The sequence below is a fragment of the Paenibacillus abyssi genome (genome assembly GCF_014640295.1).
GTDB classification, from domain to species: Bacteria; Bacillota; Bacilli; order Paenibacillales; family Paenibacillaceae; genus Paenibacillus_D; species Paenibacillus_D abyssi.
Genome location: NZ_BMGR01000002.1, coordinates 57672 through 115342, shown reverse-complemented (window position 1 = coordinate 115342; position 57671 = coordinate 57672). Strand labels below are relative to the sequence as shown.

The window sequence follows — 57671 nt, the reverse complement described above, 5'->3', positions numbered from 1 at the left end:
GTTGTGGGTCAAGCTATCGTGCATTTTGAGCCGGAAGCAACAAATACTGATGGCCCACAAGAAAGAAATACAGCGGAGCCGGTAGAGAAACCTGCCGATCCACCGCGGAATGTTCTGGCCGGGCTGAGAGTTAACGTTTATCTAACCGAAGAGAAACGTGTAGAGCGCATTCCATTGGAATTATATGTTCGGGGGGTTATCGCCGGGGAAATGCCGGTCGATTTTGAGCTTGAGGCGTTAAAGGCGCAGGCGATCGCAGCCAGAACCTATATTATCCGCCATCTCTCCAATCCGGAGGCTAGGGAAACCTTGGCGCAAGGGGATGTTACCGATACGGTGCAGCATCAGGTATACATTCCGTTAAAGCAGCTGCTCAGCCGATGGCCGAAAGACGAGTCAGAGGCCAATCTGAGCAAACTGAATCAAGCGGTAGATGAAACAAGCGGACAGATTATTACATACAACGGAGAGCCGATTGAGGCCTCGTTTTTCTCGACAAGCAACGGGTACACCGAAAACTCCGAGGATTACTGGTCGCTGCCGCTGCCCTATTTACGAAGCGTAGCCAGCCCTTGGGATGAAGCAATCTCCCCGAGATATAAAGAGACGGTATCAATCAGGCTGAGAGATTTCTATAAGAAGCTTGGCGTAAAGAGAGGGTCAGAGAAATCGATCCGTGTGCTGCAGGCAACAGCCGGCAAACGGATTCAAGAAATTGCAATCGGCAGCTCGACGTTCAGCGGCAGGGAAATTCGAGAGCGGTTAGGGCTTGCGTCCAGCCAGTTTACCTGGCAGGTCAAAGGCAGGAATATCGAATTCACGACCTACGGCTACGGACATGGTGTCGGGATGAGCCAATGGGGGGCCAACGGCATGGCGAAAACTGGTAAAAACGCCGAGCAGATTCTGAAACACTACTATACAGGAACCAAGGTGGAACAAGCTTCGAAGTTACCTGATTCGATATAAAAGGTTGCAATCTGAAAAAATAGCAATCACCTCACGTATAAAAGATATGGTTCTGGCAACAATAGCTAGTGAGGTGATGGAGAATGAATGAAGATAACAAATCTAAACAAAAGCATGAAGAATCTCCCAAATCGGTTCCGGGAGGAAGAGCTGACGTTAAGGCTTCTTCATGGAAGAGACTGCTGTCGAAGAAATGGGTATCGCCGGCAGTGTTCATGGCCGCGGCAGCAATTATCGTAACCTTAATGTGGGTCTATCAGGGGACGCAGCAGCAGGAGACAGCAACAGAGACTAGCGAACTTACTGAAGTCATCGAAGGGGACGAGATTGCGGTAACCGATCCGGATGAAGAAACGTTGGAAGTCATTACCGGAGATGAACAGATGCAGTGGCCAGTTCTGAATCGCAGTGAGCTTGAAGTCGTGATGCCATTCTATGATGCGCAAGCATCCAGCGAAGAGCGTCAAGCTGCTATGGTACAATCCGGCAACACATTTACACCGCATATGGGAATTGACCTGGTGAGAGCCGATGATCAACCCTTCGATGTTATTGCGGCATTGAGCGGTAAAGTGAGTCATGTCGAACAGCATCCAACCAACGGTTATGTCGTGGAAATTACGCATGAGAACGATCTGGTAACGATCTATCAAAGCCTGAGCGACGTTCTAGTGAAAACCGGAGATGAAGTGAAGCAAGGCACATTAATTGCCAAAGCGGGACGCAGCGAGCTTGAGAAGGATCTTGGCGTACATTTACATTTTGAAGCGCGCCATGCCGGTAAGGTCATCAACCCGAATGAATTGCTTCCGGAGTTAATGGAAGAGTAAGGACTAAAGGCAGGGGAAACCCTGCCTTTTTATGTTGATAAGGATTAGAATGGCGATTTTTTGAAAATAATTGTACGAATTAGGCTTGTCATGCCTGGCAACAAAGAATATCTACCCACTCCACTCATATAATGTACCAAACTATCTCGAGTAGGGAGGCGGGAACGTGCACGATTACATCAAAGAACGAACGATAAAAATCGGCCGCTGTATCGTGGAAACCAAGAATACGGTACGGACGATCGCCAAAGAATTTGGTGTTTCCAAAAGCACAGTGCATAAGGACCTAACCGAACGGCTGCCGGAAATCAATCCCGACCTGGCGGATCAGGTAAAGCACATTCTCGAATACCACAAATCGATCCGGCATTTGAGGGGAGGAGAGGCAACGAAGATTAAATACAAGAAAACAACAGGAAAGAAGCGGGAAGTATTAACTGCAGGAAAAACGTAACATTATTTTCTACAAAAATAGAGGATTTTCGATGTAAATAGCGAATAAAGATCTAGACTTGGTTAAACATGAGTTGTGATCGATCTAAGCCTGTATATCGGGCATACGAGATGATTTATTAGATTTGAATACTATTTTGTTGTGGGGGACTTAAGCCTTATGTTGAGCAAGGATATCGGAATTGACCTCGGTACGGCCAATGTATCTATTCATGTGAAAGGCAGGGGTGTTGTTCTGGATGAGCCATCGGTCGTTGCGATCGAGAACGATACAAAACGTGTGCTGGCTGTCGGTGAAGAAGCTCATCGAATGGTCGGGCGTACGCCAGGCAACATCATAGCCATCCGTCCATTGAAGGATGGTGTCATCGCCGACTTCGAAATAACGGAAATTATGCTTAAAGCGTTTATTGATCGAGTTGGCGGCAGGACATGGTACAGCCGTCCGAGGATTCTGATCTGCGCTCCAACAAACATCACTTCTGTGGAGCAGAAGGCAATCCGCGAAGCAGCGGAGCGCAGCGGCGCCCGTGAAGTGTTTATGGAAGAGGAACCGAAAGCGGCTGCGATTGGGGCTGGAATGGACATCTTCCAGCCCAGCGGCAACATGGTTGTAGACATTGGCGGAGGAACGACGGATGTTGCTGTCCTGTCTATGGGCGACGTTGTTACCGCCTCTTCTATTAAAGTGGCAGGGGACAAGTTCGACGCAGCGATTATGAAATACATTAAAAACAAATACAAATTGTTGATCGGTGAGCGCACAAGCGAGGATATCAAGATCAAAATTGGAACCGTATATGATGACGGACGCAAGGAAGAGATGGACATCCGCGGCCGTGACATGGTGACTGGATTGCCGCTTACGATAACCATTCATTCCGAGGAAGTGCGCGAAGCGTTGTGGGATTCTGTATCATCCATTGTATCCGCGGCCAAGTCGGTGCTGGAGCGTACGCCGCCGGAGCTGTCGGCGGATATTATCGATCGCGGCGTCATTCTGACTGGCGGGGGCGCGCTGCTGGGCGGACTGGACGCGCTGCTTGCGGAAGAATTGAAGGTTCCGGTGTTAATCGCGGATGATCCGATGCATTGTGTAGTGAAAGGGACTGGAATTATGCTGGACAACCTTGACAAGGTGGCCAAGAAGCTGGGCTAATCTGATTGATCCATCCCTTCAAAAACTTAGAAAAAAGTTTATGCGATAACAAACGGACAAGCTATCACAAGAAGATTCCAACCGGCCGATAAATAAGATAGACAATATATCGATCGCTATCAAGCCGTATGAAAGTGCTTGATGATGGATTGGACAAGCTTGAGGGAGGCAGCTCCATGTTAAGAGGATTATATACGGCAGCGGCGGGCATGGTAACGCAGCAGCGCCGCCACGATACGGTAACGAATAATATTTCCAATATGAATACGCCGGGTTTTAAGCAGGTTAATGCGGTCTCGCGCTCGTTTCCGGATATGCTGATTTCGCTAACCGGCATCGAAAACGAGAAATCGAAAAAGCTCGGCATCGTGAATACCGGGGTGTTTGCGGAGGAAAGCCTATCGATTCATCTTCAAGGGGATTTGGCGGAGACGAGCCGTTCTTCAGACTTTGCGATTATGTCTGATATAGCGGTGCCCGGAATGACGTTTGATGCCTCCGGGAAATACATCGCGCCCAATGGAGAAGTGACCTTTCAGCCGCAAATGTTCTTTACGCTGTTAGACCGTGATGGCGAAACCCGGTACACGCGGGACGGAAAATTCACTTTAAATGACGAAGGCTTTCTTGTCAGCGGCGATGGTTCTTATGTGCTTGGAAGTAATAACGAGCCGATTCAATTCGGATCGGATATTTCGATTGATCAGCTGACATTGACGGGAGATCAGCGATTCATTGACCGGTTGAGCGGCGATGATACCGGAGAACAGCTGTTGGTTTCCCGAGTGGAGAACCCGAATCAACTGATTCGTGAAGGAAATAGCAAATTCAGGTTAATGGGGGACCAGAACTTGGTTCGCCCAGCGAATGAAACGGATCGTTACGAGGTGCGTCAAGGGTATATCGAGCGGTCGAATGTCGATTCCGCACAGTCCATGGTTGATATCATGGCTGCGCTTCGCGCATATGAAACCAATCAGAAGGTCGTCCAGTTTTATGACCGAAGCTTAGAGAAGGCAGTTAACGAGGTAGGCAGAATTTAGGGGGTACCGACATGAATAGTTCAATGATTAATGCGATGGTTTCCATGAGCGGTATGCAGCAGAAGCTGGATTTGCTTGCCGATAACATCGCTAACGTGAATACGGTCGGCTACAAACGCAAAGTAGCGACCTTCGAAGATTTGCTTACAAATATGAAACAGCAGGGCGAAGCGTTTCAGCAGCCTGTCCGTTTGACGCCGCTTGGCTTTAACCAGGGATGGGGCTCCAGGCTGACTATGGTGCAGCCCGATCTATCCCAAGGGCCGATCCAATCGACGAATAATCCTTATGATCTGGCCATTCAAGGAGATGCCTTATTCGAGGTAGTTACGGATGAGGCGGGTTCTAGATCCTATACACGCAACGGTGCGTTCCAGCTGTCACTCGATCAGGCCGGGGTACCGATTATTACGACAGGCGATGGTTATCCGCTTATCATACAGCGGCCTGACGGTGAAGAAGGGCGTATCGAGGTGCCGGACGGGTATTCCGTTCGAATTAACCCGGAAGGGGAAGTTACCGCTGTATCCCGGGATGGCTTCGATACGATCGATTTGGGGCGCGTGAAGCTCGTACAGCCCATGAAGCCAGGCATTCTGACGGCGACAGCCGATAACCTGTTTGTCATTGCCGACGGCCTTAATGCCGAGGAAGCGGTTCGTACGGTCGTTCCCGATGATACGAACAGCATCAGGCTGATGCAGGGCTTCCTTGAGCAATCCAATGTAACGTTGGCGAACGAAATGTCCGACCTGATGATCGTACAAAGGGCATATCAAATGAGCGCGCGGGCGATTACATCAAGCGATACGATGATGGGTATGGCGAACAATCTGCGCGGCTGATGAGATTGGAAGGACTGAAATAAGCATGGAAAATCAAGAGAGACAACAACGAAGTACCGGTTTGGAGACAAAGCGAATTGAACAAGAACAACCACAGCGTACAGAAGGTGCAGCATCGGAGCAAGAAGCCGGGTCAAAGCAGCAGCGTTCAAAAGCGGCGCGGGTTTTTCTGTGGTTTTTGCGCAAGAGCATTGTACCTCTGCTGTTGATTCTTGCTTTAATCGGAGGATTATATGCCGGGTACGTATTTATTGGCAACGGTTCAGGAGACGATGTGTTCAGATGGGACACGTGGAGGCATATGTACGATCTTGTTTTTTCAGATTCATAGACGAGCAAGCACTAACGCTTACAAGATTTACGGTCATTGTACTGTAGATTGCTGTGAGCGTTATTTTATTGCCTAAAGAGACAGGAGGTGCCCTATAAGCAGTCAATCCGCTTATAGGGCACCTCTTTTTTAAATCGATCTTCTATTTACTTCACCGTTATTCTTAAACTGATGGTTTTCCCTTCGTAGCTCGCCTTCACCGTTGCAGTTCCTTTAGTTAGTGCAGTGATTGTGCCATCGGTTACCGAGACAACCTTGCTGTTGGAGGTGGACCAAACCGCGGCGGACGTCACCTGGATTGTTTTTCCGCCGTCATACTCTGCAGTAAGGGTTATGGATTCCTTCCCTTCGACGCCAAGCTTAAGCGATGTGGAAGACAGTTTTAACTTTTGAAGTTTAAGTTTCACGGTAATTGGAATTTCCACGGTATGTTCCTGGTACGTGCCGATCAGCTTTGTCTTGCCTTCCTTAATTGCTTTAACAGAGCTGCCGTTCACTGAAGCAATGCTGTCTGATTCGACGGTCCAGTTCATCTTGCTGCCCAGTGATACGGTTTTGCCGTTCTTGTAGGTACCTAAAACCTTGATCGATTTTGAACGGCCCGGATTGAGTTCAATGGATGAAGGCATTACGGCAAGATCCTTAATCTCATCTTCGATGGTTACGCGCACCACAACGGATTTATTTAAATAGGTTGCCGTCAGATTTACGCGAGACGTCACTAAGCCCTTCACTTTGTTGCCTTTTACCAAAAGGTTGGGAGAAGAGGTTTTCCATGTCACTTTGGAGGTGATGTCTTCTTCCTCGCCATTTTCGTAAACGACGGTGATCACAGGCAGATCGGCTTCCTTGCCGGCAATGATGCTCAAATAATCAACCTCGGACAGCAAAACCAACGGTTTATCATGGACGCTCACTTCAAAGCTATCCTGTTTATTGCCTACGGCAGCTGTAAGCACGGCTTTGCCGGGCTGTTTGGCCACCCATCTGCCATCTTCGATGGAGGCAACCGTATCATCACTGCTGGTCCACTGTGCCAGCTTGGATACGTCTTGTGTTTTCTCGCCGATTGCCGTGCCGGTTACAGCGGGCAATGATTCGCTGTTTCCGACAAAGCCGATTGCTGTTTCTTTATCGAGGGCAACCTTGGTGAACGCCGGATAGACAGTCAATGAAATCTCGCTTTTCAAGCCTTTATAGGCTGCGGTAATTTTAGTCGTCCCGGCTGCTTTGGGGATGACAAACCCGTTGATCACGGTTGCGACATAAGGGTTGGATGAAGTCCATCCCGCCAGCCCGGTTACAAGCGTAGGCTCGTCCGGATTGTTGTCATACACAGAGGCTGTAATCTGAAAAGGATCATCCTGCAATTGCATATGCAGATCCTTGTCATGATCCAGTAACATCGCTTGATACGGAAGACGTACGACGACCGTGATGGACTCCGATGTACCCAGATACGAAGCTTGAATCGTTGTTGTACCTGATCCGACGGCTTCGACTGTACCGTTCACAATCTTGACGACTAACGGATTGCCGCTTTTCCACTCGGCTTCATCCGTAATATCGAGCGGTGTTTCCGTTGTGCTGATGGCCGTTGCGGTTAACTGTCTTTCCGCGTCGCCTAATTTCATTTCAAGCAGCACGGACGGTGTAATCGTGATCGATGTATAAGGGGAAGATACATTGATCGTAATAGAGCTTGACCGTCCTTTATATGAGCCTGTTATTTTAGCTGTGCCGGCGGCTATAGGCGTTACGATGCCGTTATCGACGGAAGCTACGGATGAATTGGACGTGCTCCATGTCGCGCTGGAGGTAACGTTCGTATCTGTTGTTCCTTTGGAAGCGACCAGGTCGAACAGCAGCGCACTGCCAAGTATGAGATCTAATTTATTCGGTGCTGCTGTGATTGAATTGTTCTCGTAGAGGGTTACCTTATCATATAAATATTCAGATGTTATCGTAGTACTCACCGTAAAACCTTTGTATTTGGCCGAAATGACTGCCGTTCCGCCTGCAACGGCGCTAATCGTACCTTTTTCAACCTTGATGATCTGAGAATTAGAAGACGTCCAAGCAGCATCAAGAGTTACATCCTTTGTGGAGGCTGCTCCGCTAATGGTTGCCAGCACCTTCAAGGAATAAGGGTCGTCTGCGACAAAAAGCTTGAACGGTGAGGGGACGGTATCATAAGCAATTCCGGTCACGGTTTCTTCCGCTGCACTGGAATGGACAGGAAAAGCCGATAACAGGAGCAGAAGCGCCAGTGATGCAGCAAGCCACTTGCGGATCGCCTTCCGTTGTAAAGATGAGTCATTTGTCATATGTTCGTATCCTCCCACTAATATTTCCAATTTAACGTTCTAGATTGTATTAACGGCGCAGGAGGAAAATTAATGAAGCATAATAACATTAAATGGATAATTAATTTGTGGGATGGGATCAGAAGGCGATAAATAGCGATAAATGACGATAAATGCCCAAGACCGCGGGTGGTTTTTTTTTTGGCTGGGGAGAGGTATAATGGTTGGGTAACTTTGAAGCGGCAGTAAAAAAAGGAGCCCGGCAGTGAAGAGGCATTCGTTCCTCAGTGCCAAGCTCCCTTATCTCAACCTCCATTACTGCAGTTCATGAAGGGATATCTATATTGTTGCTCTTGAACCCAACTTTTATTACATACATGAGATAAATAATAAAAAAGGAGATCAATTCATGCTGAACATCGAACAAATCCAGGAAATCATTCCACATCGGCACCCGTTTTTGCTAGTCGACCGCATTTTAGAAGTAGAAGAGGGCGTTCGCGCCGTAGGACTGAAAAATGTAACGGTTAACGAACCTTTTTTTGCGGGACATTTTCCCGGTTATCCGGTTATGCCCGGCGTGTTGATTGTCGAAGCGCTGGCACAGGTCGGGGCGGTAGCGATTCTTAAAGTAGAAGCAAACCGCGGCAAGCTGGCTTTTTTTGCGGGGATAGATAATTTCCGTTTCCGCGGTCAGGTAGTTCCTGGAGATACCCTTACCCTTGAAGTTGAAATTACAAGATTAAAAGGCATGATCGGCAAAGGCCAGGCTACCGCTAAAGTGGAAGGCAAGGTTGTCGCTGAAGGTGGAATCATGTTCGCATTGTCTAATAAAGAAGCCTAATAAACGGGAGAGGGTGTAATTTTGATGACACAAACGAATCAAGCGGCTGAGCGGTACCAAGCATGGTTAAATGATCCGACGATTGACAATGTGACCAAAGAAGAGCTTCAGGCGCTAGCCGGACAAGATAAAGAGATTGAAGACCGCTTTTATCGTGAACTGGAATTCGGTACAGGCGGTTTGCGCGGCGTGATGGGGGCCGGTACAAACCGGATGAACGCTTATACGGTTGGCAAGGCCACGCAAGGGCTGGCGGAATGGCTGCTTGGACAAACCGATAAACCGTCGGTTGTCATTGCGCACGACTCGCGCAATAATTCGCCGGAATTTACGCTTGAGGCAGCGCAAGTGCTCGCTGGAAACGGCATTGTCACTTATCTGTTCCGTTCGCTGCGCCCGACCCCTCAGCTTTCTTATGCGGTGCGCGCACTCGGTGCAACAGGAGGGATCGTGGTTACGGCCAGCCATAATCCGCCTGAATATAACGGTTATAAAGTTTACGGCTCCGACGGCTGTCAATTGGTGCCGGCTGATGCGGAGCAAGTTATTGCTTCCATTAAAGCCGTACCGGGCTTTGATGCCGTGAAGCGCATGGATCGTGCGAAAGCGGAAGCGGAAGGTCTGATTAAATGGCTGGATGAGGAAGCCGATCGTGCTTATGTGGAAACCGTGGCATCACACAGCTTGAACACCGAGCTGCTTAAAGGCGGGTTAGGTGACCAAGTATCCGTTGTATTTACACCGCTGCATGGCGCCGGTAACATGCCGGTACGGGAAGTGCTGAAGGCTGCCGGCTTTAGTCAAGTCCATATCGTTGACGAGCAGGAACAGCCGGACGGATATTTCAGCACCGTGAAATCCCCGAATCCGGAGGAGCGCGAAGCGTTCACGCTTGCCATGAAGCTTGCCGGGGAGAAGGACGCGGATATTATCATCGGGACGGATCCCGACTGTGACCGGATGGGTGCGGTAGTTAAAAACAATCAAGGCGAATATGTTGTGCTGAGCGGCAACCAATCCGGCGCTTTGATGGTTTATTATGTGCTGAGCCAATTGCAGGAACGGGGACAGCTGCCTGATAATGGCGTCGTTGTCAAAACCATTGTAACGAGCGAGATGGGCGCAGACATCGCCAAATCGTTCGGCGCCGACGTTGTAAATACACTGACAGGGTTTAAATATATCGGCGAGAAGATGAATGAGTTTGAACGTACCGGCAGCAAGTCATTTTTATTCGGCTACGAAGAAAGCTACGGTTATTTGACGGGTAACTACGCGCGAGACAAAGATGCGGTCATCGCCTCCTTGCTTATTTGCGAAGCGGCTGCTTACTATAAGAGCAAAGGCAAGACATTGTATGACGTATTGATGGAATTATACAGCCGTTATGGCACATACTTAGAACAATTGGAGTCCCGTACATTGAAAGGCTTCGACGGCGTACAGAAAATCGCCGCGATCATGGACGATTGGCGCAACAATCCGCCTGCTGAGGTTGCAGGCGTAGAGGTTAAGCAGATGCTCGACTACTTGCCGGGCCTGGACGGTCTTGTGCCTGAGAATGTCTTGAAGTTTTTGCTGGCGGACGGATCATGGTTCTGCTTGCGGCCATCCGGTACGGAGCCGAAGATCAAAGTGTACTTTGCAGTATGCGGAACCTCACAGGCCGATGCTTCAGCCGTTTTGAACAAGCTCACGCAAAGTGTGATGGCGCGGGTAGATAACCAAGCTTAAGGAGTGGAAGGCGTGTTTGAATCAATACAGCAATGGAACCGCAAAGCGCGGAAATGGCTGTGGCTGCTGGTTATTATCGGCATCCTGGCTTCTCTGCCGCTCGGCGCGGTTCGTTACCAGATGGAAAAAACATCAGATGAAGTTGAATTTATATTTGATTACCGCGATTTAGTGTTGATTGCTTCCTATCAAGCCAACCCCCAGGACTTTATCGCCGAGCAGCTTCCATTAATGAAAGAGGCCGGAATCGGAACGATGGCGGTATTCGAGGGCTCGCTTGAAGAGCTTTTCTGGTCGGGAAGAATCTCGTATTATAACTCTGCGCAAGCAGCTGCCCTGCAGGGTAAGCCGGCGCCGTTCAATGAGAACTATACGTATATCCTGTTTAATGATCCAAGCTCGAAGGAACAGCTCGAAGCGTTGATTAGACAGCCGTTTGATCTGGAGCAGATCAATGTAAGGCCATGGTCTTTCGACGGCCGTGACGGCTTGACGATCGAAACGCCGGTTGAGAATGCCGTCGTTAAGCCGATGCTGCCGGATCCGACCGCGCTTGCAATGTTAAAAGAGCAGGGCTTTCATCTGCTGCCGCGGTTATCGGACCGTATGAGACCTTATGATGCGGAATTAACGGAAGATATGATTGAAATGTTCGCCGGGCTTGGCGTCAAACGCATTTTGTTCGATGGCGGCTCGGTGAAAGGATATGCGGATCAGGCCGAGCTGAAAAGCTTGTCGTCTTTCGGCCATTTGCTCAAGGAGCATGGGATAGGGATCGCAGCGATCGAGAACCTCAGATCGCCGCAAAACGGAATCAATACGCTTGCTTATATAACGGATTATAATGTAACGCGCTTGTACTCGCTGTCAGAAGCCGAATCGATGACGATAAAACCGAGTGTGATGGCGGACCGGTTTCTGCTTGCGGCAAAGGACCGCAATATCCGGATGTTCTATCTGAATGGACAACCGTTGCGCAGTTTGGAGAAAGCATCGATCATTCATTCCCTTGATAATGTATATGAAGGATTGAAAGGCGACGAGGATACGGAAGGCGCTGTAGCGCTCCTGGAGTCGCAGGGCTTCAAGAACGGTGTGGCTGAGCCATTCGACTATCAGTATGAATCCTGGATGAAGATTGCCAAAGGGGTTGTCGCTGCAGGTGCGGTTGCGCTGATTGCACTGCTCATCGGCGGATTTATTCCGGTTCTGCTGATCCCTGCTTTTGTGGTCGGCTTAATCGGCAGCGCAGGGCTGTATGTCTTGTCGCCAGCTGTATTGGAGCAGGCTCTGGCGCTCGGCGCAGCGATCAGTGCACCGACGCTGGCGATGCTGTGGGTGATTGGACGCATTCGCCTTCATACCGAAGGAGAGCGCCGGTCTGTAGGCGGCCAATGGAGAGCTTCCGCGGAACGTAACGATGTTGACAAGCTGTTTGGCGGTCAATGGGTGTTTCCGGGGTTATCTGCCGGAAGACGGGTGACGATGGCGATTGGGCTGTATGCATCGACGGCAGTGATATCCTTGATCGGCGTACCGCTTATCATCGGATTGCTTAATAACATTACCTATAGTCTGGTCCTGCAGCAGTTCCGCGGGGTGAGCTTGCTGCATCTGGCTCCGATTGGACTGGTGGCGCTGTATCTGTTCCTATATACAGGTACTTCTGTGCTTGATAATTTGCGCAAGCTGCTGAAGCTGCAAATCACGGTACTATGGGTGGCTGCTGCCGGTGTGATCGGCGTGGTAGGGTTATATTATTTATCGCGTACCGGAAATGCGGGACAAGTCTCCAGCATGGAGCTTGTGTTCCGGAGCCTGCTGGAAACCACCTTCGGTGTAAGGCCGAGAACGAAGGAATTCTTGCTCGCGCATCCGATTTTCATATTAGGATTGTTTCTTGCGCTTAGATATCGCGCTGCGTGGGTACTATTAATTGTAGCTACTATCGGGCAGCTCTCGATGGTGGGGACCTTCACGCATATTCACACGCCTCTGTATATCTCGATCATCCGTGTGCTGCTCGGGCTTGGGCTAGGAGCGATTATCGGATTAGCGTTGATAGCGGCGTGGCAGATAGCGGAAGGAGTATGGAGAAGATGGGCACCCAAGAAAGCAAAAGCCTCCGAATAGTCATTTCAGGATATTATGGTTTTCGCAATAGCGGCGACGAGGCCGTGTTAAAATCGATCCTGCTCGCTCTGGAGTCGGAAGCGCAGGCGCAGGGCGTTCGGGTGCAGCCGGTAGTGCTGTCAGTTGATCCGAATTGGACAAAGCTAATGTACGGCGTCGAATCGGTGCATCGCATGCGCCTTGGCGAAGTGCTGCGCGCGATTCGCGGAAGCGACGGCTTGATCAGCGGCGGGGGCAGCTTGCTGCAGGATGCAACGAGCGCCAAGACAATTCCGTATTATACGGGAGTGCTGAAGCTCGCGCAGTGGCTTGGCAAGCCGACCTTCATCTATTCGCAGGGCATAGGTCCGGTGAATCGGCGCTGGATGGATTCGTTGATTCGCGGCGTCATGCGGCGAAGCGCTTATGTGTCGGTGCGCGATGCGCAATCTGCGGAGCTGCTCGCGCGGATGGGCGTAGACCGGGAAAGAATCGAAGTCGTTCCCGATCCGGTTATGGGGCTGCCGCTGCCTGAGCAGGCGGCAGCGATCGGGGCGAGCGTGCCCGCCGATTCGTCGGCACGCGTGCCCATCGTGGGCGTGTCCTTGCGGCATTGGCGCAAGGACGGCGCCGACCTAGACCGCGCGGCGGCTGCGCTTGCCGCGCTGGCCCGCAGCCGGGCGGTGCGGCTGCGCTTCCTGCCGTTCCACACGCCGGACGATGTACAGGCATCGTCCTATGTGATGGAACGGCTCGGCCCAATCGGCGGCAGCACCGCCGAGCTGGTCGCCCCCGGCGACGACCCCCAGCAGATGCTGCTGGAGGTGAGCCGCTGCGATCTACTGCTGGGCATGCGCCTGCATGCCCTGATCTACGCGGCGAATGCCCGTGTGCCGATGCTCGGCCTGTCCTATGATCCGAAGATCGATCAGTTCCTGAAGCGCCTTGGGCTTGAGCCCATCGGCACAACTGAGCGGCTTGATGCCGCACAATTCGCTGCGGCAGCCTCGCAGCTGCTTGACGAATCCGAGGCTTGGCAGGAATCGCATCGGGAACAAATACATGAATTAAAGCAAACAGCGCAGATGCCTGCGAAACAAATTATCCAGCTGATGCGTCAAATGATGAAGAGGTGACGAAGCAACATGAGTTTAAGCTCCATCCCATTCAGAGAAAAAGGACAAGCGAAACCGGATATGGCTGAGCCCGAGATCCCGGTTGTGCCGATTTTCGGTCTTCCCTTTTCTCGTATGAACATGCAGGATACGGTGCGTTATTTGACCGAATCCATCGAGTTACGCCGGACGACACAAGTTATTACAGGAAATCCGATCATGGTGATGATGGCGCTTGAGGATCCTGCTTACTACCGGGCAATGGAGCGCGCTGAGCTTATTGTGCCGGATGGGGCTGGCGTTGTGTGGGCGGCCGGATATGTCGGACAGCCTGTGGCGGAGAGGGTGGCAGGCTTCGATCTGCTTCATCAATTGATGCATGTTGGCGAGCAAAAGCGTTGGAGCGTCTATTTGCTCGGTACGACGCAAGAGGTTATTGAAGAAGCTGCGGAACGTCTGCAGCAGCAATATCCATTAGTGCGGATTGTTGGTTATCGTAACGGATTTTTTGGGGATAAAGAGGATAAGGAAGTTGTCCAAGCCATTCGCGAGGCTAACCCTGACATCCTGTTTGTCGCCCGTGCGGCTGACAATCAGGAGCCTTGGATTGCCAGACACAAGGATGAGCTCGGGGTGCCGGTGATGATGGGTGTAGGCGGCAGCTTTGATGTCATTGCAGGCAAATTAAAACGTGCGCCGATTCTATTTCAAAAGCTGCGTTTGGAGTGGTTTTACCGGCTGCTTCAACAGCCGACACGCTACCGGAGAATGCTTGCGTTGCCGAAATTCGCAGTGAAAGTGATACGAGAGAGAGAAAACGTCACAAAACGTCACCCAACCCCGTGAAAATTTCGTAAAAATGATGAAAATCGCGTGAAAACGGAGTTGGAGTTTCTTTTTCAATCGGAGTATAATTCAATCCGGTAGAAACAAAAGGGGAGTTGGAGATGTCCGTGAGCTTTCTTTATATCACAGGATTCGTAGTTGCACTAATACTAGCGCTTATATTAACGCCTTTAGTTAAAAAATTTGCTTTCCTGGTCGGCGCGATCGATAAGCCGAACCATCGGAAGGTTCACACGCGCATTATGCCTCGGTTGGGCGGGCTTGCCATTTATGTGGCGTTCGCTGCCGGACTGTTGATCGTATTGCCGTTCTTTCCGGAAGGATTGCTGAATAAATACGATATGAACTTGATTCGCGCCATGCTGGTCGGAGGCACATTGATCGTGCTGATCGGGGCGCTTGATGACCGCTTTGAATTATCGGCCAAGGTAAAGCTTCTCGGACAGTTGATTGCCGCATGTATTGTCGTGTTTGGCTTCGGCGTTCAAATTAACCTGGTTAATATTCCATTTGGTGAATCCATGCAGCCCATCGCCGATTGGATCAGTATTCCGCTGACGATCTTCTGGATCGTAGGCGTAACGAATGCCATCAATTTGATTGACGGCTTGGACGGTTTGGCATCGGGTGTATCCGGCATCGCCATCGGTACAATTCTCGTCATGGCCGTGTTTATGGGCTTTGAACCGATTATCTTGATGAGCGCGCTGCTTCTGGGCGGCATTCTCGGTTTTCTGGTCTTTAACTTCCATCCGGCTAAAATTTTTATGGGCGATTCCGGCTCGCTGTTTCTTGGCTTCAGCTTGGCGATGATGTCGATGCTGGCGTTCAAGCAGGTTACGATCGTTTCCTTTGTAACGCCGCTGCTCATTATCGGTGTTCCGCTTTCGGATACCTTCTTCGCGATTGTACGGCGTTTGATCAACAAGAAGCCGATTTTTGCGCCGGATAAGGGCCATCTGCATCATTGTCTGCGCGAGCTTGGCTTCAGTCACCGCAAAACGGTATTGATCATCTATGGGATCGCCGCGTTCTTCGGTGCTTGTGCGATTATCCAGGCTGTTGTCGTTCGCTCCGATGCCGCGAACTGGGTGACGTTTGTTGTTATCTGTGTTCTAATGTTCGGTCTTCAGATCGGCGCAGAGCTGATCGGCATCGTCGATAAGACGCGCAGGCCGGTTATCCACTTTATCCAACGTACATTGATGAAACTGGATACCCAATCCCGTTCGAAATAATAAAATAGGCCATCTTACATTTGAGAAGGACCGTCATCAGTCATGAATCGTGACTGATGACGGTCCTTTTTGCAGGTTGTCCTAACGATTTGGGATACTCTTACCGATAAATGAGGTATAGGTAGGATGCTTGCAAGAATTTGAAGGTAAGGGAGAGATGAATGTTGTTTTCAAATCAATGGAAACGTGTCGTCAGTGCCGTTATGATCATTGCTCTGGTGGTCACATTGTTTCCGCCTTTTGGTAATGTAGTGAATGCCGCAGTCAATTTGGAAATTAAAAACTGGACGGTATCGGCTACCCAGCCGGCTAACCCGTCTAGAGTGAGTACGAGCGCTGTAAGAATCGAGGTCGATTACTCGCAAATCGCGGCAAGTGATTTGAGTAAGTTATATTTGGAAATCGTGGATATGAATACAGGAATCACGAGAGAGATCAAAGATAATCCTGCAATACCGCAAACCGGAAATTCTCAGCGGGTAGCCTTTGAGAATGTACAGTTAAGGGAAGGATTAAATAAAATTACCGTTATTTTGGACACGCCTTCCAAACCGCGTTCGCTGCCGGCCTGGATCCAATATACGGCCGTTGCGACGGTAAGCAATCTGAAAATCGACAACCGGACGTTCACGAACGGCATCATGGTTCCGGCTACGAACCCGACAACCGGGCTTGAATATGTTAACATTGAAGGAGAGGCGCCTAATGCAACAGAGGTTAGAGCGTTCACAACCCGCAATCAGGAAGGCATCCGCATCCCAGGTTTTATTCAGGACATGGGTTATTTCTTTGTAACCGCGGGTGAGCAGTCAATGAACTCCGAGCTGCTGCTGCGGCCTGGCGATAACGATCTTGTCATCCTGGCCACCAACACCTTGAAATCTTACCGGGCGGAGCGGACCTTTGTGTATAACAATGGGCGTTCATTTTTGTTCAATACGAAGGTCGCATCCGCTGACGCAAACAAATTAGATCCTCCGACTGACACGATGCTGTTCAGGCAGCCTACCTTTAAGGCGAAAAGCACGGACCCTATAGGTACGGCCCCTTTTCCAATCAATATCACGACGGACGTAAAAATGAACCGGGTTGATTTGAATTTGACGCATGAACAAATGACGGTAGCGCTTGCCGGCGGAGACTCGGTTCAGGTTGATTTCCAAAACTTAGTTGCAAGTAATCCGGCATTTGGCGGAAATCCTACATTGGACTATTCGATCGATGCCGGCGCGACGTGGACAACCGTACAGGTCGAGCTTCAAGCTGACCATGTTATTGTGCGTGCGCTGCCGCTTAATAACTTGAACATTGATGAAGATAAGCCTAACCAGATCCTCGGTGTGACATTCGACTCCATAGCTCTCGGTTACGCTGACGATGAACAAACCTTCCCTTTCTACTTTGTGAATGAGAACAATCCTTATATTACGAAAGTGGCGTTCAAGGAATCCGGACTGGAGTTATATTCGGGGATTGAGGTTCAGATCTCGTTCGAGTCCATCGACCTGGTTATCGAAGCGGCGAATGCGCCTGACGGGATCAACGTATATCTGGACGATAGCGCCACGCCCCTTGGTGTAGCTGCGAAGCAAGCTGATGGAACCTATTTGATCGCGCTCGACCGGAATGATCTGCCAGAGGGTCAAAGCAAGCTGCGGTTTGTGCCGTTTACAACGGCAGCCGGGGTGAATACAGAGTATTTGACAGGCTCGAGAGAGTACCGGATCAATTACAATCCGTCGCCTTATGTCTATCCGACCAATATTTATAACGGGCAGATCTTTACCAAGGCGGCAGATGAACCGAAAGGTTTGATGGAAAACGGGGTAACAATCATTAACGGCCCGATTATCCAATTCAAGCCGGTCAATATTCCTTCCAACCAATACGGCGATATCCGGGTTCTGTTTAACGATCAGGCGGACAAGGTCCGGAATGCGGATATGTATAAGGATGCCGGCGGCAACTTAATCGACTTTAGATTCAAATTCGGCGCAGCCGCTTCAGCTCCGGGAGCCGGGGAACCTGACCGCCGGCCATGGATAATGCAAAACGGATTAAACCAGGTCGTATTTGAGATCTATCCAAGGGGCACTTTGGATGCGGTGACCGGCAATCCGCCGGCTGGCGTGTCGCCGATTACGACGAACAGATATGAATTGTACTATTTTACCGACAATCTGCCTTCGGTAGCCAAGCTTGATCTGGAGACTGCATTTGCCAGTGCGCATGATTACCGGAAATTAGATGGACAGGCCATGCAGTATTTCACGCAAGAAAATGAGCTGCAGTTCGAAACGAAGGTCGTGAATGCGTCGGAGGTCAGAATCGTTGTTAATCGTGTCGGCCTGACGGCGCCGCAAGAAGCCAGATATAAATATAATCCATTGACTAATGTGTTTGATCGGGTTTCCGATCCTAACAACCTGATCTTAAGGATTGATAATACGCAGGCCAATCCGGATGACACCACCGTTGCGACAGCCACATTTAAGTCGGCTCTATTAAATCTGCAGGGTACCGGCATCAACTCGGTGGAGGTAACGGCTACCAATACAAGCGGCTTGTTTAATACCGCTATTATGGAGGTTACGAGGGAGCCTGCTAACTTTGTCGTTCATTACCCGGTGCTGGATAAAGACACGAATATTGGCATCGTCAACGGCAACTACTCGCGTATGTATGTCGAAGCCGAAGGGGCTGACCGGCTTGTATACAGCAAAGATGTCGTTATTACGAAGAAGGAAACCGTCCTATTCAGAACGGGCCCAAGAGATGTGTTCGTCTTTGAAGCTAAGGTGCCGAGGAAAGGCGCGAATAAAATCCAATTCTCAATCTTCCGCGGAGACCGGGAAGAGAAAGCTGAGATCATGCTTCACAACGCAGACACGCCGGTGCCCGGCGCAGAATTCAAGGAAAGCATCGCGAAGAGCACGATTCGTGCCTTTAATAAGCTGATTGAGGTCAAATTCCCGAAAGGGACGATCATTAAGAGAAACGATCCGACCGCCGTTGATCAAGGGCTTTCACCTGCACGCGAGATCCTGATCGGGATTGCCGATCCGGTAGACGGGCGTGTCAACAAAATCATGCATCCGCTGCCGATTGAGCTGGCGCAGCCTAATCCGACCTCGCCGTTCCCTACGAATGGGGATTGGGAGTCGCGTTATTTGCATCTCAGAGAAAACTCGATGCGCTACAGAATGGTCAGCAATTTGTACTGGCTCGATGCGGGGACGTACAAGCAATCCGATTCACAAAGCAGCATTTTGTATGGATCAGGAACCTACCCTTATGAACGCGGACAGGAGTTTTACAAGAAGACTGCATTTAATGTAAAGGATCAATTCGTAGCGTCGCAGCCGGGCACGCTGACGCTCGCCTATAATCCGAATATCGTTCAATCCGCATGGCGGTACGTAACGGTATTCCATTATGGCTACAATGAGAATTACAACGGCATCAACGGCTACCAGTGGAATAATATCGGCGGGGTCGTCAATAACAAGAACAATACAATAACCGTACCCATTCAAGAGTTTGGTTATTATGTCGTTATGTATATGGACCGGTCCTTCGACGATATCACCGGGCATCCGTGGGCAAGGGATTTTCTTGATACCCTGTATGCCAAGGGATTGATGAAAAATAAAGAAGACAACCGCTTTGAAACCAATGAAGCGATAACCCGCGGTGAATTCACGACGTTGATCACCAAAGCGTTTGATATTCCCTTAAATTATGAGGGGCGTCCGACCTTCTCGGATGTAAGCATCATAAATCCGGCATCAGCAGGCTTATATGAGTATAAATATATAGAGACTGCGGCAAGGGCGGGTTTGGTGAGAGGCACGATCAGCAACCGGTTCCAGCCTGGGCTGAGCATCAGCAGAGAGGACGCGGCAGTCATCATTGCACGGGCTGCCGGCCTGAAACTCAATGCCAGACCCGAAAATGTATTGAAGGATCTCAACAAGCTGTTCACGGATGCATCGAATATTCTTGAGTACGCAAGGCCTTCCGTACAAGCGGTCGTAAAAGCGAAGCTGATGAACGGAAAACCGAATGTTTCAGGTTCTGATGCTTCGCGTCCGACTTATTATTTTGATCCTAGGGCAAACATGACGAGAGCCGAAGCTGCGGCAATCGTGATGAATGTTATGCTAAGCCAGAAGAAAATACCGGAATTATAATAAACTAAAAACTCGCCGGGCCATTGACCGTTCGATGTCATGGCCCGGCGCCATGTATTGAGCTGCCCGAGGCGGAGCTGTCCAAATCTAGTTCGATTGCAATTCTATGTACATATGGTTTATAATCACAGGACTGCATCAATTTTAGTAGACAAGCTTCGACGCAAGATTAGTAACAATCGCCATGGAAAATGTTACGCATCGACGGTTGTTAGCTGGAGCGGTATACTTGGATTCGTTGATAAGTGAGACGCTTGGTTGAAAGCAGCCAGTCATACATAATGAGCACTCATGAGCAATAAATAAAAAGTGGCAAAGTTTTTTTGCAACAATCGCAACTTTTTTAAACCTGCTGCGTTTATATATGTGAACTCGCATAAAACAGCAGGATGCAAAGGGATTTTGATATGAAACATTCTCAAAATTCTCTTTACGGTAGATTTCCCCCATTGTATAATGTTATAGTGGTCCAGCGAATCTGCCAGATTTTTCTTCTTGTGTTTACGAGTTTCTGCGACATGTAATTACAACGGGTTAACATGTATGCAGACATTATTTAATAACTTCGCGCTCAACTCTGGGAAGGGGGTGAATCGGCCAATGAGGGAAACGAGCAATAATTTATGGTTCAAACAAAACTCTCAACAACCGCAGCATTTTAGAGGAGGAGAAAAAAAGGTTATGAAGAAAAGTTTATCTTTACTAGTAGCAATCGCTATGGTGTTCTCGATGTTCGCATCCGTAGCGTCTGCAGCAACATCTCCAGCTGGAGCTAAGCTCCAAGAATTAGGTATCATCCAAGGCGACCAAAAAGGCGACCTGATGGAAGGCGCTACTTGGAAACGTCAAGATCTTGCAGTATTGTTATCCCGTCTGTTGGGTGTAGAAGCTGAAGCGAAAGCAACAGCTAAATCCCACACTTACACAGATGTTCGTGGTTCTTTCTACGACGGCTTCCTTTCCTGGGCTAAAGCAGAAGGATACATGGAAGGTCATTCCGCAACAAGATTCGGATTCGACCAAGAATTGACTTATCAACAATTCGCAGCAGTAGTATTGCGTGCACTGGGCGTTGACACAACTGGCGCCAACTACGCAAACGTTAAAGAGCTGGCTGTAGAAGCTGGCATCGTAACTGCTGATGTTGACTTCGCTGCTCCTGCTCTTCGCGGCGCTACTTACGCTTCTGTAGTAGTTGCTCTTGACACTGAAGTAGCTGGTTCCGGTCAAAAACTGGGTACAGTTCTTGGCTTGCCTGGTTACGAAGTGACTGCATTGGCGATCGCTAAAACTGAGCAAACAAACACACGTGAAATCACAGTTTCTTTCAACAAAGAAGTGACTGCAGCAGAAAAAGCGGATATGACTTTCGAAGTTAAATCCGGTCTTGTAAACTACACTGTCACTGCTAAATGGGCTGAAAACAACCAAGCGGTTGCACTGAGCTCCACTTACCTGCCAGCTGGCGAGTACGAAGTAGTTGTTAAAGGCTTCGACGCTCAAAAAGTTACAGTTGCAGACGAAAGACCTGCTAAAATCGAAATCACTTCCAACTCTTTGCAAAAAGCTGATAACCAAGACTTGGGAATCAAACTCTTCAACCAATTCGGTAAAGAAATTGCAAACCCAGTTCTGAACGTTACAGTATTCAACGCAACTAAACAAGCAACAATCGCAGCTGACATTACCGGCAAGTATGACTTGGCTCATGACGATTTCGCTAAAATCGACGACAACTTTGTTGTGACAGTTACTCATTCCACTGGTTTGAGCGCAACTAAAACATTCAAAATCGTTGCAGGCAGCGCAGCTACAGCAATTAAATTGGGTACTGTAGCTCCTTTGGAAGGTAAAGTGCGCGTTACTGCTGGTGATGACGCTCTGGTTCTTCCAATCGAACTGACTGACCAATACGGTGCGACAATCAAATTGGCTGAAACTGCGAAAGTAACTTTGGCTGCTGGAACTACAAACTTTACGATTTCCGGTATCACTTTCATGCTTAGCGAAGCTGACGTTGTAACTGCTTATGCAGTTGACAAAGACGGCAAATTGACAATCGACGTTGATAAAGCGGCTACGCTTGTAATCAATGCGGTTAACCCATCAACTGGTGCTACAGCAACAACTACTGTTAAAGTAGAAGGCGCTCCTGTAGTTAAAACTCTTCAACTGAGCAACCCAGGTGTCCTGGTAGTTGCAGACGAAGAAGTTAAAATTCCTTACGCTGCTGTTGACAACTTTAACGCAGCTGTAGTTGCAAAAGACATCGTAATCGATCAAGATGCTCCAATCGCTGCTAATGCAGTGACATTTAACTCTAACGTTGCTTTCGCAACTGGTTACCCTAAAATCAACGGTAAAGGCGAACTGATCGCTAAATTCGCTCCAGTTGCTAACGACATCACTGCTTACATCTATGCATATGTAAATGGCGCACAAGTTGGCCAATTGCAGCTTGCAGTTAAAAAAGCAGCTACACCTGTTAAAATCAACGGCATTAAAGATGTACCTCTTTACTTTGCAGTAAATGCTGAAGCAGCTTTCAATGAAGCTAACATCACTTACCTCGACAACTACAACCGCACTAAAACAGTTGCTGAAGGTACTTACACTGTGACAAGCGCTACACCTGAAGTTGTTGAGTATGATGCAGTAAATGAAAAATTTGTTGCTAAAGCTGTAGGTAAATCCGAAATTACAGTTAACTTCACTACTGGCGGAACTGACAGCACGAAGTATGTGTTCACAATTGAAGTTGTAAAAGCAGACGATATCAAATCGTATGCAATCAAAAACATCGGTACAATCTATGGTAAGAGCGATCTGACTTCTGCATCCGCTCATGCAAAAACAGTTGAACTGGTTGGTAAATTGTCCAACGGTACTGAAGTTGCACTCGTTCAAGCTGATGCATTCAACTTCGTAACGACTTCCGACAGCACTAAAGTCGGCGTAGACGGTAAGAAAATCTTCGGTCTTGACGAAGGCACAGTTACAATCGCTGCATACAAAGGTGCTACTAAGCTTGCTGAGCAAACTGTAACAGTATCCGAAGCAGCTCCAATCGCTACTACTGTTGCATTCAACGAGTCCGAGTACACAATCAACGCTAACACTACATTCGTGGTTAACGCTACAGGAACTCACAAAGTTACTGTTAAAGACCAATACGGTGTTGAAATCACAACTGCTGGATTGCTGGCTTCCAGCGACTCCGCTGTTGCTACAGTTAGCGGATTGGTTGTAACAAAAGTTGGCGTAGGTCAAACTACTTTGACTTACATCACTGCTAACAACGTATCTGCAACTGCAACACTGATCGTTGAGTAATCCATAACATCTTCAAGACAGGCAGGAGCTCAGCTCCTGCTTGTTTTTTTATTTACCACGAACAAATCTCATGGAATCACAAACTGCGTTGGTTATTATTCCCATTCCATTAATATTTTCTAATGAAAATAGAAACAAATCCGATGCCTCCTTCGTCTAATTTAGTAATATAGCATAACCAGGAGGAGACAGCGTTGAAACATAAACTACTTAAACACGGGATTATTGCAGCGACGACTTGTGCATTATTGCTTCAGCCCGTCTTGCCCGGATTAGCTTCTAACAGCCACTCTGTTGCATTTGCGGCAGCCACCATTTCCAGTAAAATCGTGAAGCTTAATGCGAACAATCATTTATACATACGTGATGCTCAAGTGCTGATGCAGGATCAGAGCTTGGTACTGGCGTTTACGGTTACACTGACAAACAACGGTACCCGAGAGTTAAGCATTCTGGATTATTGGCTCAGAGTAAGGGGGAAATCCGGTAAAGTATTCAGTACTTCGTTAACCGAAGCGGACAAGAACAAGAAGTCGGTCGCTCCTAAATCATCCGTGAACTTAACTTATTATGCGAAGCTGGATAATCAAACAAAGCTCACCGATTTGAACTTTGACGTGATTGAGTGGGACTTTGACGCCCCTAACTATGAGCGCAGACTGGGCACAATTAAGTATCCAGCGAACGCCTCCGGTAAGGTAGCCGTGTTTAAGCCATCTGTCATGCTGCTTAACAACACCAAAGTCAAAGGTGCGGTTAAACAATCCATTGTAACGGAAGATAGAAACGGGCTGTATCTAACGATTAGTTACTTGCTTGAGAACGTAGGCTTTAGCAGTACTAGTCTATCCAATCTGGGCTTTGCTATACAAACGGACGGTTATTCAGTCTATGATGTAAATGCAGCCTCAATGGCCCAACTAACGATCCAACCGAAAGAACGGAAAATTGTAACGATTCAAGCGAAGCTTCCGAAAGTACTGAAAGGCAAGCAGGTTTCTTTAGTGCCGTTTACTATTGATGAAGCGAATAAAATCAAGCTGCCTGCAGGACTGTTCGCGGTTCCCGCATTAAAGCCGGCGCTGCCGACTGATACCGGAAAGACCAGAACTGTATATATAGATGGCGAACAGGTGCGTACAACGGCAGGCTCTGCGTTGATTAACGAAAATGACGGCAGCAGCGAGCTAACAATGGATTTTAATTTTGAGAATATTGGAACCTCAGCAATTCAATTGCCGGATCTGGAATTTGCGCTGCAGACAAAAGATAATATCTTGTACCCGTTAAGCTATGCCAAGGAAGAGAATCGGGCGCTCCTGCCAAAAATCAAAAAAACATTAAATTTGAGCGGTTCGATTCCATCCTCCAGACTTAAGGACGCGCAGTTGGTCGTGAGAACAGCGGAAGTAGAAGGCAAGGAAGGTTATGTCATTGGGGCTTATAAGATTCAAGCGGCTGCTCAACAAGGCAATATGGGAAGCGTCTATACGTACAAAGATCATTACAAGGTGCAATTAACGTCCATTCAACGGACGCCGGTAGCAGACAGCGATGTGCTTGCAGCTGAGCTGCAGATCACAAATACGAGTAACCTGGCTAAGAGCATCCCCAATTTAAACGGTTATTTCTTGATTAACGGCGTTAAAGTAGACAGGGAAAGCATTTCCATTGGCATTGACCAGATGATCAACATAACTTCAGGCGGAACGTATAATATGGTTGTCTATTCGAAAATCCCATATACGACGGCGATTGATAATATTACGTTTGTCCTGACCGAGAAAGAGCCGGAAAAAGCAGACCAGCGGTTGTTCCAGTTTTCCAGCCAACAAATTAGCCATATACCTGCTTATTCATTAGTAAATGGTTATAATGTAAGTTCGATCGGGAACCGCGCTCAGGTAAAAGTTCTGAAAACGAATATATTTGAAGGATCAGGCGGCAATTATTTCTACGCCGAGTTTGAAGTCAATAATCGGGAGCCTCGCGCCTCACAGCTCGCCAATATCGGCGGTTACTTGTTAGATCAGAACGGGCAGCAGGTTCCGATTCAAGTCTCTGAGGTAAAAGAAAAGGTGATGCCTGGCGGTAAAGTGCTGCTGTCTGCATGGGGGAGCATATCCAGATCGTTTGATATCCAAAATTATCAGCTGATTTTTGGCCAATCGATTGCAAAGACTGCCGGTTCGACGCCGGAAGGCAATACGAATGTTGAATCCGTACTCGTAAAACCGGTTCTATATATCGCCAAGAATGATTCGGTATCCATTAATACGGAATTGAAAGACATCCAATTCTCGGCTAATACGCTAAGTCTGAGGAATATTCAAGCTGTATTGAACGTAACGGGTCTATACAATGTCGAGGGCGTCAAGTTAACGATGGATTATGATCTGTCTGTAGATGAATCTTACGATTATATCGCCGGCGATCATAAAATCCGCTTTGAGTTCGTTAACCAGGACGATGCTAAAGTAACGTACTCCAAGGAATATGCACTGTTTAAATCAGCGGAAAATAATGAATCCTCCTTGCTTAAAGGGACGAATATTCCATTGGAAGTGATATTCAATGATCCCGATGTCCAATCCAAAGTAAGGGACTATAAAACCTACAAACTACATGTTTATGATGTATACGGAGACGCAAAATTATTGATCGCCTCCAAGGAATTAAGATGGTTTACCAGGGAATAGAACTGGTATGTCTACCCATAATCTAGTATTCTAGTAAATATAACTGGACGGGAAGGGGTATTCACCAAGATGAGAAAGGCTTCACTTAAATTAATCGTTGCAGTCGCCTGCATTGGAGCTGGGATACTGATCGGCACAAATTGGTCGTCAGAAGCAGATAGCGCATTGAAGCCCGGTTCGATCGACGATCCGGTCGTAACGAAGAGTTATGTCGATCAACTGTTTAAGCAAAGCGGCGGAAGTGCCGGAGGAGGTACTGGCAGCACTGGCGGGAATACAGGTTCTGCTGGAAACAGCCCGGTGGGGAATAATGCAGCAGGCGCATCTCTTGAAGTCGTCACTGTTCCGCTTGGCAAACTGCTGATCGCCAAGGAAGAAGGAACGGAATTTGTCGTAAGATCCGGTAAAGCATTGGTATACAGTGCGGATAAAGATGGGATCTCCAATTTAACCGAGGGAATGGATCTAACGAACGGTAAGGCTATTACCAACAATCATTTACTGCTTTCGCCGCGTGTAGGACGCGGTATAACACCGGATCCGCTCGTCAACAATAACAGGCTGATCGTACTGGTTCGCGGCAGCTATGAATTGAACTAATTGAGATTTCTTCTTATATTTACCCGGCTTGACAGGAACTTATACGCTTCGCGACCGCCATGCCTTCATATACTAACCCCACAACCAAAGTGGAGGTGTTTAAGAACATGGCGAATCGAAGCAATAAAAAAGTCGTGCCGCAATGCCGTGAAGCATTAAATCAGATGAAGTACGAAATTGCGGCTGAGCTTGGATTGTTTGTCCCATCTGCGGCTTCAGCAGGTAAACACGACACCGAATTTGCCGATCAGCTTGGAGCAGTTCAAAGTTCATCCGGCGGAGGGTATGTGCCCTGGAGCCAATTGGCGACACGCGATGCCGGCTCAGTCGGCGGTGAAATTACACGCAGGCTGATCAGCCAAGCCGAGCAGGTATTAGGCGGTATCCATTGACAATAAGCGACAAATCGGGTATCATACTATCCTAGAGCGTTGTCTAACAACCTTTTCCATGTTGGAAAAGGTTCATTTTTTGTGTAGGGGAACCGCACTTAATTCATACTAAGGTTATAAGGAGGTTGAAACGGATGTCATTAAAAGGAAGACACTTGTTCACTTCGGAATCAGTAACCGAAGGTCATCCCGATAAAATTTGTGACCAAATTTCCGACGCAGTGCTTGACGCGTTTCTGGAAGTAGACCCTTATGCACGTGTTGCGTGTGAGGTATCGGTTGCAACGGGTTTGGTATTGGTCATTGGAGAAATCAGCAGCTCTGCTGATTATGTCGATATTCCTGCAATTGTTCGTCGCACAATCAAAGAAATTGGGTACACTCGTGCAAAGTATGGGTTCGACTCCAGCACATGTGCGGTACTTACTTCGCTTAATGAGCAGTCGGCTGATATCGCGCAAGGCGTAAACGCTGCGATTGAAACACGTGACGGTAAAGATATCCGTCAAGAGAACGAAGATATCGGTGCGGGAGACCAAGGCTTGATGTTCGGGTTTGCAACGAACGAAACGCCTGAGCTTATGCCGCTTCCAATCGCATTATCACACCGTATTGCGCGCCGCTTGTCGGAAGTGCGCAAGAATGGAACGCTTGATTATCTGCGTCCAGACGGCAAGACGCAAGTTACCATTGAATATATGGATGGCAAACCAGTACGCGTCGATGCGATTGTAGTTTCCACTCAGCACGCTGAGGATGTAACGCTTGAGCAAATCCAACGCGACATTCAAGAGCATGTTATCAAACCGGTCGTTCCTTCCGAATGGTTGGATGCAGAGACCAAATATTTCATCAACCCGACTGGCCGTTTCGTAATTGGCGGACCTCAAGGGGATGCAGGTTTGACCGGCCGCAAAATCATCGTTGATACTTATGGCGGATATGCCCGTCATGGCGGCGGCGCATTCTCCGGTAAGGATCCGACGAAGGTTGACCGTTCCGCGGCTTATGCGGCTCGTTATGTAGCGAAGAATATCGTAGCTGCAGGACTTGCTGACAAATGCGAGATTCAGCTGGCTTATGCCATTGGTGTCGCTAATCCGGTATCCATCAGCGTGGATACGTATGGCACAGGGAAAGTAAGCGAAGAAACACTCGTTGAAGTGATCCGCAGCAACTTTGATCTGCGTCCTGCAGGCATCATCAAGATGCTGGATCTGCGTCGTCCAATTTACGGCAAGACAGCCGCTTACGGCCATTTCGGACGTACGGATATTGATCTGCCTTGGGAACGCGTAGACAAGGCTGAGAAATTAAAGGCAGATGCCTTAGCGTAAATCAATCAAAGATGAGATGACTTTGAATAGACCGTAAACCTTATTAAAGGGCGGTCTATTTTTTTGTATTATGTTGTTGGAAATTCACTATTAATCTCGTTTTTTGACGGTTTCATATTAAAGAATTCTCATTAATCGTAACTTTTTCCCCATTCCAGGAGTCTATAACTAATAGATTTCAAGATGGGAGAGTTGCGAAATAACATGCGTAAACCGGAAAACAGCAATCATGTCGTTGACAATGTTCGTTATAGAAGCACAGTTGGCAAGGGAATAACAAAGAGGGTATTGGTTCTCACGCTAAGTGGTGCTTTATTGGTTCAACCGATCACAGCGTCCAGCATATTATGGGGAGGGAATGCTCCAATAGCTGCGGCACAGGCGGTCACATCGCCGGATCTCAAACTGGTGAAGGAAGAGATGCTCACGGCCGGAGCAAAAAGGATTGATTATGTATGGACCTCTACCCGGAGCGGAAAAACAGTCCGTTCGAATGTCCATGTGATTGAAGTTGATCTGAGTAATCCGCATGTCAAGCTTGATGTGATGAGCGGTAAGAACAATACGGTAGCAAATAAACAATCCGTGACCGGCATGGTCAAGGAAACAGGAGCCGTAGCGGGCATTAATGGGGATTTTTTCATCACTTCACAGGAAGGGGTGCCGATGGGCGCACAGGTCAAGGACGGCGCATTGATGTCGAGCCCGTCCGAATTGATCGGCATGTATGCCTTTGCGTTAACGAACGATCGTACGCCGGTGATCGATCAATTTGGCTTTGAAGGTGAAGTCACTGCGGGCAACGGGCAGAAATTCAAGCTGTCTGGCATTAATCAAACTTCCTATATGATGGAATTGGCAGGAGGAGCCAAGCAGCGAAGCCATCTCAATGCCATGTACATATACACCAGCGCATGGACAGCGGCCGAGCGTCCCAATGCAAGCATGAGCGCAACGACGCCGACAGAGGTACTTGTGCAGAACGGGACAGTCATGCAAATTGCGGAAAATTCAACACTGCCGATGAAGCCGCCAGAGAACGGCTACATTCTGCGCACACATGGCGAAGCGGCAAAGTTCGCGCGCGAAAACCTGACGGTGGGCCACAAGGTAGATGCAAGTTATAACCTGATCTCGCTGACTACCGGGGCCAAGAAAAACCCGAATATTTATCAGATGATGGTCGGCGGTCACACGATTCTAGTCAATGATGGAAAGGCTGCGGCATTTTCGCGTGATATATCAGGAGCAAGCGGCGCCAGCGCAACCTCGCGCACAAGCATTGGCTATTCCAGGGACAATAAAAAAGTATTTCTGATTACAACTGAGAATTCCGGGAACAGCAGCGGCATGACGTTCAGCGAGCTGCAAAGAGTGATGGTTACGTTAGGGGTATGGAAAGGGATCAACCTGGACGGCGGGGGATCGACGACGATGGTGGACCGGCCGTTAGGGGAGTTTAATGTTGGCTTGGCCCATCCGACACAGAACAGCGGCGGCACCCAGCAGCGTCTGGTCGCCAACGGAATAGGAGTCTATACGACTGCCCCTAAAGGTGATGTAAGAGGTGTCAAAGCCAGCGGACCGAGCACATTGTTTATCGGGCAGCAGGCCGCTTACTCGATTAAAGCTTATGATACCTACTACAACCCGATTGATCCGGCGGGCATGACGGCCCAGTGGAGCCTGAAGGATGCTGCGATCGGATCCTTCTCGAACGGGACGTTAACCGCAACGAAAGCAGGCAAAAGCCAAATCAATATTAAATCCGGCCTTGCGACGGATCAGCTTCCGATTGAAGTGATTGGCCGCAGCCAAATTACGCAAATGACGATTGATGCGGGAGCAGCCTCGCTGCGTGCCGGAGCCGAGATAACGGTTCCCGTTCGCGTAACGCTGAATGACGGCCGTCAGATGAATGTTCCTGCAGCGTCGCTGCAGTGGGAGCTGCAGGGCTTTAATGGCAGTGTCCAGGGCGGAAAGCTCAAGGTCGATCAGCTGAGAGATGGAGTAAATACGGGTTATGCAATCGCAAGATATGACGGATATTCTGCTGTGGCGATGTTCTCCACAAGTACGGCAGTGGCGCAGAAGACATGGGAAACATTCGAGAATGTATCCTATCCAATTACATTCACCAGTTTGCCAGTCGGTGAAACAAAAGGAAGCGCTGCTGTCGTGAAAGGTCTCCCCGGACGGGAAAACTCATCCGCGCTGCAGATTACGTACGACTTTACGAGCGGGACCGGCGGTAAATTCGCCTATGCAGCACTAAACGGTACCGGAGTTCCCGTAGACGGCCAGCCGCTTGCCATATCAGCTGCCGTCTATGGTGACGGGAGCAATAACTGGGTTCGTGCGGAAGCGACAGACGCGAAGGGAGCCACGCATTATATTGATCTGGCAAGGCCCCTTGATTGGACCGGCTGGAAAACGGTGAAGACGGACTTAACCGGGATGGGGATTACGTATCCTATACGTATAAAACGAATCTACGTGGCAAATCCGGTGACTGGTCAAAGTGAACGTGCAGCAGTTGGATCGGTTGCTATCGACGATATCAAATTTGATTATGCCGCTGCTTCCATCCAGCCTGATGCGCCATCCATCGTGCTGACGGTCAATAAAAAAGAAGCGTTAATCGATGGCCAGGCGGTTAGATTAGATGTGGCGCCCATCGTACTGAGGGGCACGACCTACCTGCCGCTGAAATTTGTTGCCGATGCCATTAAGGGACAAGTGGCGTGGGACAATACAGCAAAGAGAGCGACGTTCATCCGCGGCAACAAGATGATTGATCTGTGGCTTGGACAGAAGGACATTGTTGTTAACGGCACCCGTCTTTCGACGGAAGTAGCCCCGATCGTACGCAACGGAAGAACGCTGGTTCCGGTGCGGCTGGTGACCGAGCAGCTGGGACTGAAGGTGCACTGGGATGGCGCAGCGAAGAAGATTACCATTCAATAACTTAACGGTATAGAAATGAGATATGGTATGATAGGAAGTAAGAAGTACAATAAGAAAGTGGGCCGAGGCACACGTGGATTATCGTATAAATGACATTGACCGCGTCATCAAAAATGCAATTCATGTAATGGAAGACAGCAAATATCAAATATTTGAAATATGCGAATCCGCCCGCAAGGAGCTCACCGTGATGACGAGGGAGCTGGAAGAGGTATTCATCGAAACGGCAGAGACGATCAATAAAGTCGATCGTCTCGAGCTTGAATACAGGCGGGCACGAATCCGGCTTACGGAGGTAAGCCGTGATTTTGTGCGTTATAAGGAACAAGATATCAAAACCGCCTATGAGAAAGCGACGCAAATCCAGCTGGATCTCATGGTTTTCCGTGAGAAGGAGGCGTATCTCAAGGCGCGCCGCGATGATTTGCAGGCAAGGGTCAAAAATGTCGAGATGTCGATTGAACGAGCCGAGACGATCAGTTCGCAGGTGAATGTCGTGCTGGAGTATTTATCAGGCGATTTAAACCAGGTTACACGGATTTTGGAGTCGGCTAAAAATCGGCAGTTAATCGGACTCAAGATCATCCTTGCACAGGAGGAAGAACGTAAACGGATCGCTCGTGAAATCCATGACGGTCCCGCCCAGTCGCTAGCCAATCTAGTTCTTAGGACGGAAATTGCGGAAAGAATGCTCAGTAAGCAGGAATTCGGATTAGTGCAGGACGAATTAATAGACTTGAAGGGACAAGTGCGTCTAGGAATCGAGGAAATTCGCAAAATCATTTTTAATTTGCGCCCAATGGCCTTGGATGATTTAGGACTTATACCCACTTTACGAAAATATGTGCAGGATTTTGAAGAAAAAACAAAAATACGCACGACTTTTGATACCGTAGGTCGAGAGATACGATTACCCTCCGCGATGGAGGCGGCAATTTACCGTTTGGTTCAAGAAGGATATGCAAACGCATTGAAACATGCGAACCCGTCAATCGTTTCCCTTGGGGTTACGTATCAGGCACATATGGTAAAAATCGTGATTCAAGATAACGGCGTCGGATTCCATGTTGATCTCGTCGAGTCACGGGCTAGAGATAACTCCAATTTCGGATTGATCGGCATGCGGGAGAGAGTCGAGCTGCTCGAGGGGAGGATGGAGATCGAATCTGCGATAAACGGGGGAACGAAAATTATGATTCACATCCCTATCAATGCTGAGCTTAGGAAGGAGTAACTGACGATGGACCAACAAACGACAGGTAAGCAAGCAATTAAAGTTTTGATCGCGGATGACCACCAGCTATTCCGTGAAGGGCTCAAACGGATTCTAAATATGGAAGATGATCTGGAAGTCATCGGCGAGTGCGGGAACGGGATTCAAGTCCTGGAATTTTGCAATTTGCAAAAGCCGGAGGTTGTCCTGATGGACATCAACATGCCCGTCGAGAACGGCGTCATTGCAACCGAAAGGCTGCGTGACATTTTTCCGGATGTAAAGGTCATTATTCTGTCGATTCACGATGATGAAAGCTATGTATTCGAGACGCTGCGCAAGGGCGCATCGGGCTATCTATTAAAGGATATGGAAGCCGAAGAGCTCGTCAATGCCATCCGGTCGGTCGTGAACGGATATGCTTACATTCATCCGAAGGTGACCGGCAAGCTTATCAACCAGCTGCGGCGCATGACGTATCTGGATGAAATCGGGGCGGTAAGCGGTGCTGCGGCAGCAAAGGAAACCGGCGTGAAATTTGTAGCCGGCGATAATAATCCATTGACCCGCAGAGAAGCAGAGGTACTGCGTTTAATGGCGGAAGGAAAAAGCAATAAGCTGATCGGCGAGTTTTTGTATATCAGTGAGAAGACCGTTAAAAATCACGTCAGCAGCATTTTGCAAAAAATGGAGGTTGACGACCGTACACAGGCGGTCATTAACTCGATCAAAAATGGTTGGGTGACCCTGTAACCGGAACAGATAATTAAATTGCCTGAGTCGAGGGGATGAAGCCGTCATGACGCGCCGCATCGCTTTGGCTCAGGCTTTTTTGTGTGGTAATGAATATTCGTGGGCGGGAGGGAGCAGCGGGTGTTTCGTTATCCAATCGGCTTATGCTTCACGTGCTTAAAATGAAGTAATTTTAACTGTAATTTTAGTTGCTTGGGAAGATGCTTTCAGTAACTGAAAAGCGGAGCAGATCCCGGATTGCAGGGCGGCGAAATGAATTTATGCCTTGTCCGTTTTTGTCCGGAACCTCTGGGCAAACCTCCGCATATAGTATCACAAAAAGGGAGGTGGTACGGAATGTTATCCATCTTTCTGGGAATCGTCTGCTGTTATGTTTTTGCTGGTATCGCTGTGCACATCGCACTTTACTATACAGGGAAAAAGACCGCTGCTGTGCGTCATTATGTGCTGATCGGAGACAATCATCAGCTGCAAATGGAATGGTACATCCGCTCCATTCGATGGTTTTCCGTGTGGTCAGGCGCTCCTGTGAAAATTACGGTCATTGACGAAGGCTCAACCGATGAAACAGCTGCAATCGTGCATAAGCTTTCCCAAAAGAGAGACGATCTGTCGCTTCGCAATGATGCGATAGAACGGGATAAAGACAGGGCGGCAATCATGGATGAGGACCATGAACAAATTCTGCAAAGGCGTGAAGAATTAAGCGAAGCGGCTGGAAGCAGTATCGGAAAAAGCAGATTTACATTAAAGGATCCGGACCATTATATGTGGATGCTGCAGGAAGAGGGCATCGTGTCTTCAGCGGACCATGCGGTATTGGTCGATCTACGCCAGCAGGACCAATTGGCGAAGCTGCCGTTATAGCCTAAGACGCGAAAGATGGCCGGACTGGCATGTGAATGACGGCAGGGCAATACTTCGGATAAGTAAAAAGGTACGGTTGAGTAAGAAAATAGTTTGCGTTATAATAGTGGCATCATACAACCGGAGTGAAGCACACCCGTTAAGCGTATCGAACGCTTAGGGTGTGCTTTTTGCGTTCATTACGATGCGTGGACAGATGAGATGTAAGGTTGGCACACAAGCGCTGACTGGGGATGAACGATCGTATGCAACATCATACACTGAAGTGCAGGTGGGATAGTGACCGGACATAACAAGGAGTGAGGGCATGAAAGGATGGGTGTATGTTGTTGAAGAGCAGAGAGGCTTATCTGCTTTTGTTACCATCGAACCGGAGATAGACCGGTTATTTTGGCTTGACGCGGAATTTCAAATGGGAATTAGGACAACTGTAGAATCCGTGAACAGGATAGGCCGGAGGGCTGGAGCGATTGAAGGTGGTGAATGGATCAGAAGCGATGAAAAAAGTGTTGGAGCTGTAAAGGACGCACGGAAAGCGGGGATTAGAGAAAATGGAGCGACGGGAAATGAGGAGGTTGAGTTATATGGGGGAGGAGGGAAGACAGAAGCAAACGGAGAGGCTGCGAAGAATGGAATAACCGAAATGAATGCCGGACAGCTTTGGATGGTTGATTCGCCATTGGCGCTCGGTATTGCAGTGCGTGCTGCAGACCTGTGGGAAGAGCGATTTGGGATCGGGAAAGTGAAGGCAAAAGAAAGAGCGGCTGGTCAAAGCGGAGACAGTGCCGTTGGAAAACAGGGTGGTTTCAGTGATGCTGCGAACGAGATAAAGCAATGCGTGGCTTTAGCGATCAAGGAGGCGGACGCAGGGCTTGAGCGGAATGATGCGGCAGCCGCGCCAATCACCGCGGCCGCCGCAGCGGTACCGATCCGCCATATTCAGGCGGATCGCAGCCCCCGCGGCGCGGCGGCGCGCACAGCTCGCCGCGCTGAGGCGCTGGCGGCGGCAGCGTTAGCCGCCGCCGGCGCCATGCAGGGCCGTGCGCTGCTGCACAGCGAAGCGCACGCCCTGCTCGCCGCCGCGGGCGCGTCCCGGCCCGGGGGCGCAAGCTGGAACGCTGTGCTCCAGCTTGCGGCATTGCTGGGCCGGCTGCGCCTGCGCAGCGCCATCGCCGTGGTGGCGGAGCCACGGCGATGGGGCGTGCTCGCGCAGGCGCTGGGGCGCCCGCGGCGGCGGTGCCGCTGCAAGCGGTGCGGCAGCGGCGAGGCGCGAATGCGCCGCACGCCCTGCGCCGCGTGCGGGCGCATGTGCGCTTATTGCGAGGCGTGCATCGGCATGGGCCGTGCGCGCGAGTGCAGCCTGCTGCTGCTGGGCGGGGCGGCCGCGCCCTTGCGCAGATCAAGTCCCCTGCCGCAAGAAACAAGGCTGCGGCGCTGGGGACTAAGTCCTGCGCAGCTTGAGGCGGCAGGGCAAGCACTTGCCTGCATCGAAGCACCATCACCTATGACCACATCATCGAAACAGCCGTCATCGCCATTGACCACAACACAGTCCCCATTTCCGTACTCGCCGCAATTGCTATCACCGTCAATCACCAGGTCACCATATTCATGGAGTAAGCATCCGTCTAAGCAAACCCAGCGAGTATTTATGCTTTGGGCTGTGACTGGGGCGGGTAAGACGGAAATGATCTTCCCGCTTATCGAATCCGTTCTGCTGCGCGGCGGCCGCGCGCTTGTTGCTACGCCTAGGCGCGATGTTGTGCTGGAGCTCGATCCGCGCATTCGCAAGGCCTTCCCGGGTGCGGGGGTCGTAACGTTGTACGGCGGCAGCGAGCAGCGCTGGGAGCAGGGCGAGATTACGCTCGCTACGACGCATCAACTGCTGCGGTTTGAAGGTTCCTTTGAGCTCGTAATTATTGATGAATTGGATGCGTTTCCTTTTCACGGCGATCCGGTGCTGCACTATGCTGCAGACAAGGTATGTGCACTTCACGGCGCCAAGGTGCTGTTAACGGCTACCCCGCCGGCTGAGCTGCGGCGGGACGCACGGCGCGGCCGGCTGCCATATGCTAGAGTACCCGTTCGTTATCACGGTCATCCACTGCCGGTGCCGGTGATCCTCCGCATCCCGGCGATCAAGGAAGTGCTTCACAATGCCAAGCTTCCCGCTAAGCTGGTCAAGGTTGTACTGCAATCGGTGGAACGAGGGGCGCAGCTATTTCTTTTCGTACAAAGGATTCGCCATGTTGATCCGCTTGTCAGGCTGCTTCGAACATTACATACAGGCATAATTATTGAGGGAACTTCATCACAGGATCCCCAGCGCGGGGACAAAGTACAGCGGTTTCGCAGACGGGAGATCCGGCTTCTCGTCACAACAACAATTCTGGAGCGGGGCGTCACCGTTCCCCGCAGCGATGTTTTCATCCTGGATGCGGATGAAAAGCTGTTCGATGATGCCTCGTTGATCCAAATGGCCGGCCGGGCCGGCCGTTCCGCAGATGATCCGCACGGCAAAGTGTATTTCTGCAGCCCTTCCCGCAGCCGATCGCAAGCTTCTGCAATTCGGCAGATCATGATGATGAATCGGACAGCCGATAAGAAAGGCTACCTGATTAACAGCCGGAAGGGGATTTTTAAATGGCGGTTTTAGAACCATTTCTCAAACAGCTTAAGCAATCGGGCTCCATCATGTTCAGTCTGCTTCGTCCCGCCTACTCCAACTGCCGATTATGCGGCAGATCAATGAAGCCGATCGTGCGGGCAGAGACATACGCCGATGCTTCTTACGCCCGGTATCAACTTCCCATTATCCCGGAATTGTGTGAAAGCTGTAATCGCAGTATTGCATGGATAAAGGATGTCCGCTGTCTCATATGCGGGCGAGCCGTTCACTGTGATGACTGTATACGCAGAGTTGATGCCGGATTTATCTGGAATCGCAGCGCCGTTCGTTATGATTCCGTTATGCGGAGCTGGCTTGCAAACTATAAATATCAAGGCCAAGAGCATCTGGAACCGCTGTTGATCGATATGCTCGAACCGATGTTTAAACAAATGACAACGGAGCTGATCTCGAGGCTCAATATAAAGGTTAAACCGCGCAGGTATAAGTATATGCCTGATATTCTGACCGGCTTTGATCAAATGAAGCATCATGCAGCGGCATGTTGGGATATCGTGACCTATGTGCCGATCAGCGAGGAACGGGCATCGGAACGCGGCTTCAACCAAGCGCAGCGATTGGCCGCCGGCCTTGCCCGGAGGTATGGCCTGCCGATTGCTTCTTTACTGCTGCGGACCAGGCATACGACGAGGCAGAGCTTTAAAACCCGGCTGGAACGGCTTCGCGATACCCGAATGCTTTTTACGGCTGAGCCTGCTGCTGCCGCACTTTTGACATCTATATATACCGACAAATACAGCCATGCCTCTACATTTTTCACGCTTGAGAAGCAACCACTGCGTGTTTTACTTGTAGATGATATTTATACGACTGGCAGCACAGCCAATAGCTGCGCCATAACACTTCATGCCTGTTCAGGCATAACTTTGGAACTATATGTACTGACATGGGCGCGCTCATAATCGGGAAAAAATGTAATATTATCGACAATATTTATAAATAGATAGTGAAATATTCCCAAAAATCCGTTATTATATAGATAAGTATCTGCTTGGACGGAAGGGGTCTTATTTATGAATTTGGGAAATTGCCCTCGCTGCGGTAAATTATATGCCACAAATCTTCGCGATGTTTGTCCGAATTGCGTTAAAGAAATAGATAAGGAATATGAGAAATGTGCCAGCTTTCTCAAAGAAAACCGCGGTTGCACCATGCAAGAGCTGTCGGATGAGACCGGCGTGAGCAACAGGCAAATTGCAAAGTTTATTCGCGAAGGCCGAATTTCGATTATGAATGCACCTAATATGGGTTATCCTTGCGAAGTTTGCGGTACCTTCATACGCGACAGCAATATGTGTCCCGAATGCCGCTCAAAGCTAATCAAAGACGTCAATTCTGCGAAAGAGCAATTCTCTCGTGGATCCCAGCCAAGCAAGCAGGGCGGTACCGGAGCATATCAGATAGGTAGCCGCACGCATGAGAATAGCAGTGATTGACTGTAGGCCGACAAAACTATAAACTTTTATATACGAGATGCCGATATTACTTAATAAGTAATCATCGGCTATTTTAATTTGCCGTGTCAGGCGGGGTGAGAGATATGAAAATAAATGAACCTGGGCGAATATCGGCCCTTCAGAAATACGCAAATCATAAAGGGACGCGCAGCGGAGGCGCGGAGACGACACGTCGTAAAGACGAGGTGTCCATATCTCCGGAGGCGAAGGAGCTTCTGGAATCGAACCGGGCTGCACAGGCAGGGCGGACGGAGAAGCTCAACGAGCTTAAGGCGTCCGTGTCTGCCGGGACCTATCATGTGGAAGCAGGCAAGCTTGCGGAGAAGCTGCTGCCCTATTTGAAGTAGGCGTTCTCAGCACTGTGATCGCTGACAAGAGGAGAGATTCATAATGAACGAAGCTGTTCAAATCATCGCTCAGACGCTTGACGAATTGACAGACACGTACCGTCAATTAATCACCGTGGGAACTGACAAACGAGAGGCGATCCTATCCAATCAGACAGATGCTGTCGCCGCGATCACGAATCGTGAATCCAAGCTGATCCAGACGGTTGCCGAGCTGGACAAGCGGCGTTTGCTGGCCGTCGGGAAATATGTTGCGGGCCTGGGCATCGTGTCAACGGGAAGCTTTCGTATGGAGCAGCTTGTCAAGATGGTGCACAGGGCTGAGGAGAAGCAGCTGCTGCGAACAGCGTGTGACGAGCTTTTCGCTGCATTAACAGAGCTTAAGGAAATCAATGATTTTAACCAGCAGATGATTAAACTTAATTTGGAATATATATCGCATTCGATTGATTTGATTGCCGGACCGAGCGAAGATGATGCAACGTATCATGGTTCCCTGCAATCCGGAGGCTTCAAGCGCTTCAGCCAATTCGATACCAGAGCATAGGATAGGGGGGAAACCGGTGAGATCGACATTTCATGGGATAGAAGTAGCTAAGCGTTCATTATTTACGCAGCAAGCCGCTCTCAGTACGACGGGACATAATATCGCAAACGCGAATACGGCCGGATATTCCAGGCAAGTAGTGAATATGGTCGCAGCCAGACCGCTTGAGGGCTATGGACTTATGCGCTCTACCATTCCAGGGCAAACGGGGATGGGGGTGGAGTTCGACTCGATCACCAGGATTCGTGAGAAATTCATTGACGACCAGTTCCGTAACGAGAATAAAAACTTCGGTAACTATACGATTCAACAAGACACGCTTGAAAAATTGGAGAAGATCGTAAATGAACCGTCGGACACCGGGATTCGTACCGTTATCAGCGAGTTCTTCAATGCTTGGTCGGATTTGAGCAAAGCGCCGGAGAATGCGGATGGACGAAAGATCGTTCGCGAGCAGGCGCTCGCTTTGACCGATGCGTTCAATCATACGGCAAGATCATTAGAGGATCTGAAAATTGACCTGACCGAGAATGTTGATATCCGTGTCGTGGAGATGAATTCGATTCTTCGAAATATCGGACAGTTAAACAATGAGATTTTACGAATCGAGGGCCTCGGCGATGATGCCAACGACTTGCGCGACCAACGGGATCTCATGACAGATGAGCTGTCCAAAATGGTGAATATCCGGGTGGAGGACCTCTCCACCGGTTATCAAATTACGATGGGCGGAACGACATTGCTGCAAGGGTTCGTCCCGGTGCCAGTGGATCGCGATCTTATCGAGGGCGCATTTGCCTCCGGAGATTTGAACAGCGGCGAAGTATTCGGCATGATTACATCCCGGGATAGATATGTGCAGGGCTACATCGATGATTTGAACTCTCTTGCCAATACACTGGCTAACGGAGAGTTTGTCGTCACCATTCCAGCGGGATCCGTTCTGCCGGATGGCACGGAAGTGGACGGGGTCGTTTATTCAGGGACAGTCGCTGACCGTACGTTATCCTCTGACCTCACAGCAACGGTCAAAGGGTTGAATGGCCTGCATCAGCTTGGCTATAATTTTTCATCCGACCCGGTGGGCCTGCCTTTCTTTACGGATTCGACAGGGGGCTCGGGGAATTTAACAGCCCTGAACATTACATTAAACAAAGAGCTTGCTGATAATCCGACCAAGATCGCCGCATCAATGCGCGTCACCGATGAGAGCGGCACGGAAGAAGTTGTGAAAGGGAATAACACGCTTGCGGTATTGTTCTCCCAGGCCCGGGATTTCAGGTTTAATTTCGGTACGTCTACGGAAACGAACATGAATACGATCGATTCCTATTTCCGTTCGATTGTCGGCGAATTAGGCGTTCAGGCAAGGGAAGCGAACCGCCAGCTCGCGAATTCGAAGACCTTGATCGACCAAGTCGATGCGCGCCGCCAATCGGTGAGCGGGGTATCGCTGGATGAAGAAATGGCTAATATGATTAAATTTCAACATGCTTATAATGCAGCTGCTCGGAACATGACCGTGATCGATGAGACATTAGACAGAATCATTAACAGCATGGGTATTGTAGGCCGTTAATTACCGGAGGTGAGAGAGTATGTCTTTACGCGTAACCCAGACGATGATGAATACGCAATTGCTGCGTAACGTCTCTAATAACTTGGGGCGGATGAATAACTTGCAGAACCAATTGTCTACTGGACGCAGAATAAACGCGCCATCTGACGATCCGGTAGGTCTGACGTTCGCAATGCGGTACCGCAGTGAAATTTCCGCCAATGACCAATATATCCGCAATGTCGACTCGGCGATTTCGAGCTTGGATTATACCGATATGACGCTCGGCCAAGCCGGCAATGTGCTGCATCGTGCCAGAGAGCTTATGGTGCAGGGAGCTAACGGCGTAAATCCGCAGGAGGGTTATAACGCCATCAAGCTTGAGATTGAAGAGCTTTATAATCAATTGGTTGAAATCGGAAACAGCAAGTTCAACGGCAAATATGTGTTCAATGGGGAACAGACGGAGACGCCGCCTTACTCTAAATTGGGCTTGTCGGATGCAGGGTCTCCTAAAGCGTATAACGCAGCAACGGACCCGGGGCAGATTAAATATGAGCTGGCCCCGGGCATGGTTATGGCAGTGAATATGACCGGCAATCAGATTTTCGGAAATCCCGTTGCGGATGACACCGACCAGAACAGCGACAATGTATTCCAGGTTCTTAATAATGTCGTTCAAGCCTTGGCTTCCGGAAATAATCAGAAGGTATCTGAATTAATCGGCAAAGTGGACTCCCGACTGAATACGATTTTGGAGATGCGCGCAGAAATCGGCGCGAGAACGAACCGGGTGGAACTTGTTAAGGGGAGACTTGAGGATATTACCGTTAATCTGACCTCCATTCAATCCAAGACGGAAGATGCCGATATGGCTCAGGTTATCACGAATCTTAAAATGGAAGAAAACGTGTATCAGGCATCATTGTCGGCCGGGGCAAAGCTGATCAGCCCGAGCCTGGTTGATTTTCTCCGATAAGAGGCGATAAATCATGGCGATTCCACAGATTCAGATTCATCAGGATTATGCGAAACTTGGCATTAATGCCGACTTAGGGACGCAGATTATTAAACAGCCGCGCGCAACATTCGAGATGAGGACCTCTCGTCCAGAGCTGCAGATCAACCAGCCTCAAGGGAATTTGGAGGTCAATCAAGACCGGGCATGGGATGCTCTGGGACTCGGCAACAATCTGGTGATGATGAGCCGGATCTATTCCAGATCGCCGGATATTGCGCTGCGCGGGTTGGCCCGGATCGTCGAGGACGGCAATCGGATGGCCCAGATTCATCTGGGCGGCAATCCCTTCGCTGAGCTTGCGAAGGACTGGCGGCGCACGTTTCCCGATTTTGATGTTCGGGGGCCGGCTTCTTACGACAATGTGGATGTGAAGTACACGCAGGGTGATCTCTCCATTCGAGCCAACTCAGGGAGAGTGGAGCTTCATACGGCCGTGAATCCGCCTGTCCATGATTACGCGCGGGGCAGGTTGGACCTGTATATGCTGCAGCGAAATAAAGTGGAGATTACGCCTCCGCAGATTGATGCGGCGGTATAGTATGATCATGAATACGATGGTTACACTTGTAAACTATAGACCTTTCGGGTATACATGGAGTATACGAGGTCTATAGTTTTTCTTTCATAAACAGAGATTTCACAACCTAAGAATTATTCACCAGTGAACCACAATATATAGTAGATTGGAGCCTATCGCTATGATCGTTAACTCCGCAGTTCTTGGAGAAGTGGAAGTTCGTTCGGAAGATATCATCAATTTTCCTGGTGGGATGCCGGGATTTGAGCAGCTGAAGTCTTTTGTGCTGATCAAGCCTGAGGCGGAGCTTCCGTTTTCCTATTTGCAATCGGTTGAAGAGGGAGATATCGCTTTTCTGCTGACCGACCCCTTCATTTTCTATGCAAACTATGAATTTCAATTGAATGAGCACGTGCTGGAGGAGCTCAGCATTGAAGATCCCGCAGACGTGTTAGTCTGGTCGATCGTAACTTTAAAGGAAGACCTCCAGTCCGCCACGCTGAACCTTCTCGCACCGGTAATTATTAATACCAGGATTAATACCGGCCGGCAAATCATTCTCCAGCATACATCCTACACGACGAAGCACGCCTTAATTGTTGAGGCTGCTGAGGACACGAATCTCATCCAGACGAGCGCCGCCAACGAACCGCTTACGGACGCAGCGTCTTCAGGAAATGGAGAGTGATCTAGATGCTCGTATTGGCGAGAAAAAAAGGCGAGACGATTATGATCGGCGACAATATCGAATTGGTCGTGCTCGGTACGGAAGGCGATACCGTGCGCCTGGGCATCAAAGCGCCGAAGAGTGTAGAGGTTTATCGGAAAGAAATCTACGATGCCATTCAGCAGGAAAATAAAGAAGCGCTCCAAACGAAAGCAATGCTGTCAGATCTGCAAAAGTTATTGGGAACTAAAAATAAATAACATAATAAAAAATTCTTGGAATAGCGGCAAGTGTGCTACTCCAAGAATTTGGCGGCAAGGATGGCATCCTTAATCGTGATTGAATTTCTATTATTCAAAGATTTCTCTGTATTGCTTTGTACTTATTTGGTCATTAGAAACATGAATTGAACGTGCGTGATAACTCAGGTTGCAATCCGAATTTTTCACAACAAAAAAATTTTTGAAAAACACTAAACATCTTCCTCTTAGATTTCGATATATATACTTAGAAGCATTTAATAGGGCGGCCGACCTATTGAATAGCAGAACCCACAAGGATGTGGGATAATCGTAACCTTCAAGGAGGAAGAAACGAAATGAGAATTAATCACAACATTGCCGCAATGAACACCCACCGTCAATTGACGGCGAACACTATGGGGGCTAGTAAATCCCTCGAAAAATTGTCTTCCGGTCTTCGTATTAACCGTGCCGGCGACGATGCTGCAGGTCTTGCAATCTCCGAGAAAATGAGAGCGCAGATCCGCGGTTTGGACATGGCTGCAAAGAATGCTCAAGACGGGATCTCCCTGATCCAAACAGCTGAGGGTGCATTGAATGAAACTCATTCCATCCTGCAGCGTATGCGTGAGCTGGCTGACCAATCCGCTAACGGAACGAACACAGCCGACGACCGTGCTGCTCTTCAAGAAGAGGTAAAACAGCTGAAGGAAGAAATCGACCGTATCGGTAACACAACCGAGTTCAATACGCAAAAGCTCCTTAACGGCGCATTGAAATCTGCTGGCGGAGCTAATGTGGCTACGAATACAACCACAGGCGCAGCAGTAGCTAAATTAACGGGCGGTACTGTAACTGGTTCCGGTACAATGGCTTCCGGTGCACCGGCAGATGCCAACTTTATTGAAGAGACAATTAAAGTAGACGGTACTGAAATCAAAATTCAATGGCAGAACCTGACTACAGATGAGAAAAATATTCTCAAAGGAATTTCAACAGACACAACTACACAAAACAAAGCAAAAGATCTTATTATTCAAAAAATCAATGAAGCAATCGATAACTCCGGTGCGAATGTTGCCCATGTTACCGGTTATGTGGATGCTGGCGGCAAGCTGGTTCTGGAAAGCGGAACAAAAGGTATTAATTCCAAAATCGAAACCGACATTACCGCTAGTGCTGTATTGAATGATAAAATCATGGGTGCCGCTGGTGGCGTGAAGGTACAAGGTACGACCAATTACAACGGTACTACAGTAGCATCCGGTGCAACGTTTGACATTAAAGTTGATGGCATTCTTATGGAAGTCACAACTAGCGGCGCTATTGCAAATGGCGCAACAATGGCGAGCGGAGCCAAGATCCTTCAGGAAGCTATCAACAAGGCGATCTCTGGCTACAATGGAGTAACTGGTAAAACAGCAGGCGAAGAAGGCTTCGTGACTGATGTTTCTGTAAATGTAAGTGAAGATGGACGCTTCATCATTAACAATGAGAACGGACCTTTGGAATTCTTCGACCAAACAGGTAAAACAACTGTTCAAGATCTTGGTCTGAGCCAAGCGCAGACAGAAGCTACTTCCAATGGCGGTGTTACGTTCCAAATCGGTGCTAACCGCGGCCAAACCATCTCCTTCGGAATTGGCGATATGCGTACAGCTGCGCTGGGCATCTCTTCGGTTGATGTTTCGACTGCTTCGAGCGCTTCCCAATCCTTGGATACATTGGATAAAGCAATCAAGAATGTTTCCGCTCAACGTTCCAAAATGGGTGCCGTTCAAAACCGTTTGGAGCACACAATCAACAACCTGCAAACAGCTTCTGAGAACCTTACAGCTGCTGAATCCCGTATCCGCGATGTGGATATGGCGAAAGAAATGATGGATTTCACCAAATCCAACATCCTTTCCCAAGCTGCACAAGCGATGCTGGCTCAAGCAAATCAACAACCACAAGGCGTACTGCAATTGTTGGGATAATTATAATAACAGCAGTTCAATTATTGAACCCCGGGAAACCGGGGTTTTTTTTATGTTTATAAACTCTAATTCAGGAAACTTGAGGAAACGAATCGAGGTTTATTAATAAAAGGCCATTTATAACCGATATATACATGTATACATACTTATTGAAAAGAGGTTCCTGCCCGAATGAAAATATATATGCTGAATGAAGTATGGGAATATGAAAACAGCCAAGAACAGATCGATTTCATTGTGGATAGAATACAAACTTTCCTTAACCAGTCCAGGGTTATTATTGAACAAATTTTAATTGATGGAGAAGAACTGGATGGTAACTTTACGGATTTCTTAGCAGGCCATATCGATGGGGTCAATAAAGTGGATATAAAAGTAGTCAAAGAGAGCGAGTGGCTAACCCAGATGCTTGAATCATCCACTCATTATATTTCTCGGGCACTGCCTGAGTTAACAAAGCTAAGCGACCAATTATATACAGGCTTAGATGTTAATGTGTGGTCATCTATCAATGATTTTACGGAGGGATTGCAGCATATTACGATTCTAGTGCAGTCATTAAGCGGCTACATGCTTTCAGACGGAAATGCTGGAGGCTCAGAAGCGTTTTTGTCACAATTAAATGGAAATCTGGGACAATTCATGAATGCCGCTCTTGACAAGGATCATACGCTAATGGCGGATTTGTTGAATTACGAAATAAAACCTCAGCTGGAACAATTGTTGCATCAGCTCAATCAAATTATGATTAGTGAGGAGTAGTATGATGACTTTTGAAAAGAATATGCAATTGCTTAAAGAGAGTTATCATAATGCATGGCAATACATTGAAGCGGCCAAGGATTCCATTCAAAAAGAGCCAGTTGAGATCCAACAGGCAAGGAATGGACAAGCTAACCTATGCGTTCAATATGGAGGAAAAACCGTTTATCTGCATAGTCAATATAATCCGATGAATGAAGCCGAGAAATGGACTGAGCCCTATATTGAACAGATTAAACAATCAAAACATGTTTTCTTCTTCGGATTAGGAATGGGGTATCACATTGAATCGCTGGCAAAGTATTTGAAGACAACGCCTTATACGATCTATGAACCTATACCTGCTGTTCTTTACCGCATGATGCAGGCAAGACCGCTTCATCCTATTGCAAACAAAAATTTGAAGAATATCGTTTGCGGAAGCTCTCTTGAAACTTTTTTGAGATTTTATTTCGACAATTTTACAAACGATGTGCTGGTTATTATTAATCCGGTTTACGAGCGTGCATTTCCCGAGCTAACGAAAACATTCATTGAAACCTTCAAGAAAAGTCTTGAGATGAAACGGACAAGTATTCATACGAATTTAGGATATGAAAGATTATGGTCATACAATGCGCAGATAAACCTAATGAAGGTAATCGAGACGCCCAATATTCTAAGATTAAAAAATAAAGTGTTTGATAGAAAACCGATAGTTCTCGTAGCCGCAGGACCTTCATTAGAAGAGGAAATTGAAAATCTAAGATATATCAAACAAAAAGGACTAGCCTATATTTTCGCTGTCGGTTCGGCTAACAAGGCGTTATTATCTCACCAGATATATCCTGACGCTGTTGTATCATACGATCCTAATACTTACAATCATCAGGTGCTTTCTGAAATTATGAATAACAATATCACAGATATTCCTCTGATATTTGGAAGTACAATCGGATATCAGACGTTGGAAGTTTACCCAGGACCGATGCTGCATATGTTTATGAGTCAGGACCATATATCTCCCTATTTTCTTAATAAAGAACAACTAACGAGCAATGATGAAGTTATTACGGATGCTGCATCGGTTGCTGTGGTTGCCTTGCAAGTAGCAAACAAACTTAACGCCGGAACTGTAGTGTTGGTTGGGCAAAACTTCTCCTTTAAGAATCAGCAGTATTATTCTCAGGGGATTCAATATGATACTCGATCTACGTTTTTAGGAAAAGAAGAGCTTGAAGGTTTGATCGCTGTTGAGGATGTATATGGGGGAGAAGTCCAGACGAATGAGGCTCATAATATTGCACGGGGACAGATGGAACAAGTGATTGTGGATATGCCGGATATTCCGGTTATTAATACAACCAAGGGCGGGGCCAAGATTAAAGGGAGCCGTTTTGAAGAACTATCGGAGGTTATTAAGAACCGGTTGAAGGAAGCGGCTGTTGAACAGGACTGGTATAAAGAGAATGCAGCCGTGTATGATTACGGGTATATCCAGAAACAGCAGCTTGTTATGAATGCTCAACATGAGGAACTGCATAAGCTTATGATCAATATCGTCAAGACATTGAAAAAGCTGGAGTCTGCTGCAGCAATTTCTCACATTAAGAAAACAAATGATATGTTAGACCAAATCTCAAAGCAAAATAAAGATTTATTTAGAAACGAATATTACCGTGTTTTTATAGAGCCAATGGTTAGGGTACAGTTTGATATTTTCCAAAAATCTGTACTGGAATTAAACGAATTGAACAATAAAATAAAGAAAGCAAGAGCGATTGTAAAATCGTTCGGCGCTTTTGTATTGAGCTGTCAAGAAGCGATTCGGGATAATGAACCAATCTTTAATGTACTAAAACAGCAGTTGGGAGAAAAGGTCATGCAAGCATTAAATTATGATAGGCAGGAGATACAGTGAATACTGAGCAAATTGAATTCTGGCAGGGCAGCTTCGGAAAAGAATATACGGATCGCAATACATTTAGTGTGGAACAGCTGGACCAAATTTATAAAGAACAGTATGGAGTAACGCGTACTGAAATGAATGAACAGTTTGTCGGTCAATTAGCTGAATGCCGCACTTTGGAGGTTGGCTGCAATGTAGGAAACATTTTATTGCATCTTCAGTCTATCGGCTTTAATGATTTGTATGGCGTTGAGCTGCAGCCGTATGCTGTTGAAAAAGCAAAAGAACGCACAAATCATATAAATGTTCTACAAGGATCAGCATTCGATTTGCCATTTAAAGATCGGTATTTTCCGCTAGTTTATACAAGCGGAGTATTAATCCATCTTTCTCCAGACCATATTGCTATGGTTATGGATGAAATGTATCGCGTTAGTAATCGGTATATATGGGGATTCGAATATTATTCAGATCACTACGAGGAGATAAACTATCACGGTCAATCGGGGAAGATGTGGAAGTCTGATTTTGTATCGCTGTTCGTCTCCAGGTATCCGGATTTGCAGATTGTCAAAGAAACGAAATATAAATATGTGAAAAACGATAATGTGGATCAAATGTACCTTCTTGAGAAAAGAATAGAATAGATTAATATACGGGAGAATCTTATGTATAGATCCGTAATCATCGGATTAGGTCAAATCGGTCTATTATATGATCTGGATGATAAAAGACATAAACCTTCGAGCCATACACTTGCGTATTTGAATAGCTCTCGATTTCTACTTGCCGCTGCATCCGATTCAAATGATGACCGTCAATTGCAGCTTCAGCAGTTCTCATCGGAAACCTCTTTTTATCGGGATACACTCGCAATGCTTAAGGAGCATAAGCCGGATGTCATTAGTATTTGCACCCCTCCGGAAACACATTATGAACTGCTGCGTTATATATTAGTTCATACAGATACTAAGCTCGTATTTTGTGAAAAGCCTGTTGTGGCAAATGTTTCGGAGGCAAAGGCAATAAGCGCCTTGTACGCTCCATTCGCAAATACTCGTTATGTTGTTCCGAATCTGACAAGGCGCTGGAACAAGGGCATGAAAGGCATTCATGACCATATTCAAAAGAAAACTTACGGAACTCTCTACCGTGTGCACGCGCGTTATACGCGTGGAATTCTAAACACGGGCTCTCATCTGTTTGACTTATTAAACTGGTTTGCCGGCAATATAAATCAAGTGATGGTTTTCGAACAAGTTGAAACGACAGCAGACCGGGATGGAGATTTATCGTATTCCTTTCACTTTAAAACGGAAAAAGACTTAAGTGGTTATGCGGAAGCGTTTAATGATGCTTTTTACTATATGTTTGAAATCGATTTGTATTTTGAGAATGGAAAAATAGAAATTTCAGAAAGCGGCAATAAGGTACAATATTTGCGGCAAAGCCCACACCGCTTATTTTCTGGGTTTAATGGATTAACGGTTGACAAGGTTGAAGATCATCTATTGGAAGATGCCAATCTTCAGCATGCGGTTAATCATCTGGCCGATCTGCTTGACGGTAATGCTGCCCCGGTATGCACACTGGTTGACGGCCTTTATCCAATTTATGTTTCCCAAGCTATTGAGAGATCATACCATTCACGATGCTGGGAACCAGTCGTATATAATAAGCAGGAGAGTGGCCTATGAATGCGATCCCTTTTTTGAACGGCAGTCGGCTCTTTTTGAGGCCTCTTCAAGAGAATGATGCGGAGTCGAATTATCTTAATTGGTTTAATGATGCGGAAGTTTGCAAGCAGAACAACCACTATCGCTACCCTTATTTATATCAGGATGCGCTTCAATATATCCAATATGCACAGAAGACAAAGGAATCTCTAATCCTGGCAATCGTTACACTTGAGGATCATGTCCATATCGGGAACATAAGCTTGCAGGATATTCATTTCATCAATAGAACGGCGGATTTTGCAATTGTTCTGGGAGAAAAAAAATACTGGAATAAGGGGTACGCATCTGAGGCGGCGAAGCTGATTATTGCCCATGGTTTTCAAGAATTGAATTTAAACCGAATAAGCTGCGGAACCTATCACACAAACGTAGGAATGCAAAGGCTGGCCGAATCGCTCGGTTTTATTAAAGAGGGCGTCAGGAGACAGGCAGCCTATAAGCAAAATCAATATATAGATGTGATTGAATATGGGATTCTTCGAAATGAATGGTTAATCAGGAATGCTGCATACGTGCCGGAAGGAGAACGGAACAATGAGTGATCTAGCGCTTCTTGGAGGAGAGCCAGTAAGACAACATGCTATCCCATGGGTAAATACAATGGGGATCGAAGAAAAACAAGCAGTTATGGAGGTAATGGAAAAAGGAAGCCTTTCCGCCTTCATTGGTCGGGCCGGGGAAGGATTTCTCGGTGGAGCAAAGGTAAGGGAGATTGAGCATGCCTTTGCCGAAAAGTTTGGAAGCACTTATGGGATCTCGGTTAATTCAGCGACAACAGCACTGCATACAGCTGTTGCGGCCTGTGAGATCGGTCCAGGAGATGAAGTGCTGGTAACACCTTTCACAATGGTTGCGAGTGCAAGTGCCATTTTAATGAACAATGCCGTCCCGATATTTGTGGATATTGATGAAGATACATACAACCTCAATCCAAAAGAAATAGAAAAATGGATTACGCCTCGGACAAAAGCAATTATTGTTGCTAACATATTAGGGTTGCCGGCATTTTTGCCTCAAATTATGCAGCTTGCCGTTAAGCACAATCTTTACGTAATTGAAGATAATGCTCAGGCTCCTGGGGCCTCTATTGATGGAAAGTATGCCGGTACATTTGGACATTTGAGTGTGTTTAGTCTGAATTACCATAAAATTATCCACAGCGGAGAAGGCGGACTGATCCTGACTAATGATGCAGACTTAGCGAGAAGATGCCAATTAATTCGTAATCATGGCGAGATGGTTCTTGACGATGAAGAGGATTATGATACTGTGGCACTCGGCAATAACTATAGAATGACAGAACTGCATGCGGCGATTGGTATAGAACAATTAAAGAAGCTTGATGGCTTTTTAGTAGAGCGAAGGCGTTTAGCATCTCTTTTATCATTTGAACTGAAGCGGTTCGAGGGGCTGCAAGGCGTTTTCCTGCCTGATGGCTATGAACACGCCTACTATGTGTACCCTATTCAATACGACAAAGAAGAGTGGGGAATTTCCCGAAAAACGTTTGCCGAGGCGATGAAAGCAGAGGGCTTTCCGTTAGGACAAGGTTATCAAAAGCCGATTTACTTGCATCCTATGTATCAACACAAAAAAGTGTACAACCAGACGCAGTATCCCTTCTCGCTCATTGAGCAGCCTGTGCAGGATTATAAGAGGGGCATCTGTCCGGTTGCCGAGCAAATGTATGACGAACGCTTATTAATCGCCGATGTATGCAGGAGGCCGTTCCAACCTGACGATATCCGTGATTTTCTTGATGCGGTTCGTAAGGTTTGGAATGAGAGAGGGAAATTATACGACTATGAAAAAAATCATATGCCTCTCACATGACCCGGGAGGATACGATGTTGTTTCACCCATTGCTCTTGAAATGCTTTCCTTAGGCTGGCCCGTTCAATTCTACTGTATTGGGCCTTCCGCTCATTTAAATCCGGGTCAAGCCAGCACTTTTGAACATGTCGTGGAAATAATTGAAAATGAGATTGCCGCTAATGACTTGTCTTTGGTGATTACAGGGACAAGTTGGGGCAGCGATGCCGAAATCAGAATTATTGCGCGGTGTAAAAAGGAAAATATTAAAACGATGTCAATCTTAGACTATTGGACGAATTATATATCGCGCTTTAAAGCTTCAAATAGTGCACAGGTATATCCTGACTATTATATTGTTATGGACGAGCTCGCAAAAAGAGAAGCGATTCAGGAAGGCGTTCCGGAGGAGATCTTATATGCCCTGGGCCAGCCCGGGTTAGATAAATTCATTCGGAACCGCATCACAGCAGCACCTCCGGCAGGGAATAAGATATTGTTCTTATCACAGCCCTTATCCTATTTATATGGAGATTCGCTAGGTTATACGGAACAGCAAGTATTGAATGATTGTCTTGCAATATTCAGTTCCCATAAACAATATGATTTTCATATTAAGTTTCATCCTAAAGAAACACCCCATATTCCCCAAGCATACATACAGGAGGCAGTTCAATTAGATGGTAATTTAAACGGGCTTATTCCTAATTATGATTATGTCATCAGTATGAATTCTATGGGGCTATTGCATGCGGCATTGCAGGGTAAGTGTGCGATAAGTTACCAGCCGAATCTCGCCATGCCTGATGTATGCATATCGAATAAGCTTGGGCTATCTGAACTGATTACTTCATTTGATTGGCTTAAACACCGGATTTCGAATTTGAATAACAAAGAACAAAAATCAATTGAAAAATCAGTTGATTCCTATATTTGGATGGATGGACATTCTACAGAACGTATTGTTTCTTTTATCCGGGGGGTTATATGATGAACATAAATGCGATTGTTGCCACTAGAATGACATCTTCAAGATTGCCGGGAAAAGTATTGATGGACTTTGCCGGGGAGCCTGCGTTAGTAAGGCTGATTGAGAGGCTCAGGCAGTCAAAGTATTTACACAATGTTGTCATTGCCACAACTACGAATGAACAGGATGCAATTGTAGTCGAGACGGCTAAAAAGCAAGGCGTATTATATTATCGAGGCAGTGAAGAGGACGTTCTGGCTAGAACTGTCGAGGCAGCACAGGCAACGAATACGGATTTGATTGTGCAAATAACGAGCGATTGTCCGTTAATTGACGCTGAGACGATTGATACCGCAATTGAGAGAATGCTGGAACATCCTTATTTAGACTATGTAGGAAATCATCTTGTGCGAACGTATCCTTTGGGATTTAGTGTGGAGGTATTCCGTACAGAGACACTTGCCGAGGTGGAACGAATGACAATTGATCCTCCGGATCGTGAACACGTCTCTCTTTATATATATGAAAGACCTGAGCAATATCGACTGTCAAATGTGGAGGCGCCTTATTTTTTAAGACATCCTGAATTTCGTTTAACGTTGGATACATCTGATGACTATGAGTTGATAAATAAGGTATTCGAATCTCTATATCCAGTGAAAAAAGATTTTTCTCTTTATGATATTGTCCGCTTTCTTCAAACCAATCCCGAATTACTAGAAATGAATCGCCATATTCAACAAAAAAAACCGAGATAACCAACAGGAGGGCCATATGGCGGGATATTTTACGGATAAAAGAGTGCTCATTATCGGTGGTACCGGAACGATCGGTACCAGCCTGTTAAAAACTGTTTTGAAGGATCAGCCTCAGGTTGTACGTATATTTAGCAGGGATGAATACAAGCAGTTCAAGCTGCAGCAGTCTTTATCAGAATATTCGGAACGCATTCGCTATTTAATTGGGGATGTGCGCGATCTGGATCGTGTTTCCCGGGCGATGCAGGATATTGATTATGTGTTTCATACAGCGGCCATGAAACATGTGCCCGCTTGTGAATACAACCCATTCGAAGCAGTGCAGACCAACATTATAGGGACCCAAAACGTAATTCAAGCCTCGCTGACGATGGGGGTTCAAAAGACGATTTTTACGAGCACCGACAAATCGATTGCACCGACAAATACGTACGGTGCTTCAAAGCTGATGGCAGAACGGCTTATATCCGCTGCGCAAAACCAAACCGGGCCTAAAAACACAATTTTCGCCGCTGTAAGATTCGGAAATGTCATGGGCTCGCGCGGGTCTGTTATCCCGCTCTTTAAGTGGCAAATTGCTCAGAAACATGAAGTTACGGTAACTGATTTGTCGATGAGCCGTTTTATGATGACTCTCCAACAGGCAACCGATCTTACGATTCAGGCTATGAAGTATGCTCAGGGCGGAGAAATATTTGTGCTAAAAATGCCTGTTATCAAACTGCAAGATTTAGTTGATGTCATGATAGAGAAGGTTTCAAATCAAATAGGCATAAATCCCGATAAGGTAAGAATAAAGGAAATTGGTTTACGACCCGGTGAAAAAATGTATGAAGAATTAATGACGGCAGAGGAGACAATGCATGCATTGGAGCTCCCGGATATGTTTGTTATCCCGAATACCTTTTTAAATAAAAAAATAAGGTATGCAGATGAAAGAAATGTGGAAGTTCAAACGTATAGCTCGAATCATTTTCGTACGGTATCGAAGAATGAGTTGATACAGATGTTAACTGAGAATCATTTACTGGACGTACTTGAACCTGCACTTAGAGGAGATTATTGATGAATATTACGGCCATCATACAGGCAAGAATGGGATCTACCCGATTACCGGGAAAAGTCTTATTTCAATTAATGGGGAAGTCTGTATTATCCCATGTGATTGAACGGCTGCAAGCTGTCGATAGGATCAATAAGATTGTTGTTGCAACGACCGAGATGCCGTCCGATGATCCGATCGTAAAGGAATCAAACTCCCTTGGAATAGAAGTATACCGCGGCAGTGAGTCAGATGTTCTGTCCAGATATTATGAGGCTGCGATTTTGGCCAATGCTGACGGTATTGTGCGTATTACATCTGATTGTCCATTAATTGATCCGGAAGTAACCCGGGAAGTCATCTGTACATTTATTGAGAATCGGTATGATTATGTCAGCAATTGTTTACAAAGGAGCTTTCCAAGAGGGCTGGATACAGAAGTTTTTAGCATGGGGGTATTAAAGGAGACGTTTGTCCAGGCAAAACGGCCGGAACAGAGGGAACATGTTACACCTTATATTTATACAAATGCCGAACGGTTTAGATTGTATAATGTATTGTCGGCAGCAGATTATTCCCGTCACCGGTGGACACTGGATACAATTGAGGATTGGAATCTAATCGTAGAAATTTATAAACATCTCTACAACAGGAAACGTGTTTTTTCATGGCATGAAGTGATTGAACTGCTTGAGAGATATCCTGATTTAATAGAGATCAATCAACACATTGAACAAAAAAGGGTAGAGACCTAATGAATATAGTATTCCGGGCAGACGCATCCCCTGAAATCGGAACGGGGCATGTGATGCGTTGTTTAACATTAGCGGGACGATTGCATAAAAGTGGTCATACTATTACTTTTGTGTGCGGAATGATGACAGAGGGGCTCAAACGGAGAATTGTAGACTCGGGTTACAGCTGCTATGAGATAAGCGGGGGTATCGATAACAATACGGATTCATATATACAGGATGCACAAGGTACCATTGACCTTCTTAAAGCCTTAGATTTAAGAGCAGATTGTCTGATCGTCGATCATTACGGGATTGATGAAAAATGGGAGAGGCTTGTTAAGCCGAATCTGCGGAAGTTGATGGTTATCGATGATCTGGCCAATCGCAGACATCAGTGCGATATTTTGCTGGATCAAAATTTTTATCTGGATATGCAAGCGCGGTATTTAAATTTGGTGCCGCCTGATTGCGCGTTATTTTTAGGGCCGGAATATGCGCTGCTTCGTCCGGAGTTTACGCAGCTTGCGGAAGAAGCCCGTCGACGGGATGGATCAGTCAAACGGATTTTAGTTTCTTTCGGCGGAAGTGATCCGACAAATGAAACTGAAAAGGTATTAAGGGCACTTAAGAAAGTGAACGGCGGTAATTTTCAAACGGATGTGGCTATGGGAGCTGCCAGTCCACATCTTGAAAGAATAAAAGATATGTGCAGAGAAATGGGTGTGCATCTGCATATTCAAGTTGATTATATTGCCCAATTAATGCAGATCGCCGACTTGGGAATAGGCAGCGGAGGAACCACAACATGGGAAAGAATGATGATGGGCCTGCCTTCATTGACAATTATCGTCGCAGAAAATCAGCGGCAAATAACAGAAGACCTTGCGCACATTGGGGCGGTGATTAATTTAGGGCGGCACAGTGAAGTGACCGATTATGATATTGCTCGCGAAGTCACAGAAATGATTGAGCATCCGGATCGGTTACTCCGAGTTGGGGAATTTGCGGCACAAGGGATTCTAAAAGTAGGTAACGGAGTGGATCGATTGATCAAAGCATTGAATGGGGGCTAGTGATGTCCATTGAATTTTCAAATTATTCACTTCGCGATTTGTCATCGGATGATCTTCCTATTGTGTTAAAATGGAGAAATTCAGATCGTATTCGAGCTAATATGTATACCGATCACATCATAACAATGGCTGAGCATGAAGCTTGGTTTAACCGGATGAGGAAAGACAATACAGCGGTATCTAAAGTATTTCAACATTTTGGGGAACCAATTGGAACGATCAATTTCACTCAAATCGATTACATTCAAAAAACTTGCTCATGGGGCTTTTACTTAGGGAAAGAAGATTTAAAACCAGGTACGGGTACGATCATGGGCAGACTTGGGATTAAATTCGTATTCGAAGAATTAGAGTTACATAGGATCTGTGGAGAAGCTTTCGCTTTTAATCAAGCAAGTATTTCGTTCCACCAAAAATTGGGCTTTAAAGAGGATCTGGACAAGTATAGCTCCAGAACAAAAAACGGGGTTGAGCATAAGATTCGATGTTTTTATTTAAACAAGGACGAATATGACTTTAGGAGTTAATAATGATGAATGATATAAAGCTCGGTACACGATCGATTAGTTTGAACCATCGCCCATTCATAATTGCCGAAATGTCCGGCAACCATAATCAATCCTTAGATCGTGCGCTGCAAATTGTTGAGGCTGCGGCACGTGCCGGCGCGCATGCATTGAAGCTCCAGACGTATACAGCCGATACGATGACAATAGACTATGCCGAGAATGAGTTTTTTATCGATGATCCGAACAGCCTTTGGAAGGGGACCTCTCTTTATAACCTCTATCAGGAGGCGTATACCCCGTGGGAGTGGCACAAGCCTATATTTGACCGCTGCAAAGAACTTGGGATGATCGGATTTAGTACACCGTTCGATGAGACATCCGTGGATTTTCTGGAATCGCTGAATGTGCCCCTATATAAAATTGCCTCATTCGAGAACACGGACATCCCTCTGATCCGCAAGGTTGCAGCAACGGGCAAGCCAATGATTATTTCAACGGGGATGGCTTCAATTGCTGAATTGGATGAGACGGTACAGGCCGCCAGAGATGCGGGAGCAAAGGATATTGTGCTGTTGAAATGCACAAGCACCTACCCGGCTACTCCGGAAAACACAAATATATTAACCATTCCGCACTTGAGCAAGTTGTTCGATTGCCAGGTAGGCTTGTCTGATCATACGATGGGAATCGGAGCCGCAGTTGCAAGTGTCGCCCTGGGAGCGACTGTCATTGAGAAGCATTTTACGCTGCGCAGGGCCGATGGGGGCGTGGATTCGACTTTTTCCATGGAGCCTGAAGAAATGCGGCTGCTTGTTGATGAGACGGAAAAGGCGTGGCAGGCATTAGGGCATATTGCATATGGCCCGACCGAAAAAGAAAAAGCTTCGCTCCAATTCAGGCGATCAATCTATGTCGTGAAGGATATCGAAGAAGGCGAGAACTTTACTAAAGACAATATTAGGGTAATCAGGCCGGGATTCGGACTTCCACCTAAGTATTATGATGAAGTGCTGGGAAAAAAATCGCGGAAAGCATTGAAAAGGGGTTGCCCGTTAAGCTGGGATATGCTGTAATTCGACCTGATTAAATTCAACTGACAAAAGGAGCATACCTATGAATATCCTACTCACCGGCGGAGCCGGGTTTATTGGCCGCTGGGTCGCAAAAAGGCTGTTGGA

General features: G+C 47.5%; 49 protein-coding genes (2 of these 49 cut by a window edge). 48 read left to right on the top strand and 1 reads right to left on the bottom strand.

Features of this window, described 5'->3' with window-relative positions:
- The 7 genes from spoIID to IEW11_RS03100 form a co-directional block, all read left to right on the top strand.
- Positions 1-969 carry the 3' portion of a stage II sporulation protein D gene (gene spoIID, locus IEW11_RS03130; protein WP_188528954.1) on the top strand. The gene continues 102 nt to the left of window position 1, outside the view, so 969 of the gene's 1071 nt are visible here — the last part of the coding sequence; its start codon lies beyond the left edge, outside the window; it ends in the stop codon at positions 967-969.
- Positions 970-1052: 83 nt separating this feature from the next.
- A complete protein-coding gene (locus IEW11_RS03125; protein WP_188528952.1) occupies positions 1053-1799 on the top strand; it encodes a M23 family metallopeptidase in 747 nt (248 codons plus the stop codon).
- Between the two features lie 166 nt (positions 1800-1965).
- Positions 1966-2253 (top strand): sporulation transcriptional regulator SpoIIID, encoded by a 288-nt coding sequence (gene spoIIID, locus IEW11_RS03120; protein WP_188528950.1) that lies wholly within the window; start codon positions 1966-1968, stop codon positions 2251-2253.
- Positions 2254-2412: 159 nt separating this feature from the next.
- A complete protein-coding gene (gene mreB / locus IEW11_RS03115) occupies positions 2413-3411 on the top strand; it encodes a rod shape-determining protein MreB (protein ID WP_188528948.1) in 999 nt (332 codons plus the stop codon).
- Between the two features lie 176 nt (positions 3412-3587).
- On the top strand, positions 3588-4454 hold the full coding sequence (locus IEW11_RS03110) for a flagellar hook-basal body protein (protein WP_188528946.1): 867 nt from the start codon (positions 3588-3590) through the stop codon (positions 4452-4454).
- Positions 4455-4465: 11 nt separating this feature from the next.
- On the top strand, positions 4466-5299 hold the full coding sequence (locus tag IEW11_RS03105) for a flagellar hook-basal body protein (protein ID WP_188528944.1): 834 nt from the start codon (positions 4466-4468) through the stop codon (positions 5297-5299).
- 25 nt (positions 5300-5324) lie between these two features.
- Entirely contained in the window at positions 5325-5630 is a 306-nt protein-coding gene (locus IEW11_RS03100; RefSeq protein WP_188528942.1) for a DNA-directed RNA polymerase subunit beta, read from the top strand.
- 146 nt (positions 5631-5776) lie between these two features.
- On the opposite strand, the gene IEW11_RS03095 is transcribed toward IEW11_RS03100, so the two are convergent.
- Entirely contained in the window at positions 5777-7957 is a 2181-nt protein-coding gene (locus IEW11_RS03095) for an Ig-like domain-containing protein (RefSeq protein WP_188528941.1), read from the bottom strand.
- A gap of 388 nt (positions 7958-8345) precedes the next feature.
- Between IEW11_RS03095 and fabZ the strand changes: the two genes are divergently transcribed.
- From fabZ to IEW11_RS02890, 41 genes are all read left to right on the top strand, one after another.
- Positions 8346-8780 carry a 3-hydroxyacyl-ACP dehydratase FabZ gene (gene fabZ / locus IEW11_RS03090; RefSeq protein WP_188528938.1) on the top strand — a complete coding sequence of 145 codons (435 nt, stop codon included), beginning with the start codon at positions 8346-8348 and terminating at the stop codon, positions 8778-8780.
- 24 nt (positions 8781-8804) lie between these two features.
- Positions 8805-10514 carry a phospho-sugar mutase gene (locus IEW11_RS03085; RefSeq protein WP_188528936.1) on the top strand — a complete coding sequence of 570 codons (1710 nt, stop codon included), beginning with the start codon at positions 8805-8807 and terminating at the stop codon, positions 10512-10514.
- A gap of 12 nt (positions 10515-10526) precedes the next feature.
- Entirely contained in the window at positions 10527-12647 is a 2121-nt protein-coding gene (locus IEW11_RS03080; RefSeq protein ID WP_188528934.1) for a DUF5693 family protein, read from the top strand.
- On the top strand, positions 12614-13762 hold the full coding sequence (gene csaB / locus IEW11_RS03075) for a polysaccharide pyruvyl transferase CsaB (protein WP_188528932.1): 1149 nt from the start codon (positions 12614-12616) through the stop codon (positions 13760-13762). The genes IEW11_RS03080 and csaB overlap by 34 nt, the downstream gene beginning before the upstream one ends.
- Positions 13763-13822: 60 nt before the next feature.
- Complete coding sequence (locus tag IEW11_RS03070; protein WP_188529480.1) at positions 13823-14587, top strand: WecB/TagA/CpsF family glycosyltransferase; 765 nt, start codon at positions 13823-13825, stop codon at positions 14585-14587.
- 101 nt (positions 14588-14688) lie between these two features.
- Positions 14689-15825 carry a glycosyltransferase family 4 protein gene (locus IEW11_RS03065; RefSeq protein WP_188528930.1) on the top strand — a complete coding sequence of 379 codons (1137 nt, stop codon included), beginning with the start codon at positions 14689-14691 and terminating at the stop codon, positions 15823-15825.
- 161 nt (positions 15826-15986) lie between these two features.
- A complete protein-coding gene (locus tag IEW11_RS03060; RefSeq protein ID WP_188528928.1) occupies positions 15987-20018 on the top strand; it encodes an S-layer homology domain-containing protein in 4032 nt (1343 codons plus the stop codon).
- A gap of 600 nt (positions 20019-20618) precedes the next feature.
- Positions 20619-23351, top strand: a complete 2733-nt coding sequence (locus IEW11_RS03055; protein WP_188528926.1) for a hypothetical protein — start codon at positions 20619-20621, stop codon at positions 23349-23351.
- A 194-nt stretch (positions 23352-23545) separates the two neighbouring features.
- Positions 23546-26050 carry a hypothetical protein gene (locus IEW11_RS03050; protein ID WP_188528924.1) on the top strand — a complete coding sequence of 835 codons (2505 nt, stop codon included), beginning with the start codon at positions 23546-23548 and terminating at the stop codon, positions 26048-26050.
- Positions 26051-26119: 69 nt separating this feature from the next.
- Positions 26120-26650 carry a hypothetical protein gene (locus tag IEW11_RS03045; RefSeq protein ID WP_188528922.1) on the top strand — a complete coding sequence of 177 codons (531 nt, stop codon included), beginning with the start codon at positions 26120-26122 and terminating at the stop codon, positions 26648-26650.
- Positions 26651-26757: 107 nt separating this feature from the next.
- The gene (locus IEW11_RS03040) at positions 26758-27042 is read left to right on the top strand and encodes an alpha/beta-type small acid-soluble spore protein (protein WP_188528920.1); all 285 of its coding nucleotides are present in this window, start codon (positions 26758-26760) and stop codon (positions 27040-27042) included.
- A 134-nt stretch (positions 27043-27176) separates the two neighbouring features.
- Positions 27177-28379, top strand: coding sequence for a methionine adenosyltransferase (gene metK / locus IEW11_RS03035; protein ID WP_188528919.1), 1203 nt, complete (start codon positions 27177-27179; stop codon positions 28377-28379).
- A gap of 204 nt (positions 28380-28583) precedes the next feature.
- Positions 28584-31346, top strand: a complete 2763-nt coding sequence (locus IEW11_RS03030; protein WP_229724935.1) for a stalk domain-containing protein — start codon at positions 28584-28586, stop codon at positions 31344-31346.
- Between the two features lie 73 nt (positions 31347-31419).
- A complete protein-coding gene (locus IEW11_RS03025) occupies positions 31420-32580 on the top strand; it encodes a sensor histidine kinase (protein ID WP_188528916.1) in 1161 nt (386 codons plus the stop codon).
- A gap of 6 nt (positions 32581-32586) precedes the next feature.
- Positions 32587-33312, top strand: coding sequence for a response regulator transcription factor (locus IEW11_RS03020; RefSeq protein ID WP_188528915.1), 726 nt, complete (start codon positions 32587-32589; stop codon positions 33310-33312).
- 336 nt (positions 33313-33648) lie between these two features.
- Entirely contained in the window at positions 33649-34179 is a 531-nt protein-coding gene (locus IEW11_RS03015; protein ID WP_188528914.1) for a hypothetical protein, read from the top strand.
- Positions 34180-34486: 307 nt separating this feature from the next.
- Positions 34487-36835: an ATP-dependent helicase ComFA gene (locus tag IEW11_RS24785; RefSeq protein WP_229724934.1), complete on the top strand. Its 2349-nt coding sequence runs from the start codon at positions 34487-34489 to the stop codon at positions 36833-36835.
- On the top strand, positions 36823-37770 hold the full coding sequence (locus tag IEW11_RS03005) for a ComF family protein (protein ID WP_188528913.1): 948 nt from the start codon (positions 36823-36825) through the stop codon (positions 37768-37770). The genes IEW11_RS24785 and IEW11_RS03005 overlap by 13 nt, the downstream gene beginning before the upstream one ends.
- 111 nt (positions 37771-37881) lie before the next feature.
- Positions 37882-38304, top strand: a complete 423-nt coding sequence (locus IEW11_RS03000; RefSeq protein WP_188528912.1) for a TIGR03826 family flagellar region protein — start codon at positions 37882-37884, stop codon at positions 38302-38304.
- A gap of 104 nt (positions 38305-38408) precedes the next feature.
- Positions 38409-38672 carry a flagellar biosynthesis anti-sigma factor FlgM gene (flgM, locus tag IEW11_RS02995; RefSeq protein WP_188528911.1) on the top strand — a complete coding sequence of 88 codons (264 nt, stop codon included), beginning with the start codon at positions 38409-38411 and terminating at the stop codon, positions 38670-38672.
- A gap of 43 nt (positions 38673-38715) precedes the next feature.
- Positions 38716-39219, top strand: coding sequence for a flagellar protein FlgN (locus tag IEW11_RS02990; RefSeq protein ID WP_188528910.1), 504 nt, complete (start codon positions 38716-38718; stop codon positions 39217-39219).
- 16 nt (positions 39220-39235) lie between these two features.
- Positions 39236-40798: a flagellar hook-associated protein FlgK gene (flgK, locus tag IEW11_RS02985; RefSeq protein ID WP_188528908.1), complete on the top strand. Its 1563-nt coding sequence runs from the start codon at positions 39236-39238 to the stop codon at positions 40796-40798.
- A 19-nt stretch (positions 40799-40817) separates the two neighbouring features.
- Positions 40818-41756, top strand: a complete 939-nt coding sequence (gene flgL / locus IEW11_RS02980; RefSeq protein WP_188528906.1) for a flagellar hook-associated protein FlgL — start codon at positions 40818-40820, stop codon at positions 41754-41756.
- 13 nt (positions 41757-41769) lie between these two features.
- On the top strand, positions 41770-42336 hold the full coding sequence (locus IEW11_RS02975; protein ID WP_188528904.1) for a DUF6470 family protein: 567 nt from the start codon (positions 41770-41772) through the stop codon (positions 42334-42336).
- A gap of 160 nt (positions 42337-42496) precedes the next feature.
- On the top strand, positions 42497-43003 hold the full coding sequence (gene fliW / locus IEW11_RS02970) for a flagellar assembly protein FliW (RefSeq protein WP_188528902.1): 507 nt from the start codon (positions 42497-42499) through the stop codon (positions 43001-43003).
- A 5-nt stretch (positions 43004-43008) separates the two neighbouring features.
- Positions 43009-43242 (top strand): carbon storage regulator CsrA, encoded by a 234-nt coding sequence (csrA, locus tag IEW11_RS02965; protein ID WP_188528899.1) that lies wholly within the window; start codon positions 43009-43011, stop codon positions 43240-43242.
- Between the two features lie 338 nt (positions 43243-43580).
- On the top strand, positions 43581-45203 hold the full coding sequence (locus IEW11_RS25195) for a flagellin N-terminal helical domain-containing protein (protein WP_188528898.1): 1623 nt from the start codon (positions 43581-43583) through the stop codon (positions 45201-45203).
- A gap of 171 nt (positions 45204-45374) precedes the next feature.
- Entirely contained in the window at positions 45375-45965 is a 591-nt protein-coding gene (locus tag IEW11_RS02955) for a DUF8042 domain-containing protein (RefSeq protein WP_188528896.1), read from the top strand.
- 4 nt (positions 45966-45969) lie between these two features.
- Entirely contained in the window at positions 45970-47865 is a 1896-nt protein-coding gene (locus tag IEW11_RS02950; RefSeq protein WP_188528894.1) for a motility associated factor glycosyltransferase family protein, read from the top strand.
- Positions 47862-48500, top strand: a complete 639-nt coding sequence (locus IEW11_RS02945) for a pseudaminic acid biosynthesis-associated methylase (protein WP_188528892.1) — start codon at positions 47862-47864, stop codon at positions 48498-48500. The genes IEW11_RS02950 and IEW11_RS02945 overlap by 4 nt, the downstream gene beginning before the upstream one ends.
- A 21-nt stretch (positions 48501-48521) precedes the next feature.
- Positions 48522-49550: a Gfo/Idh/MocA family protein gene (locus tag IEW11_RS02940; protein ID WP_188528890.1), complete on the top strand. Its 1029-nt coding sequence runs from the start codon at positions 48522-48524 to the stop codon at positions 49548-49550.
- Complete coding sequence (locus tag IEW11_RS02935; RefSeq protein WP_188528888.1) at positions 49547-50134, top strand: GNAT family N-acetyltransferase; 588 nt, start codon at positions 49547-49549, stop codon at positions 50132-50134. The genes IEW11_RS02940 and IEW11_RS02935 overlap by 4 nt, the downstream gene beginning before the upstream one ends.
- Complete coding sequence (locus IEW11_RS02930; RefSeq protein WP_188528885.1) at positions 50127-51425, top strand: DegT/DnrJ/EryC1/StrS family aminotransferase; 1299 nt, start codon at positions 50127-50129, stop codon at positions 51423-51425. The genes IEW11_RS02935 and IEW11_RS02930 overlap by 8 nt, the downstream gene beginning before the upstream one ends.
- Positions 51397-52395, top strand: coding sequence for a polysialyltransferase family glycosyltransferase (locus tag IEW11_RS02925; protein WP_188528883.1), 999 nt, complete (start codon positions 51397-51399; stop codon positions 52393-52395). Before IEW11_RS02930 ends, IEW11_RS02925 begins: the two co-directional genes overlap by 29 nt.
- Entirely contained in the window at positions 52395-53132 is a 738-nt protein-coding gene (locus IEW11_RS02920; RefSeq protein ID WP_188528881.1) for a cytidylyltransferase domain-containing protein, read from the top strand. Before IEW11_RS02925 ends, IEW11_RS02920 begins: the two co-directional genes overlap by 1 nt.
- A 16-nt stretch (positions 53133-53148) precedes the next feature.
- Positions 53149-54198 carry an SDR family NAD(P)-dependent oxidoreductase gene (locus IEW11_RS02915; RefSeq protein ID WP_188528879.1) on the top strand — a complete coding sequence of 350 codons (1050 nt, stop codon included), beginning with the start codon at positions 53149-53151 and terminating at the stop codon, positions 54196-54198.
- Positions 54198-54929, top strand: coding sequence for a cytidylyltransferase domain-containing protein (locus IEW11_RS02910; RefSeq protein WP_188528877.1), 732 nt, complete (start codon positions 54198-54200; stop codon positions 54927-54929). The genes IEW11_RS02915 and IEW11_RS02910 overlap by 1 nt, the downstream gene beginning before the upstream one ends.
- Positions 54929-55984, top strand: coding sequence for a UDP-2,4-diacetamido-2,4,6-trideoxy-beta-L-altropyranose hydrolase (pseG, locus tag IEW11_RS02905; protein ID WP_188528875.1), 1056 nt, complete (start codon positions 54929-54931; stop codon positions 55982-55984). Before IEW11_RS02910 ends, pseG begins: the two co-directional genes overlap by 1 nt.
- 2 nt (positions 55985-55986) lie before the next feature.
- Complete coding sequence (gene pseH, locus IEW11_RS02900) at positions 55987-56511, top strand: UDP-4-amino-4,6-dideoxy-N-acetyl-beta-L-altrosamine N-acetyltransferase (protein ID WP_188528873.1); 525 nt, start codon at positions 55987-55989, stop codon at positions 56509-56511.
- 5 nt (positions 56512-56516) lie between these two features.
- Positions 56517-57566, top strand: a complete 1050-nt coding sequence (pseI, locus tag IEW11_RS02895; RefSeq protein ID WP_229724933.1) for a pseudaminic acid synthase — start codon at positions 56517-56519, stop codon at positions 57564-57566.
- A 40-nt stretch (positions 57567-57606) separates the two neighbouring features.
- Positions 57607-57671, top strand: the beginning of a protein-coding gene (locus IEW11_RS02890) for a dTDP-glucose 4,6-dehydratase (protein WP_188528869.1). The gene runs 883 nt beyond the window's last position; only the first 65 of its 948 coding nucleotides appear in the window; the start codon lies at positions 57607-57609; the stop codon falls past the right edge of the window.

Excerpts from the sequence above, each read along its gene's own strand:
- pseI (WP_229724933.1), top strand. The coding sequence starts at position 56,517 with ATGAATGATATAAAGCTCGGTACACGATCGATTAGTTTGAACCATCGC.
- IEW11_RS02930 (WP_188528885.1), top strand. The coding sequence starts at position 50,127 with ATGAGTGATCTAGCGCTTCTTGGAGGAGAGCCAGTAAGACAACATGCT.
- mreB (WP_188528948.1), top strand. The coding sequence starts at position 2,413 with ATGTTGAGCAAGGATATCGGAATTGACCTCGGTACGGCCAATGTATCT.
- IEW11_RS03005 (WP_188528913.1), top strand. The coding sequence starts at position 36,823 with ATGGCGGTTTTAGAACCATTTCTCAAACAGCTTAAGCAATCGGGCTCC.
- IEW11_RS03020 (WP_188528915.1), top strand. The coding sequence starts at position 32,587 with ATGGACCAACAAACGACAGGTAAGCAAGCAATTAAAGTTTTGATCGCG.
- IEW11_RS24785 (WP_229724934.1), top strand. The coding sequence starts at position 34,487 with ATGAAAGGATGGGTGTATGTTGTTGAAGAGCAGAGAGGCTTATCTGCT.
- IEW11_RS02950 (WP_188528894.1), top strand. The coding sequence starts at position 45,970 with ATGACTTTTGAAAAGAATATGCAATTGCTTAAAGAGAGTTATCATAAT.
- flgM (WP_188528911.1), top strand. The coding sequence starts at position 38,409 with ATGAAAATAAATGAACCTGGGCGAATATCGGCCCTTCAGAAATACGCA.
- IEW11_RS03105 (WP_188528944.1), top strand. The coding sequence starts at position 4,466 with ATGAATAGTTCAATGATTAATGCGATGGTTTCCATGAGCGGTATGCAG.
- IEW11_RS02990 (WP_188528910.1), top strand. The coding sequence starts at position 38,716 with ATGAACGAAGCTGTTCAAATCATCGCTCAGACGCTTGACGAATTGACA.
- IEW11_RS03070 (WP_188529480.1), top strand. The coding sequence starts at position 13,823 with ATGGCTGAGCCCGAGATCCCGGTTGTGCCGATTTTCGGTCTTCCCTTT.
- IEW11_RS02920 (WP_188528881.1), top strand. The coding sequence starts at position 52,395 with ATGAACATAAATGCGATTGTTGCCACTAGAATGACATCTTCAAGATTG.
- IEW11_RS03125 (WP_188528952.1), top strand. The coding sequence starts at position 1,053 with ATGAATGAAGATAACAAATCTAAACAAAAGCATGAAGAATCTCCCAAA.
- IEW11_RS02910 (WP_188528877.1), top strand. The coding sequence starts at position 54,198 with ATGAATATTACGGCCATCATACAGGCAAGAATGGGATCTACCCGATTA.
- IEW11_RS03085 (WP_188528936.1), top strand. The coding sequence starts at position 8,805 with ATGACACAAACGAATCAAGCGGCTGAGCGGTACCAAGCATGGTTAAAT.
- pseH (WP_188528873.1), top strand. The coding sequence starts at position 55,987 with ATGTCCATTGAATTTTCAAATTATTCACTTCGCGATTTGTCATCGGAT.
- IEW11_RS03030 (WP_229724935.1), top strand. The coding sequence starts at position 28,584 with ATGCGTAAACCGGAAAACAGCAATCATGTCGTTGACAATGTTCGTTAT.
- IEW11_RS03110 (WP_188528946.1), top strand. The coding sequence starts at position 3,588 with ATGTTAAGAGGATTATATACGGCAGCGGCGGGCATGGTAACGCAGCAG.
- flgL (WP_188528906.1), top strand. The coding sequence starts at position 40,818 with ATGTCTTTACGCGTAACCCAGACGATGATGAATACGCAATTGCTGCGT.
- IEW11_RS03095 (WP_188528941.1), bottom strand. The coding sequence starts at position 7,957 with ATGACAAATGACTCATCTTTACAACGGAAGGCGATCCGCAAGTGGCTT.
- IEW11_RS02915 (WP_188528879.1), top strand. The coding sequence starts at position 53,149 with ATGGCGGGATATTTTACGGATAAAAGAGTGCTCATTATCGGTGGTACC.
- IEW11_RS25195 (WP_188528898.1), top strand. The coding sequence starts at position 43,581 with ATGAGAATTAATCACAACATTGCCGCAATGAACACCCACCGTCAATTG.
- IEW11_RS03045 (WP_188528922.1), top strand. The coding sequence starts at position 26,120 with ATGAGAAAGGCTTCACTTAAATTAATCGTTGCAGTCGCCTGCATTGGA.
- IEW11_RS02925 (WP_188528883.1), top strand. The coding sequence starts at position 51,397 with ATGAAAAAAATCATATGCCTCTCACATGACCCGGGAGGATACGATGTT.
- IEW11_RS03015 (WP_188528914.1), top strand. The coding sequence starts at position 33,649 with ATGTTATCCATCTTTCTGGGAATCGTCTGCTGTTATGTTTTTGCTGGT.
- pseG (WP_188528875.1), top strand. The coding sequence starts at position 54,929 with ATGAATATAGTATTCCGGGCAGACGCATCCCCTGAAATCGGAACGGGG.
- IEW11_RS03100 (WP_188528942.1), top strand. The coding sequence starts at position 5,325 with ATGGAAAATCAAGAGAGACAACAACGAAGTACCGGTTTGGAGACAAAG.
- IEW11_RS03055 (WP_188528926.1), top strand. The coding sequence starts at position 20,619 with ATGAGGGAAACGAGCAATAATTTATGGTTCAAACAAAACTCTCAACAA.
- IEW11_RS02975 (WP_188528904.1), top strand. The coding sequence starts at position 41,770 with ATGGCGATTCCACAGATTCAGATTCATCAGGATTATGCGAAACTTGGC.
- IEW11_RS03060 (WP_188528928.1), top strand. The coding sequence starts at position 15,987 with ATGTTGTTTTCAAATCAATGGAAACGTGTCGTCAGTGCCGTTATGATC.
- IEW11_RS02955 (WP_188528896.1), top strand. The coding sequence starts at position 45,375 with ATGAAAATATATATGCTGAATGAAGTATGGGAATATGAAAACAGCCAA.
- IEW11_RS03000 (WP_188528912.1), top strand. The coding sequence starts at position 37,882 with ATGAATTTGGGAAATTGCCCTCGCTGCGGTAAATTATATGCCACAAAT.
- IEW11_RS02935 (WP_188528888.1), top strand. The coding sequence starts at position 49,547 with ATGAATGCGATCCCTTTTTTGAACGGCAGTCGGCTCTTTTTGAGGCCT.
- fabZ (WP_188528938.1), top strand. The coding sequence starts at position 8,346 with ATGCTGAACATCGAACAAATCCAGGAAATCATTCCACATCGGCACCCG.
- csaB (WP_188528932.1), top strand. The coding sequence starts at position 12,614 with ATGGGCACCCAAGAAAGCAAAAGCCTCCGAATAGTCATTTCAGGATAT.
- csrA (WP_188528899.1), top strand. The coding sequence starts at position 43,009 with ATGCTCGTATTGGCGAGAAAAAAAGGCGAGACGATTATGATCGGCGAC.
- IEW11_RS02940 (WP_188528890.1), top strand. The coding sequence starts at position 48,522 with ATGTATAGATCCGTAATCATCGGATTAGGTCAAATCGGTCTATTATAT.
- IEW11_RS03040 (WP_188528920.1), top strand. The coding sequence starts at position 26,758 with ATGGCGAATCGAAGCAATAAAAAAGTCGTGCCGCAATGCCGTGAAGCA.
- fliW (WP_188528902.1), top strand. The coding sequence starts at position 42,497 with ATGATCGTTAACTCCGCAGTTCTTGGAGAAGTGGAAGTTCGTTCGGAA.
- IEW11_RS03065 (WP_188528930.1), top strand. The coding sequence starts at position 14,689 with ATGTCCGTGAGCTTTCTTTATATCACAGGATTCGTAGTTGCACTAATA.
- metK (WP_188528919.1), top strand. The coding sequence starts at position 27,177 with ATGTCATTAAAAGGAAGACACTTGTTCACTTCGGAATCAGTAACCGAA.